This window comes from Pseudomonas sp. Pseusp16 (assembly GCF_047324915.1).
GTDB lineage: Bacteria > Pseudomonadota > Gammaproteobacteria > Pseudomonadales > Pseudomonadaceae > Aquipseudomonas > Aquipseudomonas fluorescens_CD.
Genome location: NZ_CP168522.1, coordinates 3581173 through 3636172, shown reverse-complemented (window position 1 = coordinate 3636172; position 55000 = coordinate 3581173). Strand labels below are relative to the sequence as shown.

The 55000-nt window shown below is 60.5% G+C and carries 52 protein-coding genes, 2 tRNA genes and 1 riboswitch (2 of these 55 running past the window's edge); of the genes, 22 read left to right on the top strand and 32 right to left on the bottom strand.

Going from position 1 to position 55000, the window contains the following annotated elements; all coding sequences use genetic code 11:
• The 3 genes in view from ACEN8Q_RS16535 to ACEN8Q_RS16525 are tightly spaced (at most 38 nt apart) and all read right to left on the bottom strand, a layout consistent with a single transcriptional unit that may run on beyond the window.
• Window positions 1-280 carry the start of a terminase endonuclease subunit gene (locus ACEN8Q_RS16535; RefSeq protein WP_413703423.1) on the bottom strand. The gene continues 422 nt to the left of window position 1, outside the view, so 280 of the gene's 702 nt are visible here — the first part of the coding sequence; its start codon is at window positions 278-280; its stop codon lies off the left edge, out of view.
• Between the two features lie 3 nt (window positions 281-283).
• A complete protein-coding gene (locus ACEN8Q_RS16530) occupies window positions 284-1291 on the bottom strand; it encodes a phage major capsid protein, P2 family (protein ID WP_413703422.1) in 1008 nt (335 codons plus the stop codon).
• A 38-nt stretch (window positions 1292-1329) separates the two neighbouring features.
• Window positions 1330-2184: a GPO family capsid scaffolding protein gene (locus ACEN8Q_RS16525; RefSeq protein WP_413703421.1), complete on the bottom strand. Its 855-nt coding sequence runs from the start codon at window positions 2182-2184 to the stop codon at window positions 1330-1332.
• Between the two features lie 151 nt (window positions 2185-2335).
• Between ACEN8Q_RS16525 and ACEN8Q_RS16520 the strand changes: the two genes are divergently transcribed.
• Window positions 2336-4090 carry a terminase ATPase subunit family protein gene (locus ACEN8Q_RS16520; protein WP_413703420.1) on the top strand — a complete coding sequence of 585 codons (1755 nt, stop codon included), beginning with the start codon at window positions 2336-2338 and terminating at the stop codon, window positions 4088-4090.
• Window positions 4090-5139 carry a phage portal protein gene (locus tag ACEN8Q_RS16515; RefSeq protein WP_413703419.1) on the top strand — a complete coding sequence of 350 codons (1050 nt, stop codon included), beginning with the start codon at window positions 4090-4092 and terminating at the stop codon, window positions 5137-5139. Before ACEN8Q_RS16520 ends, ACEN8Q_RS16515 begins: the two co-directional genes overlap by 1 nt.
• Before the next feature lie 60 nt (window positions 5140-5199).
• On the opposite strand, the gene ACEN8Q_RS16510 is transcribed toward ACEN8Q_RS16515, so the two are convergent.
• The 14 genes from ACEN8Q_RS16510 to ACEN8Q_RS16445 all read right to left on the bottom strand — a co-directional run bounded on the left by ACEN8Q_RS16510 (window position 5200) and on the right by ACEN8Q_RS16445 (window position 22377).
• Window positions 5200-6348, bottom strand: a complete 1149-nt coding sequence (locus ACEN8Q_RS16510) for a hypothetical protein (protein WP_413703418.1) — start codon at window positions 6346-6348, stop codon at window positions 5200-5202.
• 1001 nt (window positions 6349-7349) lie between these two features.
• Complete coding sequence (locus ACEN8Q_RS16505; protein WP_413703417.1) at window positions 7350-8171, bottom strand: hypothetical protein; 822 nt, start codon at window positions 8169-8171, stop codon at window positions 7350-7352.
• A gap of 353 nt (window positions 8172-8524) precedes the next feature.
• A tRNA-Gly gene (locus ACEN8Q_RS16500) sits at window positions 8525-8598 on the bottom strand.
• Between the two features lie 181 nt (window positions 8599-8779).
• Window positions 8780-9664: an alpha/beta fold hydrolase gene (locus ACEN8Q_RS16495; protein ID WP_413703416.1), complete on the bottom strand. Its 885-nt coding sequence runs from the start codon at window positions 9662-9664 to the stop codon at window positions 8780-8782.
• 313 nt (window positions 9665-9977) lie between these two features.
• Window positions 9978-10670 carry a pseudouridine synthase gene (locus tag ACEN8Q_RS16490; RefSeq protein WP_413703415.1) on the bottom strand — a complete coding sequence of 231 codons (693 nt, stop codon included), beginning with the start codon at window positions 10668-10670 and terminating at the stop codon, window positions 9978-9980.
• A 33-nt stretch (window positions 10671-10703) separates the two neighbouring features.
• Window positions 10704-10922: a cysteine-rich CWC family protein gene (locus tag ACEN8Q_RS16485; protein ID WP_413703414.1), complete on the bottom strand. Its 219-nt coding sequence runs from the start codon at window positions 10920-10922 to the stop codon at window positions 10704-10706.
• Window positions 10909-12402, bottom strand: coding sequence for a diguanylate cyclase (locus ACEN8Q_RS16480; protein ID WP_413703413.1), 1494 nt, complete (start codon window positions 12400-12402; stop codon window positions 10909-10911). Before ACEN8Q_RS16480 ends, ACEN8Q_RS16485 begins: the two co-directional genes overlap by 14 nt.
• 158 nt (window positions 12403-12560) lie before the next feature.
• The gene (atzF, locus tag ACEN8Q_RS16475) at window positions 12561-14339 is read right to left on the bottom strand and encodes an allophanate hydrolase (protein ID WP_413427592.1); all 1779 of its coding nucleotides are present in this window, start codon (window positions 14337-14339) and stop codon (window positions 12561-12563) included.
• A gap of 25 nt (window positions 14340-14364) precedes the next feature.
• Entirely contained in the window at window positions 14365-18009 is a 3645-nt protein-coding gene (gene uca / locus ACEN8Q_RS16470; protein WP_413703412.1) for an urea carboxylase, read from the bottom strand.
• Window positions 18010-18301: 292 nt separating this feature from the next.
• Window positions 18302-18943: an urea amidolyase associated protein UAAP2 gene (locus ACEN8Q_RS16465; RefSeq protein ID WP_413427590.1), complete on the bottom strand. Its 642-nt coding sequence runs from the start codon at window positions 18941-18943 to the stop codon at window positions 18302-18304.
• Window positions 18944-18954: 11 nt separating this feature from the next.
• Window positions 18955-19680 (bottom strand): urea amidolyase associated protein UAAP1, encoded by a 726-nt coding sequence (locus ACEN8Q_RS16460; protein WP_413427589.1) that lies wholly within the window; start codon window positions 19678-19680, stop codon window positions 18955-18957.
• Window positions 19681-19693: 13 nt separating this feature from the next.
• On the bottom strand, window positions 19694-20482 hold the full coding sequence (locus ACEN8Q_RS16455) for an ABC transporter ATP-binding protein (RefSeq protein WP_413427588.1): 789 nt from the start codon (window positions 20480-20482) through the stop codon (window positions 19694-19696).
• Entirely contained in the window at window positions 20479-21294 is an 816-nt protein-coding gene (locus ACEN8Q_RS16450) for an ABC transporter permease (RefSeq protein WP_413703411.1), read from the bottom strand. The genes ACEN8Q_RS16455 and ACEN8Q_RS16450 overlap by 4 nt, the downstream gene beginning before the upstream one ends.
• Before the next feature lie 15 nt (window positions 21295-21309).
• Complete coding sequence (locus ACEN8Q_RS16445) at window positions 21310-22377, bottom strand: putative urea ABC transporter substrate-binding protein (protein WP_413427586.1); 1068 nt, start codon at window positions 22375-22377, stop codon at window positions 21310-21312.
• Between the two features lie 60 nt (window positions 22378-22437).
• Window positions 22438-22538: riboswitch (guanidine-I (ykkC/yxkD leader) on the bottom strand.
• A gap of 283 nt (window positions 22539-22821) precedes the next feature.
• Between ACEN8Q_RS16445 and ACEN8Q_RS16440 the strand changes: the two genes are divergently transcribed.
• The gene (locus ACEN8Q_RS16440) at window positions 22822-23079 is read left to right on the top strand and encodes a hypothetical protein (RefSeq protein ID WP_413427585.1); all 258 of its coding nucleotides are present in this window, start codon (window positions 22822-22824) and stop codon (window positions 23077-23079) included.
• A gap of 168 nt (window positions 23080-23247) precedes the next feature.
• The gene (locus tag ACEN8Q_RS16435; RefSeq protein WP_413427584.1) at window positions 23248-23676 is read left to right on the top strand and encodes a hypothetical protein; all 429 of its coding nucleotides are present in this window, start codon (window positions 23248-23250) and stop codon (window positions 23674-23676) included.
• 133 nt (window positions 23677-23809) lie between these two features.
• Here ACEN8Q_RS16435 and ACEN8Q_RS16430 read toward each other — a convergent pair whose 3' ends face one another.
• Entirely contained in the window at window positions 23810-24922 is a 1113-nt protein-coding gene (locus ACEN8Q_RS16430) for an enoyl-CoA hydratase/isomerase family protein (protein WP_413427583.1), read from the bottom strand.
• 132 nt (window positions 24923-25054) lie between these two features.
• On the opposite strand from ACEN8Q_RS16430, the gene ung reads away from it, so the two are divergent.
• Complete coding sequence (ung, locus tag ACEN8Q_RS16425) at window positions 25055-25747, top strand: uracil-DNA glycosylase (protein WP_413427582.1); 693 nt, start codon at window positions 25055-25057, stop codon at window positions 25745-25747.
• Window positions 25748-25843: 96 nt separating this feature from the next.
• On the opposite strand, the gene ACEN8Q_RS16420 is transcribed toward ung, so the two are convergent.
• From ACEN8Q_RS16420 to ACEN8Q_RS16400, 5 genes are read right to left on the bottom strand one after another with little or no spacing between them, the layout of a single operon-like run.
• On the bottom strand, window positions 25844-26884 hold the full coding sequence (locus ACEN8Q_RS16420; protein ID WP_413427581.1) for an AbrB family transcriptional regulator: 1041 nt from the start codon (window positions 26882-26884) through the stop codon (window positions 25844-25846).
• The gene (locus tag ACEN8Q_RS16415) at window positions 26877-28391 is read right to left on the bottom strand and encodes a tripartite tricarboxylate transporter permease (RefSeq protein WP_413427580.1); all 1515 of its coding nucleotides are present in this window, start codon (window positions 28389-28391) and stop codon (window positions 26877-26879) included. The genes ACEN8Q_RS16420 and ACEN8Q_RS16415 overlap by 8 nt, the downstream gene beginning before the upstream one ends.
• A 1-nt stretch (window position 28392) precedes the next feature.
• Window positions 28393-28851, bottom strand: a complete 459-nt coding sequence (locus tag ACEN8Q_RS16410; protein WP_160108656.1) for a tripartite tricarboxylate transporter TctB family protein — start codon at window positions 28849-28851, stop codon at window positions 28393-28395.
• Window positions 28852-28909: 58 nt separating this feature from the next.
• On the bottom strand, window positions 28910-29887 hold the full coding sequence (locus ACEN8Q_RS16405; protein WP_085715411.1) for a Bug family tripartite tricarboxylate transporter substrate binding protein: 978 nt from the start codon (window positions 29885-29887) through the stop codon (window positions 28910-28912).
• A 39-nt stretch (window positions 29888-29926) separates the two neighbouring features.
• The gene (locus ACEN8Q_RS16400; protein ID WP_413423924.1) at window positions 29927-31219 is read right to left on the bottom strand and encodes an OprD family porin; all 1293 of its coding nucleotides are present in this window, start codon (window positions 31217-31219) and stop codon (window positions 29927-29929) included.
• Window positions 31220-31456: 237 nt separating this feature from the next.
• Here ACEN8Q_RS16400 and ACEN8Q_RS16395 point away from each other — a divergent pair, with 237 nt between their 5' ends.
• Together ACEN8Q_RS16395 and ACEN8Q_RS16390 are read left to right on the top strand one after the other, a co-directional pair.
• Window positions 31457-32128, top strand: a complete 672-nt coding sequence (locus ACEN8Q_RS16395; protein WP_057400723.1) for a response regulator — start codon at window positions 31457-31459, stop codon at window positions 32126-32128.
• Window positions 32121-33509 (top strand): sensor histidine kinase, encoded by a 1389-nt coding sequence (locus ACEN8Q_RS16390; protein WP_413423922.1) that lies wholly within the window; start codon window positions 32121-32123, stop codon window positions 33507-33509. Before ACEN8Q_RS16395 ends, ACEN8Q_RS16390 begins: the two co-directional genes overlap by 8 nt.
• A 116-nt stretch (window positions 33510-33625) precedes the next feature.
• Here ACEN8Q_RS16390 and ACEN8Q_RS16385 read toward each other — a convergent pair whose 3' ends face one another.
• Window positions 33626-34447 carry an HDOD domain-containing protein gene (locus ACEN8Q_RS16385; protein ID WP_413703410.1) on the bottom strand — a complete coding sequence of 274 codons (822 nt, stop codon included), beginning with the start codon at window positions 34445-34447 and terminating at the stop codon, window positions 33626-33628.
• 34 nt (window positions 34448-34481) lie between these two features.
• A complete protein-coding gene (locus ACEN8Q_RS16380) occupies window positions 34482-35423 on the bottom strand; it encodes a YgfZ/GcvT domain-containing protein (RefSeq protein ID WP_413423918.1) in 942 nt (313 codons plus the stop codon).
• A gap of 148 nt (window positions 35424-35571) precedes the next feature.
• Here ACEN8Q_RS16380 and ACEN8Q_RS16375 point away from each other — a divergent pair, with 148 nt between their 5' ends.
• Both ACEN8Q_RS16375 and ACEN8Q_RS16370 read left to right on the top strand, forming a co-directional pair.
• Window positions 35572-35826 carry a succinate dehydrogenase assembly factor 2 gene (locus tag ACEN8Q_RS16375; protein ID WP_007979797.1) on the top strand — a complete coding sequence of 85 codons (255 nt, stop codon included), beginning with the start codon at window positions 35572-35574 and terminating at the stop codon, window positions 35824-35826.
• On the top strand, window positions 35810-36262 hold the full coding sequence (locus ACEN8Q_RS16370) for a protein YgfX (RefSeq protein ID WP_413423916.1): 453 nt from the start codon (window positions 35810-35812) through the stop codon (window positions 36260-36262). The genes ACEN8Q_RS16375 and ACEN8Q_RS16370 overlap by 17 nt, the downstream gene beginning before the upstream one ends.
• Here ACEN8Q_RS16370 and nadB read toward each other — a convergent pair.
• Window positions 36231-37847 carry an L-aspartate oxidase gene (gene nadB / locus ACEN8Q_RS16365; RefSeq protein WP_413423914.1) on the bottom strand — a complete coding sequence of 539 codons (1617 nt, stop codon included), beginning with the start codon at window positions 37845-37847 and terminating at the stop codon, window positions 36231-36233. The two genes, ACEN8Q_RS16370 and nadB, sit on opposite strands and share 32 nt — an antisense overlap.
• 557 nt (window positions 37848-38404) lie before the next feature.
• Between nadB and rpoE the strand changes: the two genes are divergently transcribed.
• The 4 genes from rpoE to ACEN8Q_RS16345 all read left to right on the top strand — a co-directional run bounded on the left by rpoE (window position 38405) and on the right by ACEN8Q_RS16345 (window position 42176).
• Window positions 38405-38986 carry an RNA polymerase sigma factor RpoE gene (gene rpoE, locus ACEN8Q_RS16360; RefSeq protein WP_003172477.1) on the top strand — a complete coding sequence of 194 codons (582 nt, stop codon included), beginning with the start codon at window positions 38405-38407 and terminating at the stop codon, window positions 38984-38986.
• Window positions 38987-39017: 31 nt separating this feature from the next.
• Window positions 39018-39605: a sigma-E factor negative regulatory protein gene (locus ACEN8Q_RS16355; RefSeq protein WP_413423912.1), complete on the top strand. Its 588-nt coding sequence runs from the start codon at window positions 39018-39020 to the stop codon at window positions 39603-39605.
• An 8-nt stretch (window positions 39606-39613) separates the two neighbouring features.
• The gene (locus ACEN8Q_RS16350) at window positions 39614-40573 is read left to right on the top strand and encodes a MucB/RseB C-terminal domain-containing protein (RefSeq protein WP_413423910.1); all 960 of its coding nucleotides are present in this window, start codon (window positions 39614-39616) and stop codon (window positions 40571-40573) included.
• A gap of 178 nt (window positions 40574-40751) precedes the next feature.
• Complete coding sequence (locus ACEN8Q_RS16345; RefSeq protein ID WP_413423908.1) at window positions 40752-42176, top strand: DegQ family serine endoprotease; 1425 nt, start codon at window positions 40752-40754, stop codon at window positions 42174-42176.
• A 77-nt stretch (window positions 42177-42253) separates the two neighbouring features.
• On the opposite strand, the gene ACEN8Q_RS16340 is transcribed toward ACEN8Q_RS16345, so the two are convergent.
• Entirely contained in the window at window positions 42254-43687 is a 1434-nt protein-coding gene (locus tag ACEN8Q_RS16340; protein ID WP_413703409.1) for a M48 family metalloprotease, read from the bottom strand.
• Between the two features lie 98 nt (window positions 43688-43785).
• Here ACEN8Q_RS16340 and ACEN8Q_RS16335 point away from each other — a divergent pair, with 98 nt between their 5' ends.
• Both ACEN8Q_RS16335 and ACEN8Q_RS16330 read left to right on the top strand, forming a co-directional pair.
• Window positions 43786-44025 carry a sulfurtransferase TusA family protein gene (locus ACEN8Q_RS16335; RefSeq protein ID WP_057400713.1) on the top strand — a complete coding sequence of 80 codons (240 nt, stop codon included), beginning with the start codon at window positions 43786-43788 and terminating at the stop codon, window positions 44023-44025.
• 31 nt (window positions 44026-44056) lie between these two features.
• Window positions 44057-45127 (top strand): AI-2E family transporter, encoded by a 1071-nt coding sequence (locus ACEN8Q_RS16330; protein ID WP_413423903.1) that lies wholly within the window; start codon window positions 44057-44059, stop codon window positions 45125-45127.
• A 144-nt stretch (window positions 45128-45271) separates the two neighbouring features.
• Here ACEN8Q_RS16330 and ACEN8Q_RS16325 read toward each other — a convergent pair whose 3' ends face one another.
• Both ACEN8Q_RS16325 and ACEN8Q_RS16320 read right to left on the bottom strand, forming a co-directional pair.
• The gene (locus tag ACEN8Q_RS16325; RefSeq protein WP_110658539.1) at window positions 45272-45745 is read right to left on the bottom strand and encodes a peroxiredoxin; all 474 of its coding nucleotides are present in this window, start codon (window positions 45743-45745) and stop codon (window positions 45272-45274) included.
• Between the two features lie 10 nt (window positions 45746-45755).
• The gene (locus ACEN8Q_RS16320) at window positions 45756-46316 is read right to left on the bottom strand and encodes a glycine cleavage system protein R (RefSeq protein WP_413423901.1); all 561 of its coding nucleotides are present in this window, start codon (window positions 46314-46316) and stop codon (window positions 45756-45758) included.
• 330 nt (window positions 46317-46646) lie between these two features.
• Here ACEN8Q_RS16320 and dapA point away from each other — a divergent pair, with 330 nt between their 5' ends.
• From dapA to ACEN8Q_RS16285, 7 genes are all read left to right on the top strand, one after another.
• The gene (gene dapA, locus ACEN8Q_RS16315) at window positions 46647-47525 is read left to right on the top strand and encodes a 4-hydroxy-tetrahydrodipicolinate synthase (protein WP_413423899.1); all 879 of its coding nucleotides are present in this window, start codon (window positions 46647-46649) and stop codon (window positions 47523-47525) included.
• A 17-nt stretch (window positions 47526-47542) separates the two neighbouring features.
• The gene (gene bamC, locus ACEN8Q_RS16310) at window positions 47543-48658 is read left to right on the top strand and encodes an outer membrane protein assembly factor BamC (protein WP_413423897.1); all 1116 of its coding nucleotides are present in this window, start codon (window positions 47543-47545) and stop codon (window positions 48656-48658) included.
• Window positions 48659-48662: 4 nt separating this feature from the next.
• A complete protein-coding gene (locus tag ACEN8Q_RS16305; RefSeq protein ID WP_085715396.1) occupies window positions 48663-49421 on the top strand; it encodes an MBL fold metallo-hydrolase in 759 nt (252 codons plus the stop codon).
• Window positions 49422-49449: 28 nt separating this feature from the next.
• Entirely contained in the window at window positions 49450-50163 is a 714-nt protein-coding gene (purC, locus tag ACEN8Q_RS16300; protein ID WP_007944067.1) for a phosphoribosylaminoimidazolesuccinocarboxamide synthase, read from the top strand.
• A gap of 83 nt (window positions 50164-50246) precedes the next feature.
• Window positions 50247-50336: transfer RNA gene (locus ACEN8Q_RS16295), tRNA-Ser, on the top strand.
• A gap of 339 nt (window positions 50337-50675) precedes the next feature.
• The gene (locus ACEN8Q_RS16290) at window positions 50676-51602 is read left to right on the top strand and encodes a LysR substrate-binding domain-containing protein (RefSeq protein ID WP_008016001.1); all 927 of its coding nucleotides are present in this window, start codon (window positions 50676-50678) and stop codon (window positions 51600-51602) included.
• A gap of 58 nt (window positions 51603-51660) precedes the next feature.
• On the top strand, window positions 51661-52026 hold the full coding sequence (locus ACEN8Q_RS16285; protein ID WP_413703408.1) for a 5-carboxymethyl-2-hydroxymuconate Delta-isomerase: 366 nt from the start codon (window positions 51661-51663) through the stop codon (window positions 52024-52026).
• Between the two features lie 3 nt (window positions 52027-52029).
• Here the strand turns inward: ACEN8Q_RS16285 and ACEN8Q_RS16280 are convergent, their stop codons facing one another.
• The 3 genes from ACEN8Q_RS16280 to ACEN8Q_RS16270 form a co-directional block, all read right to left on the bottom strand.
• Complete coding sequence (locus ACEN8Q_RS16280) at window positions 52030-52968, bottom strand: LysR substrate-binding domain-containing protein (protein WP_413423890.1); 939 nt, start codon at window positions 52966-52968, stop codon at window positions 52030-52032.
• 114 nt (window positions 52969-53082) lie between these two features.
• Complete coding sequence (locus ACEN8Q_RS16275) at window positions 53083-54000, bottom strand: DMT family transporter (RefSeq protein WP_413423888.1); 918 nt, start codon at window positions 53998-54000, stop codon at window positions 53083-53085.
• A 13-nt stretch (window positions 54001-54013) separates the two neighbouring features.
• Window positions 54014-55000 carry the 3' portion of a cyanate transporter gene (locus ACEN8Q_RS16270; protein ID WP_413423886.1) on the bottom strand. The gene runs 198 nt beyond the window's last position, so only the last 987 of its 1185 coding nucleotides appear in the window; its start codon lies off the right edge, out of view; the stop codon is at window positions 54014-54016.

The window sequence follows — 55000 nt, the reverse complement described above, 5'->3', positions numbered from 1 at the left end:
GCCAGACCATGAGGGTGGTGATCACGTCGTCCTGGGCGCCCTGTCCAGCAGAAAGGACGCCGTCAACGTAGGGCACGTAATCGGGCAGCATCTCGATCTTGAGCTTCGCCTTGCCCTCTTGAGACTGCACCTGCTTCAGACGGAACTGGTCCTGCTGCAGTTTGGCCAGCGTGACCTCGTAACCGGTGGCACCTTCCATCATGGCGGCGGGAGCGACTGCTGCGGCCTCCAGCGCTGCGCGTTTGCGCAGCTGGTTGCGTTGGGCAAGGGTCAGCGACATGGCTTATACCCTCTCGATGTTTTCGACCAGGGCGACCAAGCCGAGGTCTTCGATGACATAGGCTTCGTTCGAGGACTGGTAGTCGGCGACACGGTCGTATTCCGGCTCGTCCTTGAGGTGACGACGGCGAGCGCTGGCCAGGTAGTAGATGGACAGGTTGCTCAGCGTGGTGATGAGAACACCGCCCTCGATGAAGAACGGTGCATCCTCGATCGGCAGGCCACCCAGGCGGCCCTTATTGACGATCTCGTCGGCGGCGTTTTCTTCCTGGTTGGATGCGGCGCCCTTTTCCACGGCCTTGAGTTGTTTCTCGTGCAATAGGGCACGGTCCACGATCACCACCAGATCCGGACGCTTGCGGTGCCACGGGTCGAGCATTTGGACCGCATCGAACACCAGACCGTCCAGGGTCTTGTAATCGCCGGTGGCACCTACAGTGACCTTGTCCGGGGTAGCGCCTTCATCGAGCACGCGCTCCGGTGCCGCAACACGGATTTTTTGCAGCCAGCCGATGTTGACGTCCTGCAGTAGCGGGTTGGTGGCCAGGTTGGTGTCGACCGCGACGCTGGTACCGTTGAAGCCGATCATGATCCGGTCCAGCCCCTGGCGTTCGGCGATCGATGCCGACAGGCGCGGCTGGAAGTCCGGGAACTTGGCCCAGGCATCAAGTTTGGCGTAAGGGAACGCGGTGTCGAAGTCGGTTTTCTTGCAGCTGTAAGTGTCCTTGCTCAGGCCACTGACATCGCGCGGCTGACGCGGATTGTTCGCGCTGGTGTTGGTGCGGCCGGCGGTTGGGCCGTTGACGCCCAGCAGGATCGCTTCGCCTTCCGCTTCATCGACGGGGATGATGTTGATCCTTTTCAGGAAGCCACTGGACTCCTGAATCGCGGTTTCCAGCTTTTGCTGAGGCGTCGGGGCCACGGTGAATTTCACTTCAACCGAGTCGACGCCGTTGATCTTGGCTTGCTGGGACAGGTAGCCTTTGAAGGCGATTCGAGTTTCTTTACGCATGGTGCTCTCCGAACTGGTAAGGGGCTGCGACAGGGGGATCAGTAGTCAGCGAGGGCTTGCCCATTACCGCCGGAAAGGGGCGGACGGGATTGCTGACTGAGGTCCTCGGTGGCGCCGAGGCGCTTGACCAGGTCGGCGAACGCGGTGTCGAGCTTCTCGAACTTGGCTTCCAATTCCTGGCGGGCTTTCTGTTCAGCAGCGAAGGCTTCAGCCTGTTCGCTGCCATGGGTGGCCAGGCTTTCGATCAACTCGCCCAAGGCGGCGAAGTTGGCGGCATCCTTGCCTTCTTTGTCCTTGCTCATGCCGAGGAGCTCGCCAACCTTCTCTTTCAGAGAGGCGAACATGCCGGGGGTGTCGGCGAACTCTTCGAATTCCAGGGCGGTTTCCTCCGCCGCAGTGAACAGGTTGTCCTTGTCCTTTTTGCGGTTGGCCAAAGTGCCGTGTTGGGCGCTGAAAGACAGCGCTTCGGTGCCCAGGCTCGCGGGGGTGTCGGTGATGGCGAGGCCGACCAGGTAGGCCTTGCCGCTGTCGGCGAACTTCGGTTGAACCTCGATCGAGGTGTAAACCTTCTGGCCTGCCTTGTTCAGGGCGAGCAGCGCGGCGTTGGGTTCGAGTTGGCCGAACAGGGCCAGCTTCTTGACGCCTGCAATCTCGACCTCTTCGGCCTTGAGCGCCAGAACGTCACCGTAGGCGCCGAACTCACCACCGGGCCAGTAACCCTTGATGTGCTCGCAGTTGATCCGCGCACCGTAGGTGTTGGGGCTGTAGGTGCTGGCCATGTCCTCGATCCAGCTGCGCTCAATGTTGCGTCCGTCAGTGGTGGCGCCTTCAACGGCGATACGGGTCCATTTGGAACGGTATTTCTTGGCTGGGGTGTCGGTCTTGCCGGCCATGCTGGGAGTCCTCATTGCGGTGGCGTTGTGCCTGGCGATGAGGGCATGGTCGGCATCGCGCGATGGCGCGGCAACGTGGGGGACTTGTAGCGGGGCGGCTTACAGGGCGCGGTGTTAGGGCCGCACGCGCGCGAACGGCAGCATCTGCGCCATGAACGCTATCGTCGAACTACCCACTGATCACCGCCGGCATGCCAAGCACCTGTATTGGCAGGGATACCGTGTGTGCGAGATTGCCGAGCTGATCGGCGAGAAGGAAAAGACCCTTCACAGTTGGAAAGCTCGCGACGAATGGGACCGGGCTACACCGCTCGAGCGTATCCAGGCGGCCACTGAGGCCCGCCTGGTGCAACTGATCCTCAAGGACCCCAAGTCCGGCGCGGACTACAAGGAAATTGACCTGCTCCACCGGCAATTGGAGCGGCAATCCAGAATTCAGCGCTACCAGGACGGCGGTACCGAGACAGACCTCAACCCTGAACTGGCCAAGCGAAACGCCGGGGAGAAGCGTAAGCCCAAGCGCAACGACATCCCAGAGGAAGCGGTCGAGAAGTTAATCGAGGCATTTCTTGATGGTTGCTTCGATTATCAGAAGGACTGGTACCGCGCGGGCAATCAGCGCACCCGAGCCATTCTGAAAAGCCGTCAGATCGGTGCGACCTACTACTTCGCCCGGGAGGCGTTGATCGATGCGCTGACCACCGGCCGTAACCAGATTTTCCTGTCAGCCAGCAAGGCGCAGGCTCACATTTTCAAGGCCTACATCCAAGCCTTCGCCCGAGAGGTGGTGGATGTGGATCTCACCGGTGACCCGATCATTCTGCCGAACGGCGCCGAGCTGCATTTCCTCGGTACCAACGCCCGGACGGCCCAGGGCTATCACGGCAATTTCTACTTCGATGAATTTTTCTGGACCTTCAAGTTCAACGAACTGAACAAGGTCGCCTCCGGTATGGCGATGCAGAAGCAATACCGCCGGACGTACTTCTCGACGCCAAGTTCGATGGCGCATGAGGCGTACACCTTCTGGACCGGGGAGCGGTTCAACAAGGGCAAACCGACCGCCCAGCAATTGAAACTGGATGTCAGCCACGATGCTCTGCAGCAGGGCAAGCTCTGCGACGACCGGATCTGGCGTCAGATCGTCACCATCCTGGACGCGGAGGAAAGGGGCTGCGACCTGTTCGATATCGACGAATTGCGGCTCGAGTATGACGCGGCGGCGTTTCAGAATCTGCTGATGTGCCAGTTTGTCGACGACGGCGCGAGCATCTTCCCTCTGAACATGCTGCAGCCGTGCATGGTGGACAGCTGGTCGATCTGGACCGACTACCAGCCATTCGCTGCCAGGCCCTTCGCTGACCGGCAGGTCTGGGTTGGGTATGACCCGGCAGAGTCGGGCGACACCGCCGGCCTGATCGTGGTTGCGCCGCCATTGGTACCAGGTGGCAAGTTCCGCGTTCTGGAGCGACACCAGTTCCGTGGGATGGACTTCGCCGCGCAGGCGGAGACGATTCGCCAAGTCACTCGCCGCTATTGGGTCACCTACATCGGTATCGACACCACCGGCCTCGGCAGCGCCGTGGCGCAGCTGGTGCGCCAGTTTTTCCCCGCGTTGCGGACGTTCTCCTACAGCCCCGAGGTCAAGACCCGTCTGGTGATGAAGGCTTGGGACGTGATCAGCAAGGGACGACTGGAGTTTGATGCCGGTTGGACGGACCTGGCGCAGTCGCTGATGGCCATCCGCAAGACGGTCACCGCAGGCGGGCGCCAGTTCACCTACACCGCCGGACGTAATGACAACACCGGCCACGCCGATCTGGCGTGGGCACTCTTTCATGCATTGCACAACGAGCCGCTGGAGGGCCAGACCGTGGCCAACACCGGCATCATGGAGATTTTCTGATGAGCAGCCACCAGGAACAGCCGACCACGTCGCAACCAACCGAAGGTGAACGCCTGGTCAAAACCGGGGGCGGCCAGTCGATGGCATTTACCTTCGGCGATCCGGTACCGGTGCTCGATGGCAGGGAGATACTCGACTACCTAGAATGCTGGTCCAACGGCCGCTGGTACGAACCACCGGTCTCGCTTGATGGCTTGGCGAAGTCCTCGAAAGCAAGCGTTTATCTGCAGTCGGGCCTGATCTTCAAACGCAACGCATTGGCTCGCACGTTCATTCCGCACCGACTGCTGAGCCGGCAGGCTTTCGAGCAAATCGTCATGGATTGGGGGTGGTCGGGAAACCTCTACCTGGAGAAGCGCGACAACATGCTCCGACAGGCCATGGGCTTGAAACCCTGCTTGGCGAAGTACATCCGCCGAGGCGTCGACCTGGACACCTATTACCAGGTGCAAGGCTGGAAGGACGAGCACGAGTTCAAGCCTGGGAGTGTGTGCCACCTGCGGGTGGCGGACATCAACCAGGAAATCTACGGCCTGCCCGAGTGGCTACCGGCTCTGCAGAGCGCGTTGCTCAATGAAAGCGCCACGCTGTTCCGCCGCAAGTATTACCAGAACGGCAGCCATGCGGGCTTCATCATGTACATGACCGATGCCGCCCAGAATGAGGACTTCGTCAGCGATTTGAGAGCGGCGATGAAGAACAGCAAAGGCCCGGGCAACTTCCGCAACCTGTTTATGTACGCACCTGGTGGCAAGAAGGACGGCCTGCAATTGATCCCCATCAGCGAGGTTGCAGCAAAGGACGACTTCGGCGCGATCAAGAATATCAGCCGTGATGATCAGCTCGCCATGCTGCGGATTCCACCTCAACTGATGGGCGTGGTTCCGCAGAACGCAGGGGGCTTCGGCTCGATCCGCGATGCGGCTCAGGTCTGGGCCGTCAACGAACTGGAGCCAGAGCAGGCGCGCCTACGGCAAATCAACGATTGGCTCGGGGAGGAGGTAGTGCGCTTTCAGCCTTATGAGTTACCGAGCTCAACGGTCAGCTAATGGCGCCAGTTACTCGCTGCGGTCGTTCAGCGGACAGGCGTGTCAGGTCAACCGATTACACTACGCCCAAGGTGTTCCAGCAAAAAAGGTGTCCCAAGGATAGCCCACACATGTACGTGATATGGCGTCACCGTTTTCGGTGTAGCCTTGATATTGAACCAGACCGAGTCGCTCGAGATCGAGGCGAGGACCTGGCGGTGCGGCTTTGCCTTCGCGTTCCATAGCTCTGTTTCGGATGTTGTCCGCAACGGCAAAGCTAACAATGTCTGCGAACTCTAAGTACATCGAATGTGTAGGCAGGACAAATTCGGGGGAGCGAATTGGTAGGCCATGCGTGATGAACGGCCACATCAACGTGAGCCTGCCACCAGTGAACAGGTTTTTGGCCCACCCATCTGCATCAGTACGCTCGAAGAAGAACCGAGGGCTCCGCCCCTGCTTGGTCAGCCCCTCTATCGCCATCAAAATCAACGTCCCGAAAACCTGTGACTTGCAAGCCTCAATCTCCCGCTTCTTGAATTGCGTTGGCTTGTACGTAACAGACGTGGAGTTCAGAACCACGATCTTGTCTTTGAAACTCGCTATCAAATCGGCCACTTCGCCGATAAAGGCTGAGGCCTGCTCGGGCGTTGGGCCTTCGCCGATTCTCGCGTGGAACAGCTCCTTGCAATGAATCTTATCGGCGCGTCCGAAGTGCTTTTTCTTTAAGCCGATGAATTGTTCGTTTAACCGGCAATCATCCTCCTCATTAACCGGTCGTGATACGAGCGAATAGGTGACGCAATGGCGAGGCCTGTCGTGACCCGTGTCGATGTCTCGGAAAGCCTCATCACCATAGAGAAGTACTTCGCCGAGCCATGGCGAGATATTGGGGAGCTCAATATCGAAGTTAGTGCCACACACCGGACACATAATTCCTGCAGTTCCTAGTCGCCAGAGCTTACCCTCGCGAGAGCGAAATGGCTGAGCCGGTGGCCTCTTATCAAGCCACGACGGCGAGACTGCATGCCCATTCGGGCAAGCGAATGACAGCGATCCGAGGATGTGTTCAGGGTAATACACAACCCTTTGCTCGGTTTGGTCATAGAAACGTCGTCTCAAGAAGGGGGCCGACTCTGCATTGACCCAATCCCTCATGTCGAGCCCTAACTCGCGGACCATTTCGATAACGTTCGGAAAAACCGGAACCTCTGGATATTCGTCAGCCACGTCCCTACGCCTTATCTTCTTTATCGATCTTGCCGCTACGGCTCCCTATGTATGGCTCACGATATCGATGTCTGCACAGATGAGACAGTCCTCACGCAGGTCGAATCGGTCGCAGCAACTAGGGTAGATAACGAACGGCGCGATAGCCAGCGCCTGCTGCAGCTCGCCCCCCGCTTGGTTAAGGCCTAATCGCGCAGCGGGTGCAGGTGATCCAGCGCCAGTTGGCATGACTCCAGTCGAGCGGGTGCCGGATTGGACCTGGCGCGCGCAGTCGTCCCCCCGCCACGCCTGCGGGCCAAATGTGTCGTTTTTTCTGCAAGCCTGCACCCAGCCCAAACCTGCCTAGGCGGGGGGCTGTGTACGCGAATGTGGGGTGGAAAAAGCCTGCGGATCCCTGCACGAATGGGGTAAATGCAACGGCTGGTCAAAGCGAACCCAGGCGGCGATTTTGAGAGGTGGCTCGGGAAAAGGGTTAGTTTTGAAAAATGGGGTGGGAGGTTTACTGCAGGCCCCGTGTTTACTGGGGTTGAGGGCTAACTTTGAGAGGTTAGTTATGGTTAGGTTTGAGGTTAGTAAATCGTAAGTGGCTGTTTTATAAAGAAATTATTTATTGGTTTTTTAACAGCGATAAAGGTTAGGAAATAACCCAGTGCTAACCAAAACCTAACCTACGGCAGTTGTCGCAAAGCCACGCAGCACAAGGCTTTCATGGCGGACAGTCAAAAACTAACCGTCCTAACCGTTTTCCGATGGCTCAACATGAAAAGCCGAAAAGCACTAGGAGAGGGTGCTGGCACAGGTTTATAAGAAGCTTGTGCGCTCACGCAGGTGCGCGAACACCTCCAGAATTCAGTAGTTGTCGCAGAAGCTATCACCACGTCTACGCAGCGAGGGAAACCAGGGAGGGTGTTACGTACTGTATTAAGGGGCGTTTCGTATGACGCGCTCACATAGCAATGGCTCTAAACTTTCGGCCTATCACACGGGGTTCTCTGCGAACCTCACCCCTGTAAACGGCCCGCTTTTATCAACCGACGCATATATTTGACCGCCAGAAATCCTATGAGCAGGGTTGCCCCAAGCCCGGCCACAAAGCCCCAGGTTCCTGAGTAGGGCAAGCCCTTAAACACCTCCTTCATCGTGGTTAGATTCATCGTTCCGAGACTTCCCCAAGCACACACAGCGGCGATGCCGAAAGCGAAGCCGCGCGGGACCAGCAATTGCTTGTTACGGAGTGCAATTGGCCCGAAGACGAAGTACAGAAAAAGGAGCCCGTACGAGTTCACCAGGCTAGCGACGGATTTCCAATAGCTGCTGTTTCGGATCGTGGTGTCCTCAAGTCCCACTTCGTTAATACCCACGATACGAGCCCGTACCTCGAACGCCGGACGGGGCCCGGAGGAGATCGTGGCGATGGTTATGGAATCTTTGGGGTTCGATAGAAAGGGAGATATAGCCATCCCATTTCCAGAAATTGTGACCTGAGCGGGGATGTTCTTCGGAGTCGTGCTTGTGATCTCGGCGCTTACCAATTTGGCGCCATTTGACATTTGGAGTTGTAAAGCACCGTCGAAATCTGAACTGAGAATAGGTTTCGATCCGGTGTTAACGAGCTCAATTGTCGAGATGTACGGTGATTCGACATTTTGACCGTTAAGCGAAATCTGAAGGTTTTGAATGTTCAGCGCGGGCTGCAGAGGTGACGTTGCCAACAGGCGTACGGTGAGCGAACGTGACGACAGGTCTATCTGAGGAACGACCAGAGCTGCGATAGCGATCACAGTCGTGGCGATAAATTTCCAGTCCCAAGTCTTCCAGGCCACAAACACTTTCCTTTGAAGTAAGCCACCGTGCTCTGCCAAGGCTGAAATAGCGGCCTTGTTACGTCTGTTGTTACGCCTGAGAAAAAACAAAGGGCCTGCATCGCTGCAAGCCCTTGTTTTGTATGGTGCCGGCACCAGGAATCGACCCCGGGACCTACTGATTACAAGTCAGTAGGCTTCGCCTGGACATCCAAACATACGAAAGCCTGGGCACCGGACCAAATGCCTGAGGCTTATCTCGACTTGTTCTACATCGATAGTGAAGGGGGCTTCACGTCAGGTAAAACGGCCCCCAAAACGGCCCCCAACTGATTGCAGGCACGTTCATGCACCGCTGGAGGTCTTGAAAATAGTGGAGCGGGTGAAGGGAATCGAACCCTCGTTATCAGCTTGGGAAGCTGGAGTAATGCCATTATACGACACCCGCTCAGAGCGGTGACTTTGTACCAGATACGGCCGGCGATTTGAAGTTTTTCTTTACGTGGGGCGGGTTTAACCCGGATGTATCAACAATGCATGGAGCCCGTGACGGTCGATCGCGGGCAAGCCTCGCGCCTGTGCAATACGTTTAACGCAGCAGGGCGGGGCTTGCTCGCGATGACGTTACTTCAGCTTGCCAATGCATGTTGGTCCTGGACGTACTGGTAACGCGGTCGGCTTTCGTGTTGCGACGATTTCAGGAAACCCATCAGTGCGTTGCGGCTGTCCCGGCAGGCGGCTTTGTGCTCCATGTCGAGAAAGTGGCCGGTGGCCTGAATGGTGTTGAACGTGCTGTGTTGCACGTGGCCGGCGAATAACCGGGCGTCGTCGGCGGCGGTGTATTCGTCCCATTCGCCGTTGAGGAACAGCACCGGCACATCAATTTTTTTCGCCGCATGCAGGTAGCACTGGCGGTCGCTGTGCAGCACCTCGTTGATGTGGAAGTGCATCTGCCCGTACTCATGCTCGGCCAGGGAGCTGACGTGGCGATAGTTGAAGCGTTTGAACAGCGATGGCAGGTGTTTGCCGATGGTGTCGTTGACCAGGTGCCCGACCCGGTCGCGATCCAGGTTGCCGAGGTGTTCGACGCCGCGCTCGAGGTAGTCGAGCATGTGCGCGTTGATCACCGGGGAAAACGAGCTGATCACGGCTTTTTCGATGCGCCGTGGCCGTTGCGACAACGCCATCATGGTCGCGGCGCCGCCCCAGGAAAACGACAACACGTGCTCGGCGGCGAAGTGGTCGATCAGTTCCAGCAGGATCTGCCCTTCGATTTCCTTGGTGAGCATTTTTTCATGCAGGTTGTGGGCTTTTGACCGGCCCGCGTAGGGCTGGTCGTAGCAAACGACGTTGAATTGCGGATGGAGGTTTTTCACGGTTTGTGCAAACGACGCAGTCGTGGCCATCGAGCCGTTGACCAAGATAATGGTCTTCTCTGCGGCGTCTGCGCGATAGAACTCCGTGTAAACCCGATACTGACCCTGTATATCCAGCACAGCGATTTCTGGCCTCATGTCATAAGACTCCTGGCAAGCGGGTATGCGCGCAAATGAGATTGCACGAGCTTTGTGACAGGTAGGCATATGCCTTGGAATTTGCTGGCCCATGTCGATCCAATGCAGTCCGGTCGACGGGTATTGTTATTGGCGGGCAGTCTGCCGGGTGAGGCCGGAACCCATGGGTTCCTACCGGCAAAAAGTTTCTTGGAAGTATGTGGTGACTCATCGGTCACATTTCGGCCGACGTCCTGATTCAAGCAGGGGTCACATCATTGCGCAAGTGCCGTTGGTAAATTGTTCGACAACTTTCTGCTGAGCGGTCGTGCGCTTAGATCGATCGGATCTCTTCGTCGGTCAGCGGCCGGTATTCGCCCGGTTTCAACGCGTCGTCGAGCACCAGCGGCCCCATGCGTTCGCGGTGCAGGCGCAGTACCTTGTTATCGAAGTGGCCGAACATGCGCTTCACTTGGTGATAGCGGCCTTCGACAATGCTCAGCCGTGCCGATTTTGGCCCGAGCCGCTCTAGCCCGGCCGGTTGCGTGGTGAGGTCTTCGAAGGCGAAGTACAGCCCTTCACTGAATTTGATCGCGTATTCGGGGCCGATGTCCTGCTCGGTTTCGACGTAATAGACCTTGGGCAGTTTGGTCTGCGGTTGGGTCAGGCGGCGCGACCAACTGCCGTCGTTGGTGATCAGCATCAGGCCGGTGGTATTGAAGTCCAGGCGGCCGGCGATGTGCAGTTCGTCCTTGCCCGGTTCATGGATCAGATCGAGCACGGTCGGGTGCTGCGGATCCCGCGTGGCGCTGACGCATCCGGCGGGCTTGTGCAACATGAAATGGCGCAGCGGTTTGCCGACTTGCAGCACGTCGTCGTCCACTTCGACGCGGCTGAATTCGCGGACTTCGCTGTGGGGGTCACTGACGACTTTTCCGTCGACCCTGACGCGTTTTTCCACTAGCAACAGGCGTACCTGCTTACGGTTGAAGCACGGCAGGTTGCTGAGGAATCGGTCGACACGCATGACTAGGGATCAGTGCAGAAAGGGGGGCGCATCTTACTTGATCGATCCGGACGTTGCTTGCAACTGTGCCTCGACCTCGGCGCAACGCGGGCACAGGCACGAGGCGTCGCGCAGTTCCGCCGGCAGCGCCTGGAGCACTGCCGGGTCGATGCTGACGCCGTAGCACCAGCAGACGCGGTCGGCGGTTCGCGGGTCGGCCAGGGTGCAGTCGTTGGGGGCGCCACAGGCGGCGCAGAGGTCAGGCTGGTTCATGGACGGAGTGAGACAATTCCACGCAGGTTCGGTTACGGCCACTTTGCTTGGCCCGATACATCGCATGATCCGCCCGTGACAGCAGGCTGTGCAAGGTGTCATCGGGCTGCCGGGTCGAGAGGCCAATGCTCACGGTCAGTTGCAAGGCCTTGTCGTTGTAGGCGTAGCGCTGTTGTTCCACGTGCTGGCGAATTTTCTCGGCAATCATCAGACCTGTCTTGCCGTTGGTGTCCTTGAGCAGCACGATGAACTCTTCACCGCCCCAGCGGCAGACGATGTCGGAGTGCCGCAGGCAACTTTCCAGATCCCGGGCGAAACCGATCAGTACCTGGTCGCCGGCCAGGTGGCCGTAGGTGTCGTTCAGCGCCTTGAAGTGGTCGAGGTCCAGCAGCAAGGCGGTCAGCGGTTTGGGCTCGCGCCGGGCTTCCAGCATGGCCTGTGCGGCCAGCAGGTCGAAGCCGCGACGGTTGGGCAGTTCGGTCAGGCTGTCGAGGGTGGCCTGGGCCTGGATCTTGTCCTGAAAGCGTTTGATCACCCGGTTGAGCAGCGCCAGCACGGTCAGCGTGACCAGCAGGCAGATCAGCAGGTTGAGGTACAGCGACTGGCGGATTTCACCGAGGGCGCTGTCTTCGCGTTTGTCGACGAACAGGTACCAGTTCAGTTCCGGGATAAAGCGTACGTTGAGGAAATGTCCCTGGCCCTGCACGGAATATTCATAGCTGCCGCTGTGGGGTTTGGGCAGCCGACTGACCAGGTCTTTCATGCTGTCGAGTTCGCCGAGTTTCTGCCCGATGCGCGCACCCTGCGGGCCCCCTTCGGCGCCGGTAAGCACCAGGCGTCCGAAGTTGTCGACGAAATACACGCTGCGCTGATAACGCTGCTGGTACTTGTCGATCAGCTTGATCACCGCGTCGACGGTCAGGCCAACCCCGGCCGCGCCGATGAATCGGTCGTTGTAGTCGTAGACCTTGTAGTTGATGAAAAAGGTCAGGTTGTCCTTGTTGGCGAGGTCCGGGTCGACGTTGATTTCGTACGGATCCTTCATGTCCCGCACGCGGAAGTACCAGGCGTCGCGGGGTTCGGTGGCCTTGACCTGTTTGAGCACACCCTTGGCGTGGTAGTAGGTCAGGCTGGTGTTGGAGACGAAGAACGCGGTGTACGCGCCGTAGTGGGTCATGACCTCGTTGAGGTAGCGGGTCATCTGGTCGGAGTCTTTTTCACCGTTGACCACCCAGTCGCGCATGAAGGTGTCGCGGGCCATCATCGAGGAAATCAGGATCGGCCTGACGAGGTCTTTCTGGATTTCCGAGTAGACGGTGTCCGAGGTCAGCGGCAGCTCGGTGTTGACGATGTTGTCGCGGATCGATGCCCGGGAGGCGTAGTAGCTGAGAAAGGAAGTGGCGAGGAAGCCTGCGCCCAGCAACGCGACCAGCGTGAGAACCAACGAACGTTGAGAATACAGCGGCGAGCGAAGCGGCATGGCAGTTCCATTGGCAGCAATCCGATGGCGAGCATTCTAATTGCGCGGCGGGGAAATAACTGCCCTATGTGCGCCGCGAATGGTCGTTCCTGCGTTCCACAGAGGTTGCGCGTGGTCCTTGTGGGAGCGAGCAAGCCCGCTCCCACAGGGGGGGGTGTTCAAGCCAGTGATTTCAGATACATCCGCCACCCGCCAAAATGGCTGATGTTCACCGCGCCCTCCAGCCCATGCGCCTCGCAGATAAACCCGCTCTCCCAGCGACCGTCCGCCAGTTGCACCTTGCCCAGCCCCAGCGGTGCCGCAATTGCGGTCAGGAACGAACCCAGTTCACGGCTGGGCAATTCCCAGACTTCCACCGCAATCGCCACGCCGCCATCCTTCACGCGGACCATGCCCGGGCGAAACGGCGGGCCACCGGCCAGGGCATAGAGTTGATAGTCCGGCGAGCTGAAGGTCGTTTCCACCCACCGGGCACCGCGCTGCCTGAGTTGCCAGTTCAACGCCAGCCCGTCCAGATGCGCGCCGCAGACCACCAGCCGCGCCTGATCATGGCGTGCAACCGTCACCGGTGCAGGGGTGGCCACGCCTTGCTGACGCTGCAGGGCATCGGCCACGCTCAACAGGTACTGATCGGTAAAGGCCCGGCCAAACAACGTCACGCCCCATGGCAGGCCGTTGTCCATGAATGCATTGGGCACGGCGACGGCGGCGTAATCGAGCAGGTTCATGAAGTTTGTGTAGTAACCCAGTTCCGAATTGCGCAGCACCGGTTCAGCCTCGAGCTCCGCCAGCGTAATCGGGCGGCCGATGGTCGGCGTGACGACGCAATCAAGGCCCTCCAGCGCCGTATCACACTGGGCCTTGAGCGCTTGTAGCCGGTATTGGGCGCGGAAGGTTTGCACGCCGTCGACGGCGGTTGCCTTGGCCAATACGGCGCGAATCACTGGCAACACGGCCTCGGGGTTTTGCGCCATCAACTCCCCGGCCACGCTGTAGCGCTCGGCCACCCACGGCCCTTCATAGAGCAAACGTGCGGCCTCCAGAAACGGTGACAGGTCCAGTTCCACCGCTTCGCCACCCAAGGCCTTGAGGCGGTCGATGGCATCACCGAACAACAGCGGGCCTTCAGGGCAGCCGAAGAATTGCAGGTCCTGCGCGCGCGGTACGCCGAAACGGAACGGCCGTGGTGTGCCGAACGCCGAGCCGTCGTTCCACAACGGATTGCTGCGGCTGTATTCGTCCCGAGGGTCGAGGCGCGCGGTGAGCGCCAGCAACTGGCTGGCCTCCCGCGCCGTGGCGGTGAACGTGGTGACGCAATCCAGCGTTCGGCAGGCCGGTACCACGCCGGCTGTCGAAATCAGGCCCTTGGTGGCTTTCATGCCGACCAGATTGTTCAACGCCGCGGGCACGCGCCCGGAGCCAGCAGTGTCGGTGCCCAGCGCAAAACTCGCGACCCCGAGCGCTACCGCCAGCGACGAACCGGCGCTGGAACCGCCCGACGGGTACTCCGGCAACACGCTGTTGGGGCACGCGCCATAAGGTGAGCGGCTGCCGTTGAGTCCTGTGGCGAACTGGTCGAGGTTGGTCTTGCCCAGCGGAATCGCACCGAGGGCCAGCAGTTGTTCGACGATGGTTGCCGAACGCTCTGGCACGTAGGCAAATGCCGGGCACGCCGCCGTGGTCGCAATGCCTGCCAGGTCGATATTGTCCTTGATCGCGAACGGCACGCCATACAGGGGCAGGCTGTCGAGGTCGCGACCGTCGAGGGCGGCGAGGTAAGGCTCCAGTTCTTCGGCGCTGAGCAAGTGGATGAACAGGTGATAGTCCGGGTTCAGCGCGGCGGCTTTGTCCCGCAGGACCGGCAGCAGTTGCCGGGGGGTGAGGCTGCCGTCGCGGTAGGCGCTGCGCAGGGCGTCGAGTTGCAGGTTGATGTTCATGGCATGAGTCCTTGGCAAAATGGGTTCAGTCGAGTTCCAGCACCACGACGCGCTGTCCGGCGCGCACCGCCGAACCCGGTTGCACGCGAATCTCGCGCACCACGCCGGCCATTGGCGCAAGCAGGGGGATTTCCATCTTCATCGACTCCAGGATCACCAGCACATCACCGGCCTCGACACGGTTGCCGGCCTCGACCCGGACCTGCCAGAGGTTGCCGGCGATGTGGCTGTCGACGCTCTGTTGAGCGCAGGTCAATGGCGCCTCTTCGGTCGCTTCCGGGGCCGGTTCTTCACTGTCGAAATGGGCCTGGCCACTGGCGATCCAGCGTTCGCGTTCTGCATTGAATGCGCCTTTTTGCTGATCGCGAAATGCGCCAATGGTCTGGGCTTGCTGTGCCAGGAACGCCTGGTAATCCGCCAGATTCAACTGGCTGTGCTCGATGTTCAGGTCGAAGCGCCCGAGGGGGAAATCCCGGCGGATGCGCAGCAGTTCATCGGCGCTGACCGGGTAGAAACGGATCTGGTCGAAAAACCGCAGCAGCCACGGTTTGCCGTCGAACGCGGCGACTTCGCGGTAGCGGTTCCACATCTGCAACGTACGCCCGACAAACTGATAGCCACCGGGGCCTTCCATGCCGTAGACGCACATGTAGGCGCCACCGATGCCCACCGAGTTTTCCGCGGTCCAGGTGCGCGCCGGGTTGTACTTGGTGGTCACCAGGCGATGGCGCGGGTCGAGCGGGGTGGCGACCGGTGCGCCGAGGTAGACGTCACCCAAACCCATCACCAGATAACTGGCATCGAACACCGTGCGTTGGACTTCATCGAGGTTCGGCAGGTCGTTGATGCGGCGGATGAACTCCAGGTTGCTCGGGCACCACGGCGCGTCCTTGCGCACGGTGGTCATGTATTTCTCGATGGCCAACTGGCACGCCGGGTCGTCCCAGGACAGCGGCAGATGGACGATGCGCGAGGGCACTTGCAGGTCTTTGGCGGCGCACACGGCGTCCCATTCCCCGGCGACGATGCCGAGCAGGTCGGCCAGTGGCAGTTGCTCGGGTTGATAGTGGATTTGCAGCGAACGAATGCCGGGGGTGAGGTCGATCACGCCGTGCAGGTGTTTGCTTTCCAGGGCCTGCATCAGGGCGTGGGCTCGGAAGCGCAGGACCAGGTCCAGTTCCGGGGCGCCGATTTCGAGGAGCAGGTTGGTGTCGCCGGACAGTCTTGCGACCAGCCGGGTGTCGTCCTGCCCCAAATCCAACACCACGGGCGACACCATCCCCTGTGGGAGCGGGCGTGCTCGCGAAAGCGGTGCTTCAGACACATCAATGTTGACTGACACGCCTTCTTCGCGAGCAAGCCCGCTCCCACAGTGATCCCATTTCAAGGCAAGGTTTCGCGCTGTCTTGAGGTCGACAGGAATGAACTGCACCTTGTCCCCGGCCTTGAGCTGCCCCAGTTGCCAAAGATCCGCCTCGATCACTGTCACGGGGCACACGAAGCCGCCGAGGCTCGGTCCATCCGGGCCGAGGATCACCGGCATGTCTCCGGTAAAGTCCACCGCACCGATCGCATAGGGATTGTCGTGGATGTTCGACGGATGCAAACCGGCTTCACCACCGTCGGCGCGCACCCATTCCGGCTTCGGCCCGATCAGGCGCACGCCGGTACGGCTCGAGTTGAAATGCACTTCCCACTGCGTGGTGAAGAAGGTGCCGATGTAGTTTTCCGTGAAGTATTCCGGGGCGCCGTGCGGGCCGTAGATCACACGAATCTGCCGAACCGCGGGCAACTCGGCGAGCTGTTCTTCAGCCAGTTGTTGACCGGCGCTGCGGTCATTGAGCGCAGGCACGTGCAACACGTCGCCGGCCCGCAAGGCGCGACCGCCGTGGCCACCAAACTGGCCGAGGGTGAAGGTGCTTTTACTGCCCAGATATTCCGGCACCTGCAGGCCGCCGCGCAGGCACAAATAGCTGCGGGCGCCTGCACCGGCAATCGTGCCGAGGCTCAAGGTGGCGCCTGCCGGAACCCTCAGCGCGGTGTTCATCGGTACGCTTTCACCGTTGAGCAGCAATGGAATCTGCGCGCCGGTCACCGCCACCACCGCCTCGCAATTGAAGCGCAGCAACGGCCCGCTCATGGTGATTTCCAGCGCCGCCGCGCCTTCGTCATTGCCCAGTAAACGATTGCCCAAACGCAGCGCGCGACTGTCCATCGGGCCCGAGGGCGGCACGCCGACCGCCCAGTATCCGAGGCGGCCGGGATAGTCCTGAACGCTGGTCTGGGTGCCTGCGCTGAGCACCTCGAAGGTGTTGGCCTGATAGACCAGGCCTTCCAGGCAACGGGTCCAGGGTTGACCGCTGGCGAAAGGCCCATCCAGCAGAATCTGCCGCAGGTAATCGCGGTTGGTTTCCACGCCGTAGAGCAGGCTGGCGCCCAGCGCCTGATGCAGATCGGCAGTCGCCTCTTCACGGGTCGGCGCCCAACTGATGACCTTGGCGATCATCGGATCGAAGTACGGCGGGATCTCGCAGCCCGCCTCGACCCAGGTGTCGATGCGCAACCGAATGCCATCGGCCACCGGGAAATCCACGGCGGTGAGCAAGCCCGGGCTGGGTTGAAAGTCGCGCCCCGGATCCTCGGCATACAACCGCGCCTGAATCGCATGCCCCACAGGTTTCAGAGCCTGTACCAGATCGCTCAGCGGCGGCAGGTCGCCGGCCGCCAGTTGCACCATCCAGCGCACCAGGTCGACGCCCCATACCTGCTCCGTGACGCCGTGCTCCACCTGCAAACGGGTGTTCACTTCCAGAAAGTAGAAACGCCGGGCATCGCTGTCGAAGACGAACTCCACGGTGCCGGCGCTGCGGTAATTCACCGCTTTGGCCAGTTTGATCGCCGCCGCGCACAGTTCATTGGCCATGCCGTCGGGCAGGTTCGGCGCCGGGGTTTCCTCGAGGACTTTCTGGTTGCGCCGCTGTACCGAGCAGTCACGCACGCCGAGGGCGATCACTTGACCGTGACCGTCACCGAATACCTGCACTTCCAGATGACGGGCGCGCTGGATGTACTTTTCGATGAACACCCCGGCGTCGCTGAAATTGTTCTGACCCAGGTGCTTGACCGTTTCGAAGGACTCGCTCAACTCGGCCGCACTGCGGCACACGCGCATGCCGATGCCACCACCGCCGGCGGTGCTCTTGAGCATCACCGGGTAGCCGATCTGTTCAGCGGCCTGCAGTGCGGCATCGAGGCTGTCGAGCAGCTCGGTGCCTTCGAGCATGGGCACGCCGTGTTGTTTGGCCAGGGCGCGTGCAGTGTGCTTGAGGCCGAACACGCGCAATTGTTCTGGCGTCGGGCCGATGAAGGCGATGTTGGCGGCCTCGCAGGCTTCGGCGAACGCGGCGTTTTCCGAGAGAAAGCCGTAGCCGGGATGGATCGCGGTGGCGCCATTGTTTTTGGCAATGGCGAGGATTTTATCGACCGCCAGGTAAGTGCCGGCGGCCGCGCCTTCGCCGAGGCTGTGGGCCTCATCGGCTTGCAGGATGTGCAGGCTGGCGGCATCGGCTTCGGAATACACGGCAACACCCTGCACTTGCAGCTCGCGCAAGGTCCGCAGGATGCGGCAGGCAATGGCGCCGCGGTTGGCAATCAGGACTTTTTCGAACATGGCATAACCCCTGGAGGGGATGCGGGCCGTCCCGCAGTTTTTCGATGAGAGCCGGGGTCGTCCCCGGCGGCAGAATCAGATTTCTTCAAATCACCGCCGCCCCCCTGTAGGAGCGAGCCTGCTCGCGATGGTCGTGAACGATTACGCGTAAAACCAGATGCCCAGCGGTGGCTTCGGGTTTTTCGCGAGCGAGCTCGCTCCTACAGGGGGTAGTGATGTTCCTGAGGTTTGAGGCACTGGCCTGAACGGGCCTGGCACAAGGCAAACAACCAGCGGCGCAATCCCGGGAATTTCAGTTCCATACCAGCAGCTCCGCAGGGGTGGGGTTGTAGGCATTGCACGGGTTGTTCAGTTGCGGGCAGTTGGAGATCAGCACGATCACGTCCATCTCGGCCCGCAGGTCGACGTACTTGCCCGGTGCCGAGATGCCGTCTTCGAAGGTCAGGCCGCCGTCGGCGGTGACCGGCACGTTCATGAAGAAGTTGATGTTCGGCCCGATGTCACCCTTGCCCAGGCGGCCATCGTGAACGCAAGCGCGCAGGTAGTTGTCGCGGCAGCTGTGCATGTAGCGTTTTTCCAGGGCGTAGCGCACGGTGTTGCTCTCTTGCGCACAGGCGCCGCCGAGGGTGTCGTGGCGCCCGCAAGTGTCGGCGACGATGGTCAGCATCGGCTTGCCGAGGTTGGAAAACAGCACGCTGCCGGTGCTCAGGTACACGCTGTTCTGCCGGCGCAGGGTGCGCTGCACGTCGTAGCGTTCCTTGGGGTTGGCGACGCTGTAGAACAAGGTGTCGACAGCCTGATTGCCTTCCAGATCGAGGATGCGCAGGGTCTGGCCAGCCTTGACCTCCATCAGCCAGGGTTCGCCGGCGGGGATGGTGGCGCGGTAGACCGCTGTTTCTGGCAGTTTTTGAACAGTGGCGATGGCGAGTGACATGGCAGCGATCCTCAGGCGAACAAACGGTCGGTGTTGATGAAGCCGCGCTCGTTTTCCGGACGCGAGGTGCGGCAGTGTTCGGCGACGCTGGGGTCGGCGTTCATCCAGCTCAGCTTCAAGGGTTTCGGCGCGTATTCAGGCGCCGGGTCCATCGGGTGCTGCAGGGCGGTGAGCACTACCAGCGTGTCCATCGGCGCATACAACTCGATGTAGTCGCCGGCCCTGGAATTGCCCGCGACGAAATGGAAGCGCCCGGCATCGTCGACGTTCACGCGGCTGAACAGGTTGAGGGTCATCAGCAGGTCGGACAGGCCCAGTCCCCACTTGCCCAGTTCCACCAACAGGTTGTCGGTGCCGTTGCGAAAGAAGCCGTTGCGCAGTTCCTGGTAGCGGCCCGCGCCGTACTTTTGCGCCACTTCTTCAGCGCAGAGCACACCGCCCAGGCTGTCGCTCCAGCCGCAGGTGTCGGCGGTGATGGCGGCCAGCACGCGGCCCATGTCCGAATACAGGCAATGGCCGGCGGTTAGCCTGGCGGTGTGTTGGCACTTGAGGCTGTCGGGCAGGTTCAGGCGTTCGGTTTTTTCATTGGCGTTGAGCAACGTCAGGCTGACGTTGGCGCCGCCGCGCAGGTCGGTCAGGCGCAGCAATTGGCCGCGCTTGAGCACGAAGGAACGATGGCCGCCGCCAGGGAGCATTTCTTCGGCGAAGGGCGGGAACAGTCGGGGCGAATCAGTCATGGGCAAAACCCTCTCAAGCGGTTCGAAGTGAGCCCGCCAGTTGCACTGGCAAGGCGTCGACGGCGGCACGGCGGGTGCGGCGGTCGCTGTTCAAAGGGATGTCGTAGGTGATGCGTGCGCCATAGGCACCGGGGGCGTGCGGGTCGAGGCGGACCTTGTCGAACACCAGCAGCCGCGTGCCAAGGCTGAAACCTTCGGACAGGTCATGGGTGACCATGAACACCGTCAGTCGGGTCTCGCGCCACAGCTCCAGCAGCAGGGCGTGCATGTCTTTGCGGATGCCCGGATCAAGGGCGCCGAACGGTTCGTCGAGCAGCAGCACGCGCGGCTTCATGATCAGCGCCTGGGCAATGGCCAGCCGTTGTTGCATGCCTCCGGAGAGTTGCGCCGGGTACTTGTCCAGCGAGTGCCCAAGGCCGACTTTTCGCAGCAACTGCGATGCCTGTTCGCGGGCCTCTTTTTTGGCACTGCCGAACAGGCGTCCGAGCAACGGCGAGCGCGGCAGTTCGAGGCCGAGGGCAACGTTGTCCAGCACGCTCAGGTGCGGGAACACCGAGTAGCGCTGGAACACCACGCCACGGCTGGCATCCGGCTCACCGGCCAAGGGCTGACCGTCGAGCAGGATCTCGCCGCGACTGGCGCGTTCCTGGCCGAGCAGCAGGCGCAGGAAGGTCGATTTGCCACAACCGGATGCCCCCACGAGCGTGCAAAACTCACCCTCGTCGACATTCAGGTTCAGGCCTTCGAGCACCACTTGATCGGCGTATCGCTGCCAGACGTTTCTAACGGTGATGAAGCTCATTTGGCGACCCCCTGGTGCCAGGGGAACGCACGCCGGGTGAGGTGTTTGAGGCCCCAATCCATCAGCCAGGCGAGCAGGGTGATCCACACCACGTACGGCAGGATCACATCCATTGCCAGGTAGCGGCGCACCAGGAAAATCCGGTAGCCAAGGCCGTCGGTAGAAGCGATGGCCTCGGCGGCGATCAGGAACAGCCACGCCGAGCCGAGCATCAGCCGCAGCGAGATCAACAAGCGTGGCAACAATTGCGGCAGCACCACCCGCAGCATCAGGGTCCAGGTGGAAGCGCCAAGGGTCTGGGCCTTGATCAACAGCTCCACGGGGATTTCCCGGGCGCGCTGTTCCAGGTCCCGGGCCAGGGCCGGAGTGATACCGATGACGATCAGCATCACTTTCGACAATTCCCCCAGGCCGAAGACGATGAACAGGATCGGCAGGATCGCCAGTGGCGGCACCATCGACAGCACTGTCAGCAAGGGGGACAACGGCGCACCGAACAGCGGCAGGGTACCGGCGGCGATGCCCAGGCACAGCCCGGCCAAGGCGCTGATTCCCAGGCCGATGGCCAGGCGTTGCAGGCTGGACGCCGTGTCCTGCCAGAGCAGGTATTCGCCGGTACGGGTGTCGGCCACGAACGCCAGGCGTTTCACCGCGTCGGTCATCTGCACGGCGCTGGGCAGCAACTTGTCGTTGGGGTTGTCCGTCAGTCGCTCGGCCGAGCCCGTGAAGTAGGCGAACAGCACCAGGGCGAACGGCAGGATCACCAACAGCAGGCGACTCGGGCGGTCCGGGTGACGGTTGATCAGGCGCATGGCCAGTTCTCCTGATTACAGCTTGGCGTCGGCGGCCATCTGCACGTAGCTCGGGTCGAAACGCAGCTTGAGGTTGCCTTTGTCGCCGCTGGTCACGCCGTTGGCGAAGGCCATGCCGACCGCGCTGGTGTCCTTGGCGCCTTCACCCAGCAAGCCGTGCTGGAAGGAGAACTCGGCGACCTTGCGCATGGTCTCCGGCAGTTGCTTGCTGGTGCTGAACGCCAGGGCTTCCTTGGGCGTGGCGAACAGTCGGGTGGTGTCCAGTTGCGCCTGGAAACCCGCCAGGTCAGTACCGGAGGCTTTGGCCATGTGTTCCAGTGCGGCTTTGCTGGCCGCGTTTTTCTGGTTCATCAACTCGACGACTTCGAACCAGGCACCGGTCAGCGCTTTGCCCAGGGCCGGGTTGTCTTTGAGGGTGGCGCTGTTGACCACCATCATGTCCATGATTTCGCCGGGAATCTGGCTGGAGTTGAACACTTCGCTCACCCCGGGCTTGGCCTTGATGTCCGAGAGCATCGGGTTCCAGGTGGTGACGGCGTTGACCTGATCGGTGTTGAAGGCCGCCGAGATATCGGCGTCGGAGGTGTTGACCACTTTCAGGTCTTTCTCGGTGAGGTCCACCGAATCCAGCGCCCGGGCCAGCAGGTAATGGGAGACCGACAGCTCCACCAGATTGACGTCCATGCCCTTGAGGTCGATGACTTTCTTGCCTTCGCCCTTGAGCACGATGCCGTCGTTGCCGTTGGAGAAATCGCTGACGATCAGTGCAGTGCTGTCGACGCCACCGGCGGCCGGAATGGTCAGTGCGTCCATGTTGGTCATGGTGCAGCCATCGAACTGGCCGGCGGTGTACTGGTTGATCGATTCGACATAGTCATTGAGCTGTACCACGTCGATCTTGATGCCGTACTTCTTCGCCCATTTGTCGACGATGCCCTGGCTGCCGGCATATTCCCATGGCATCCAGCCGGCATAGATCGTCCAGCACACGTTGAAGTGATCTTTCTGGGCAGCCTGGGACGAGACGCTCACGAGGGCTGCAAACGCAGCGGCGAAGAGGGCGGGTAAACGAAGCTGGGACATGGTGGTTCTCCAGTTGATCAAGGACGGACAGGACGGCAGCGGCACCGTTAGCGGTGGCTTGTCTCCCGGGCTTTTATCCCGCCGTGTAACCTCAACTGGAGGTCGCCAACTCTCGGACCAGTCACTCGCGATTGCGAGCCGGAACCCTAGTCAGCCATTTGCAAATTGTGGTGCCGCGAACCTGTAGTGACTCCTGCACGGTTTTGTTAAAGCGAGAGGCGTGCCAAGTTGGTCCGAGCGCTCTGGCGCGGGGGGCAGGGAGGACGAAGGGTTTGATTGGCAAGGCGGACTGCCTTGTGATGGTGCGCAGGCGCACCTCATTGGAACGTATCCACCGCTGATCAGAAGGTGGGTGCGACGTTGCACTTGGCAGGGATTTGCCAGTCAAAACAGATGTCAGCCGGTCTGTGCTGGCTGCTGTCACAGGTCTTTACGGAGGCCGTCATGTTACGTCGATTGTTGTTCGGTGCACTGCTCGGTGTGGGATTGTCTGGCTGCTACTACTACGACGGTCCTGCCGATGTCTACGCGGCACCTTATTACTATCCCGGTTACTACTCGCCTTACTACTACGGTTACTACGGCCCACGTTATTACGGTGGCTATCGCTCCTATTACTACGGTGGGCATGGTTATTACCGTGGACACGACTTTCACGGAGGTGGGCATCATGGCGGTGGATTTCACGGTGGCCACCGTTAATCGTGGTGTGAATGGATGAAAAACCTTTCATCGGCCAGATGTTTCTACTTGTTTCAGAGACGCACCAGATTCTGAATTCGATGTCTGATCTATCGACAGTTCACTGAACATTTGACTGTCGCCTGCCAGCGTCGCTGGTGTGGTTCACCCGCGGTCCAGGAGGCCGCCATGCATCGCCAAATTCTTCTGCTTGCTGTGTTGGGATTGTCCCTAGGTGGGTGCGAGCCTTACTACGACGAAGGAGGCAGTTACTACAGTTCCGAAGTCTACACCTCGCCTGCGCCAAGCCATTACGCCGGGGGGAGTTCCTACTATTCCAACGGTTACTACACGCCGCCGCCCCGGTATTACGTGCCGCCAGCGCGGTATTACCAGCCGACACCGCGTTATTACTCGCAGCCGCGGATGTATCAGCCGCGCTATTACCAGCCCGCTCCGCGTTACTACCAGCCATACCGGGGCGATTACCGGATGCATCAGAACCATGGCTGGGACGGCCGTAACCACAGGGGCTGGAACAATGACTTTCGCGATCACGACGGGCGCGACCATCGCGACGGGCGTGGCGATCACAACTGGCGGGGCGGCCACCGATAGATTTTTATAGAACACAGATCTGATGTGGGAGCGGGCTTGCTCGCGAAGGCGGTGTGTCAGGCAGCAAAAATGTCGACTGACACACCGCTTTCGTCGGATCGCCGCCCGGAGCAAGCCCGCTCCCACAGTTCGTTCAGTACTCGGATAGATCCGCCAGCGGATGCCGACCTTCCCAGGCCTTGTGGAAATGCGCCTCTACCACCGCGTCCGGCACATTGTTGATGTCCGGCCAGTGCCAGTGCGGCTTCTGATCCTTGTCGATCAACCGGGCGCGTACGCCTTCGCTGAACTCCGGATGACGACAGCAGTTGAGGCTCAGGGTGTATTCCATCTGGAAAACTTCGGCCAGCGACAGGTGCCGGGCACGGGCGATCTGCTCCCATACCAGGTGCGCGGTCAGCGGTGAGCCTTCGCTCAGGGTCCTGGCTGCACGGCTCAGCAGCAGGTCGCGGTGATCGCGCAAGGCGCTGATGGCCTTCCAGGCGCAACGCACGTCGCTCACATCCAGCAACTCGTCGATCTGCTGACGACGCGGCAGCCACTGGGCTTCGGGCATCTGTGCCACGGCTTCCTGCTGCAAGGCCTTGAGCAGGCTGTTGAGCTGCATGGGCGTCTGTTCCTGCCAGTTCAATTGCAGCAGTCCGTCGATCAGTGCCGGCTGTTGATCGTCGAGCAGGAAGCGGTCGGCCAGGTCCAGATCGATGGCATCGCGGCCGTTCATGTGCGCGCCGGTCAGGCCCAGGAACAACCCGAGCTTGCCGGGCAGGCGCGACAGGAACCAACTGCCGCCAACATCCGGGTACAGGCCGATGCTGATCTCCGGCATGGCCAACCGGCTGCTCGGCGTAACGATGCGGATGCCGGCACCTTGCAACAGCCCCATGCCACCGCCGAGCACATAGCCGTGGCCCCAACAGATCAACGGTTTGGGGTAGGTGTGCAGTTTGAAGTCCAGGCGATATTCCGCCGCAAAAAACAGCGCGGCCAGTGGCGGTACTTCACCCGGATGGGCGCGACTGGCTTCCACCAGGCTGCGCACTTCGCCACCGGCGCAAAAAGCCTTGGCGCCATTGCCGCGCAAGAGCACGCAGACGATCTGCGGGTCCTTGGCCCAGGCCTCCATGCGGTCGCGCAGGGCGTTGATCATCGGCAGGGACAGGGCGTTCAGGGATTTTTCGGCATCCAGGCTGGCGACGCCGATGCGGGCGCCGTCGGTGCCGGTGAGTTCTTCGAAGTGCAGGTTCATCATGACCTCGATCGGGAAATTGAGGGTTAAGTATGATCGCTGTGTGGGAAAGTGCAGGATCTGCGTCAGATCAATTGACAAGCGCGATGGGCCTTCTTAGGGTTCGCCCCATTGTTTTTGCCGGGTGTAACCATGACTGCTGACGACCGTATCAAACTCGAACCGGGCTGGAAGGAGGCACTGCGTGCCGAATTCGACCAGCCCTACATGGCAGAGTTGCGCAATTTCCTGCAACAGGAGCGGGCGGCCGGTAAGGAGATCTATCCGCCGGGGCCGATGATCTTCAACGCGCTCAATTCCACGCCGCTGAACAAGGTCAAAGTGGTGATCCTCGGTCAGGATCCCTATCACGGCCCGGGCCAGGCCCATGGTTTGTGCTTCTCGGTGCAACCCGGCGTGCCGGCGCCACCGTCGCTGGTGAACATCTACAAAGAGCTCAAGCGCGACCTGAACATCGACATCCCCAACCACGGTTACCTGCAGAGCTGGGCCGATCAGGGCGTGCTGATGCTCAACACCACCATGACCGTCGAGCGCGCCAATGCCAATGCACACAAGGACAAGGGCTGGCAGTTTTTCACCGATCGCATCATTGAAGTGGTCAGCCAACAGCAGCCGCACCTGGTGTTCATGCTGTGGGGCGCCCATGCCCAGAGCAAGCAGAAGCTGATCGATGCGACCAAGCATCTGGTGCTGACTTCGGTGCACCCGTCACCGCTGTCCGCCTATCGCGGCTTCCTCGGTTGCGGGCACTTCAGCCGGACCAACAAGTTTCTGGAACAGAATGGCGAGACGCCGATCGAGTGGCGGTTGCCGCCAATCTAAAAGCTTCGCGAGCAAGCCCGCTCCCACACTGGATTTTCGGTGTTCACAAAACCCATGTGGGAGCGGGCTTGCTCGCGAATCGGGCAACTCGGTCTTTCAGACAGAATCCGGGCCCCGGTTCCAGTACTTGAACAATGGCTCCGCCAGAAACAGCACAAACAACAACCGCATCACCTGCATCGCCGTCACCAGCGGTACCGACAGTTGCAGGTTTTCCGCCGTCAGGCTCATCTCGGCAATGCCGCCGGGCATCATGCCCAGGGTCAGCGAGCGCAGATCCAGGTGGGTCAGCGCACTCAGACCCAGCGCCGCCGCCGTTGCAATCAACATGGTCAATACCGTGCCGATCAAGGTGCGCCCCATGAACGATGGCGCACGGCGGAAAAACTGCCGGTTGAAGTGACAGCCCAGACCGCTGCCGATCAACCATTGGCCGATCTGGCTACCGCCATTGGGCAGGCCGATGTGCAGGTCCCAGCCGATGCTGACTGCCGCACTGACCAGCAACGGCCCGAACAGCCAGGGGTTGGGTTGACGCAGGCGTTCCCAGATCCAGGCCGCCAATGCGCCTGCCGGGAACAGCAGGGCCAGCCAGCGCCAGTCCACCGCGGTGGCATGTAAAACCGGGTCACCATCGCCCAGTAAATATTTGAAGGCCGCCGGCACGCAGAGTACTACCACCAGCACCCGCAAACTCTGCCCCGCCGCCACACGGCTGAGCACCGCGCCATTGCGGGCACCGAGGTTGACCATCTCACCGGAACCGCCGGGCATGCTGGAAAAGAACGCCGTGGCGCGATCTTCACCTGTGCGGCGCATCAGCCATACGCCGACGACCGCAGACAGGCTGGTGATCAACGCACCAAAGAAGATCAGACCGAAATGACTCAGCACCTGCTCCATCACCAGCGGGGTGAAGTGCAGGCCAATGCCGATACCGACGATCCACTGGCCGCACTTGCGGCCGCCAGGGATTTCGGCCAATTGCCAGGGTGTCAGGCAGCGCACGAGGATGATCGCCAGCAACGAGCCGACCATCCACGGCAAAGGCCAGCCGACCTGGCTGGCGAGGTAACCGCCAAGCAGGCCGACCAGCGGGGTTCCCCACCAGGCTTTGAACGGTGTTCGATCAGACATCGGCAATAACGCGCCGTGCAACCGAACGTTTACGCCAGATGCGCACGATCGGCACCAGAAGCATGACCACGATCAAGCCCCAGACACCGACAGTGATGCCGCTCGACCAGAGGATGTCCAGCGAACCGTTGGAGATCGACAGCGCCCGACGCAGGTTCTGCTCCATCAAGCCGCCGAGGATGAACCCCAGCAGTACCGGCGACAACGGGAAATCCAGCTTGCGCAGGATGTAGCCGAAGATGCCGATACCGATCATCAGGAACAGGTCGAACGTGGTGGCATGCACCGCGTACACGCCGATAGCGGTGATGATCGCGATCATCGGCACCAGTGCCCAGTTCGGTACCGCGAGGATCTTGGTGAAGATGCGGATCATCGGGATGTTGAGGATCACCAGCATGATGTTGGCGATGAACAACGATGCGATCAGGCCCCAGACGATGTCCGGCTGCTGCTGGAACAGCAGTGGGCCCGGCGTGATGTTGTACAGCGACAGTGCGCCGATCATCACGGCCGTGGTGCCTGAACCAGGAACGCCGAGGGTCAGCATCGGCACCAGCGCGCCACAGGCTTCTGCGCCAATGGCGGTTTCCGGTGCAGCCAGGCCACGCTTGTCGCCTTGTCCGAATTTTCCGCTTGGGCCGGCAATGCGTTTCTCGGTCATGTAGGCCACGGCGCTGGCCAGCGTCGCACCGGCCCCCGGCAGTACGCCCATGATGAAGCCGAGCACACCGCAGCGCATGTTCACCCAGAACACCGAGGCGGCTTCCTTGAAGTTGAACAGCATCCGCCCGGTAGCCTGGAAAGCTTCCTGGCCACGGTGGGTTTTTTCCAGCAGCAGCAGAATTTCGCTGATGGAGAACAGACCCAGCACCAGCACCACGAACTGAATGCCGTCGGTGAGGTGGATGTTATCGCCGGTGAAGCGGTACACGCCGCTGTTGGCATCGATGCCGACGGTGGACAGGAACAACCCGATCAGCGCCGCGATGAACGTCTTCAGCGGTCGATCCCCGGCCATGCCGCCGAGGCAGACAATGGCGAACACCATCAGCACGAAGTATTCCGCCGGACCGAAGGCGATCGCCCATTTCGCCAGCATCGGCGCGAACACCACCATGCCGCAGGTCGCAATGAAGGCGCCGATGAATGAACTCCAGGCCGACAGCGACAGTGCAACACCTGCCAAACCTTGGCGGGCCATCGGGTAGCCGTCGAGGGTGGTCATAACGGTGGAGGCTTCGCCCGGGATGTTCAGCAGGATCGAACTGATCCGGCCGCCGTATTCGCAGCCCAGGTAAACCGCCGCCAACAGGATCAGTGCCGACTCCGGCGGCAGGCCCAGCGCGAAGGCGATCGGGATCAGCAACGCCACGCCATTGATCGGGCCCAGTCCCGGCAGCAGGCCGACGACCGTACCGATCAGCGTGCCGCTGAGTGCGGTCACCAGGTTGTAAGGGGTCAGTGCGACGCCGAAGCCATGACTCAAATAACCAAGCGTATCCATATCAGTTCTCCAGAACGTCGAGCAGGCCCAGAGGCAGTGGCACGTCCATGACTTTGTCGAACAGCAGGTACAGGCCGACGCTCATCAGGCTGATGATCACCGCGCCCGGCAACCAGCGCCCGCCGTACAGGCGCGCCATGGGAATGCCAATCAGCATGCTGCTGAGGATGAAGCCCAGCGGTTCGAACAGCCCGGCGAAGACCAGCAGTAACAGCACGCAAACACCGATCTTGTTCAGGGTTTCGCGATCCATTGGCGGATCTTCATCGGTGTGTTTGATCGGCGAGGGGCGATACACCATGTACACCAGCGCCAGGCCCATCAGCCCCAGCATCAGCAGGGGGAAGGCTCGCGGGCCGATCGGTTCGTAGGAAAAAGGTGCCTGGTAGGGCCAGGCCATCGCCACCAGGCTGAGGCAGGCCAGCAACAGCACCGAAGCAAAAATGCGTTGTAAGAGCATGAGGAACTCCTGTGCTGCGACTCCGCCGAGCGGAGTCGCAGCCGCTAGACAGAGACGATCACTGGATCAGGCCGAACTCTTTGGCCAGCACTTTGTAGTCCGCGACCTGCTTCTTCACGTAGGTGTCCAGTTCCGGGCCGGTCATGGCGAACGGAAAGAGCTCGCGCTGATCGCGCAGCTTGGCGAAGTCTTCAGAGGCCAGCAGTTTGTCGAAGGCAGCTTTCCACCAGGCGTAGTCTTCATCGCTGACCTTTGGCCCGAGGTAGAAACCGCGCACCACCGGCCAGACGATGTCGTAGCCTTGCTCGCGGGCCGTCGGGATGTCTTTCATTTCCGGCTCGTCCAGACGTTTGTCGGAGAACACCGCCAGCAAGCGCATGTCACCGCTGAGGATGTGCGGCATGGAGTCGGAGATGTCGGTGCTGCCGACCTGGATGTGACCGCCGAGCAGGGCGGTGGCAATTTCACCGCCGCCTTCGAGGGCCACGTAGCGCAGGTCGCGCGGGTTGATTCCCGCGGCCTTGGCGATCAGCGCGGTTTGCATCCAGTCCTGGCTGCCGACGGTGCCGCCGGAACCGATCACCACTTTGCTCGGATCTTTCTTCAGTGCCTTGACCAGATCGTCGAGGGTCTTGTAGGGCGAGTCGCTCTTGACCGCGATGGCGCCATAGCTGGTGCCAACGGCGGCCAGCCAGCGCACGTTGCTTTCATCGAAACGGCCGAACTTGCCTTGGGCCAGGTTCAACAGCGAGCCGCTGGACCAGGCCACCAGGGTGCCAGCATCGGCCGGACGCTGGGCAACCACCGCGTTATACGCCACCGCACCGACACCGCCGGGCATGTAGGTCACGCGCATCGGTTTGGTCAGCAGTTTTTCGTTGATCAGCGCGCTTTGCGCCAGTTTGCAGGTCAGGTCGAAGCCACCGCCGGGCGAGGCCGGGGCGATGCATTCCGGGCGTTTGGGTTCGGCGAGCGCCTGGCCGGTGAACAGCAGGACGCTGGCGGCGAGAGCGATTTTACGCATTGACAGGTTCATTCAAGTCTCCTTGGGAGTTGTTGTTATGGACGTACTGAATTACCAAAGGGCAACGCTATAGCTCACCAGCAGACGCACTTCATCGGCATCGCGAGCGGAGTAGTTGGAACGGTAGGTGGCATTGCGCAGACGCACGGCGACATCCTTGAGCGCGCCGCTTTGTACTACATATTTGATCTCGCTGTTGCGTTCCCATTCCTTGCCTTCGTCACCGTTCTTGAGCTTGATGTTGTCACCGCTCACGTAACGGCTCATGAAGCTCAGACCCGGGACGCCGAGGGTGACGAAGTCGAAGTCATAACGCGCTTGCCAGGAGCGCTCTTCGGCACCGGCAAAGTCGTTGATCTGCACGAAGTTCACCAGGTACGGGTCGGTGCCATCCACATACGGGAACGCGCTGTCGCCGGACATGTGCTGGTAGCCCGCGCTGAACTTGTGCCCGCTCAGGGCGTAGCTCACCAGACCGTTGAGGGACTTGTTGTCGATCTTGCCGCCACGGGCCTCGCCCTGGTCATCACTGATGGCAAACCGCAGGTCGCTGGCGAAGGTGCCGGGGCCGAACGGCTGCGAGGCAACCAGCCCGAGATAGTGCTGGTTGTAGACTTCATCGAGTTGCGCGAAGTGGTAGCTGCCGGTGATCTTGTCGGTGAACTTGTAGTCCACGCCGCCAAAGTCGAAGTGTTCGCCGGCCACCGTTCCGGCGAAGCGGCTGTTCTTGTTGTTGAGGGCAACGTCCTCGAAGTCGGTGCTGTCGCGATCCTTGGCCTTGTCCAGGCGCCCGCCGGTGAAGGTCAGGTTCTTGATCTCTTTGGAGGTCAGCATGCCGCCTTCAAAGGTCTGCGGCAGGATGCGCCCGTCGTTGGGCTTGAGGATCGGCAGCTCCGGGATCAGGCTGCCGATTTTCAGCTCGCTGGCGGAGATTTTCACTTTGCCGGTCAGGCCGAGCTTGGAATATTCGTCAGCCGCGCGCCCGTCGTCATGGGTTGGCAGCAGCCCGGTACCGGTGCGGTCCGGGCTCGAATCGAGCTTGACCCCCAGCATGCCCAGCGCATCGACACCGAACCCCACGGTGCCGTCGGTGTAGCCTGATTTCAGATTGAGCATGAACCCCTGGGCCCACTCGTCACGCTTGGATTGCTGGGCACTGGTACCGTCGCGAAAATCGCGATTGAAGTACATGTTGCGGGTTTCGAAAGTGGCCGAGCTGTCTTCGAAGAATGCGGCGTGGCTCAAAGGTGAAAAACCGGCAAGGGCGGCAGCGCTGGCAAGCGCAGTGTGGCTGAAACGGGAGAGGCGGGCAGGCGCGATAGCCTGGGTCTGCAAGGACTGCATGGATGACTTACTCCGTTTATTGTTCTTATTTGTCGAAAACGCTTCGAGGCGTTTTTCGTATCGCTGTATGGCCGCAGCGACGGCAGTCGAAACTGTCCGTGGCTGGACTGTAACGGGCTAACCTTTCGCTAAGCTTTCAGCTGACTTTCACGGTTTTCGGGCTTCACAGCGGCGGTTGCGGCTGTAAACTCCGCGCCAGAGAATGGCGTCGACCATCCCTGAATGAGGTAAAGATCCATGCGTGTCCTGCTCGTCGAAGACCATCTGCAGCTCGCCGAAAGTGTCGCCCAGGCGCTCAAGGGCACCGGGCTGACCGTGGACGTCCTGCACGATGGCGTGGCGGCCGACCTGGCGCTGGGCAGTGAGGAATACGCCATGGCGATCCTCGACGTCGGCTTGCCGCGCATGGACGGCTTCGAAGTGCTGGCGCGCCTGCGGGCACGGGGCAAGAATCTGCCGGTGTTGATGCTGACCGCGCGCAGCGACGTCAAGGATCGGGTCCACGGCCTCAACCTTGGCGCCGACGATTACCTGGCCAAGCCGTTCGAACTGACCGAACTCGAAGCCCGGGTCAAAGCCCTGTTGCGCCGCAGTGTGCTGGGCGGTGAACGCATTCAGCGTTGCGGTGTGCTGGCCTATGACCTGGAAACCCGGCGCTTCACCCTCGGCGAAGAATTGCTGACCCTGACTTCCCGCGAGCAAGCCGTACTCGAAGCCCTGATCGCACGCCCCGGTCGGGTGATGAGCAAGGAGCAATTGGCGTCGCAAGTGTTTGGTCTCGATGAGGAGGCCAGCCCCGATGCGATCGAAATCTATGTGCACCGCCTGCGCAAGAAACTCGATGGCCAGCCGGTCGCCATCGTGACGTTCCGGGGCCTCGGTTACTTGCTGGAAAGCCGCGATGCATAAGCCCAGCAGCCTGCGCTGGCGGTTGCTGTGGAACCTCGCGCTGTTGCTGGTGGTTTTGATGCTGGCCAGCGGGTTGAGCGCCTACTGGTACGGTCGCGAAGCCGCCGACACGGCCTATGACCGGACCTTGCTGGCCTCGGCGCGGACCATCGCCGCCGGTGTCTCCCAGCGCGACGGCAGCCTGAGTGCCGACGTGCCCTACGTGGCCCTCGATACGTTTGCCTACGACAGTGCCGGGCGAATTTTCTACCTGGTCAACGACATCAATCAGAAGCTGATTTCCGGTTACGAAAACCTGCCCGCGCCACCGCCGGGAACGCCGCGCACCGATGACTATCCAGCGCTGGCGCGTTTCTACAACGCCCAGTACCGCGGGCAGAACGTACGCGTGGTGAGCCTGCTCAAGCCCGTGAGCGACCCGAACATGAATGGCATGGCGGAAATCCGCGTGGCGGAAACCGATGAAGCGCGCGTCAGCATGGCCCGCAGCCTGGCGGCGGATACGTTGCTACGCCTGGGCATGCTGGCAATCGGTGCGTTGATGCTGGTGTGGTTTGCGGTGAGTGCCGCGTTGCGCCCGCTGGAGCGCTTGCGCACGGCGGTGGAAGAGCGCCAGCCGGACGATCTGCGTCCTTTACCGTTGGTGGAAGTGCAGCGCGAATTGTGGCCGCTGGTGCGCGCACTCAATCACTTTACCGAGCGCTTGCGCGGCCAGTTCGAGAAACAGGCGCAATTCATTGCCGATGCCGCCCATGAACTGCGCACGCCATTGGCAGCGCTCAAGGCGCGACTGGAGCTGGGCATGCGCTCGGCTGAGCCCGATACCTGGCGCAGCACGCTGGAAACCGCTGCCCAGGGCACCGATCGCTTGACCCATCTGGCCAATCAGTTGCTGTCCCTGGCACGGGTCGAAAATGGCGCCCGGGCGATTGCCGAAGGCGGCGCGCAGTTACTCGACCTGAGTCAGTTGGCTCGGGAGCTGGGCATGGCCATGGCGCCGTTGGCCCACAAGCGCGGCATTGCGCTGGCGCTGGAAGCGGATGAATCCGTCTGGTTGCGGGGCGAGCCGACGCTACTGAACGAACTGCTGAGCAATCTGGTGGATAACGCCCTGGCTCACACGCCGCCCGGTGGCAACGTGATTCTGCGCGTCTCGGCGCCCGCCGTGCTGGAAGTCGAAGATGATGGCCCCGGCATCCCTCTTGAAGAGCGCGATCGGGTATTCGAGCGCTTTTACCGACGCAATCAGCAAGTGGCCGGTTCCGGATTGGGGTTGGCGATTGTCGGCGAGATCTGTCGTGCGCACCTGGCACAGATCAGCCTGCACGATGGAGAGCACGCAGGGTTGAAGGTGCGGGTGAGTTTTATTGCGGGGGAGTGATGCAGCGCCTGTTCGGACCTCTTCGCGAGCAAGCCCGCTCCCACACTGGATCTATGCAGCACCACAAATCCCTGTGGGAGCGGGCTTGCTCGCGAAGGGGGCGACGCGGTCTTTGATCAGTAAAACATCGTGCGAGTTTCTTCCAGATCGGCGCACATCGCCGCGTCGTCGAAGTCGATTCCGAGCACCCTGTAGGCAGGCACATTCAGCGCATCGGTACGGGCAAGCGGATGATCGGTGTCCTGGAAGCAATACAGGCTGGCCACCTGCACCAGATCCACATAGTCGACCTGCGCAGACTGGCGTTTGAAGTTCAGGTATAGCCGCGGCACTTGCACCAGCATGTCGGGAAATTCCCAGACACTGAGCAGTTTTTCGCCGATCAGCGGATGAATCTGGTCGATTACATGGTTGAGGCTGACCGGGTCGGACAGCAGCTCATAGTGATCTTCGGCGTAGGTCAGGATCGGCAGCACGCCGATCTGATGCACCAGCCCCCCAAGGGCCGCCTGATCGGGCTTGAGCTGGGTGTAGCTGCGGCACAACGCATAGCTGACACCGGCGATTTCCAGGCTTTTACGCCAGACATCGCGCATCTTCTGTTCCACCACGTCGGACCGGGCATGGAAAATCTGCTCCATGACCAGGCCGATCGCCAGATTGCTGCTGTAGTTGATGCCCAGGCGGGTGATCGCCGTGTGCAAATCGGTGACTTCCTGGGTCGCGCGCAGCAACGGGCTATTGACCACCTTGATCAGGCGCGCCGACAACGCGGCATCGCGGCCGATCACTTTGCTCAGGGTGCTGATGCTGATTTCCGGGTTTTCTGCAGCCCTGCGAATTTGCAGGGCCACTTCCGGTAACGTTGGCAGAACCAGGTCATCGTTATTGATGGCCTCAACCAAATCCTTTTGGACCTTTTCCGCCAGCTCGCTCATTTAGTCTCTCTAGGTGTCGCGCCAAGTGCTGCCGTTATTGCTGGATTTCGCGATCGCGGTCCAGTTCATAAGGCAGGTCGAGCAGTTGCAGGGACGGTCCTTCGAGCGCGCCCAGGTGGATGTCTCCACTCTCTGCTGCTTCGGCTTGCAACACCGCCAGGAGTTCGATGTTCTGCCCGGCGCGGGCAGCCAGCACCACTTCGCCGATGGAACTGCCGTGGGTCGGGGAAAACAGCGCGATACCCGGTTCAGGCAGCTCGCTGGCAGCCAGTTGCAGGCGATACAGGCGGCGCTTGAGTTTGCCCAGGTACTGCATCCGCGCAACGATTTCCTGCCCGGTGTAGCAGCCTTTCTTGAAACTCACGCCGCCGACCGCTTGCAGGTTGAGCATCTGCGGGATGAACAACTCGCGGGTGCCGGGCATGACCTGACCGATCCCTGCGCGGACCTGACCCAGCAGCCACTGGTTCAGGTCGCCTTCGCTCAGCACGGCCGACAGCTTGCCTTTGACCGCATCGGCTTGACCGGCGGCGACCCACAACTCGGCGCGTTCCGGCGAGACACGGATGGCGATCAGTCCATCGCCGCGCACGACGCTGTCGGTTTCTGCCGGCAGGTCCAGACCGAGGCTGGCCAGTGCAGCATCGCCATGGTCAACGCCCAAGCGCACCCAGGCGGCACTTTCGTCGGTCAGTTTCGATTTGGAGAACACCGCGTATTTTTTCAGGTCCGCCAGTTGCGGTTCGAGCAATTCGGTGGCCATGGCCAGGACCACGCCGTCACCTTCGAGCAGGATGCGGAAACTCGATTGCATCCGGCCTTTTTGCGTGCAGCGCGCACCGAGGCTGGCCCGGGAATCGCTCAGGTAGTTGAGATTGCAGGTCAGTTGGCCTTGCAGGAATTTGCTGGCGTCCGCGCCGCGGACCGCGAGAACACCTTCATGAGAAAGCGTGCAGAAAAAAGCAGAATCGGCCATGAGTCATCGCAGGGTAAAGAGTCTGGCGGACATCATAAGGTGGCGCCTTCGAAATGGGTAGTTCACAAAGGATCGCCGGTGCCGACCAAAGCCGACTGTTCGACGGGGCGCGGGCCTGTATACTTGCGGCCTATTTGAGGAGCGCTCCATGGTCGAAGATGTTGAACTGAACCGCCTCTTTTGGCACAGCCGCCGCGGCATGCTTGAGCTTGACGTGTTGCTGGTGCCGTTCACGAAAGAGGTTTACGCAACGCTCAACGAGGTAGATCGCGCGTTGTACGTCCGACTGCTGACGTGTGAGGATCAGGACATGTTCGGCTGGTTCATGGAACGCAGCGAATCCGAGGATCCTGAACTGCAGCGCATGGTTCGCATGATCCTGGATCGTGTCCAGCCCAAGTAACGGGTTCGAATGCCGCTGGCATGCCTCACGGCAGTTGCTGGCGGCGTATCTCTTGGCCCAGCTGTTCGCGTTGGGTTCGTTGTGTCTACTGTCGATTCCGGTCTGGGCCAGCTCGCTCGGCGTCGCGCTGTGCGTGGCTCACGGAGCCTGGCTGTTGCCCCGGCAGATCCTGCTGACGCACCCGCAGGCATTTTGCGGCTTGCGACGCGACGCCGATGGCTGGCAGTTGTGGAGTCGGGCCAAGGGTTGGCAGCCCGTCCAATTAAGGCCGGACAGCCTGGCGCTGCCGTTGGTGGTGGTACTGCGTTTCCGTCTGCGTGGCGAGCGCCGGGTCAGGGCCATTTGCGTGCCCCGGGATGCGCAGGCGGCGGATGTGCACCGACGCCTGCGGGTGCGGCTCAAATTCAGCCGACGTAGGTGGGCGGCACCAGAATAGTGTCCAGCGCGACCGGCAACATGTCCGGGTAGTCGAGGGTGTAATGCAGGCCGCGGCTTTCCTTGCGCTCCATGGCTGACAGAATCATCAGCTCGGCAACCTGGGCAAGGTTGCGCAGCTCGATCAGGTCCCGGCTGACCTTGTAGTTGCTGTAGAACTCGTCGATTTCATCCAGCAACAATTGCACACGGTGTTGCGCCCGTTGCAGGCGCTTGTTGGTGCGCACGATGCCGACGTAGTCCCACATGAACCGCCGCAGTTCATCCCAGTTGTGCGCAATGATCACGTCTTCATCGGAATCGGTGACCTGGCTCGCGTCCCAGGCGGGAAGGGGGGCTGGCATCGAAATCGTGGGCAACTGTTCGATAATGTCCGCGGCCGCCGAACGGGCATAAACGAAACATTCCAGCAGCGAGTTGCTGGCCATGCGGTTGGCGCCGTGCAGGCCGGTGAAACTGGTTTCGCCAATGGCGTACAGTCCCGGCACATCGGTGCGGCCCTGTTGATCGACCATCACACCGCCGCAGGTGTAGTGCGCCGCCGGGACCACCGGAATCGGTTGTCTGGTGATGTCGATGGAAAATTCCAGGCAGCGTTCGTACACCGTCGGGAAGTGCGTCTTGATGAACGCTTCGGGCTTGTGGCTGATGTCCAGATAGACGCAGTCGACGCCCAGGCGCTTCATCTCATGGTCGATGGCCCGGGCGACGATGTCCCGTGGCGCCAACTCTGCCCGTGGATCGAAACGCGGCATGAAGCGCTCGCCGTTGGGCAGCTTCAGGTGGGCACCTTCGCCTCGCAGGGCTTCGGTGATCAGGAAGCTCTTGGCTTGCGGGTGATACAGGCAAGTGGGGTGGAACTGATTGAATTCCAGGTTCGCCACCCGGCAGCCCGAGCGCCAGGCCATGGCGATGCCATCGCCGCAGGCGCCGTCAGGGTTGCTGGTGTACAGGTAAACCTTGGCCGCTCCACCAGAGGCGAGGATCACAAAACGGGCACCATAGGTGTCGACTTCGCCGGTGCCGCGATTGAGCACATAAGCGCCGAGGCAGCGATCACCTTCAAGTCCCAGGCGTTTCTCCGTGATCAGGTCAACCGCAACCCGCTGTTCCAGCAGTTCGATGTTCGGTCTTTTCCTGGCCTGGTCGAGCAGGGTTGTAAAAATGGCAGCGCCGGTGGCATCGGCGGCGTGGATGATGCGCCGGTGGCTGTGACCGCCCTCGCGGGTCAGGTGGAACTCGAACCCGCCATCTTCGTTGCTCGAGTGTTCATCGCGGGTAAAGGGCACGCCTTGGTCGATCAGCCATTGAATCGCTTCCTTGCTGTGCTCGACGGTAAAGCGCACGGCGTCCTCATGGCACAGGCCGCCGCCGGCATTGAGGGTGTCATCGACATGGGATTCAACGGTATCGGTGTCATCCAGCACGGCCGCAACGCCGCCCTGGGCCCAGAACGTCGAGCCATTGGCGAGGTTGCCCTTGCTCAGAACGGCGATGCGCAAATGACCGGGCAAGGTCAGCGCAAGGCTCAAGCCGGCAGCACCGCTGCCAATTACCAGAACATCGTGTTGAAACTGTTGGCTCATTTCAGGATTCCGCTCAAAGCGACCCGGGTCGGGGGTGGCGCAGCCGGACTGGCGAGTCGAGTCGAGTCGGCCGTACAGCCCACTAGTATATAGAGGGGGGGAGCGGCACAATACCCGAGCCAGCATGGCATTGTGAAACTACTGTGACGTAAAACAACGGTCGGTTCGTCGGATGTTTTTCTGCCCGTTGGGCGCGAGAATGACTGTATCGCCGATTTAACAGTCATTTTCGCTTCACGGTTGCACAATGTTGGTTCGGCACAGCTATAAATATTTGGAACTTTTGCCAAAGGGCCAAGATCAATAGACGGTTGCCTGAAACAAGGGACAGCGTCGGCTTCAGTCAAGGATTGCGGTTCGATCCTTGTCGAAGAATCCGATGACAAGATTATTCGCGCAGCCGGGTCAACTCGCGCTGCGCTTTTCGTGCGTGCCAAATCAGAGCCCGCAGGAAACTTGCCTGGAGGGGGAGAACTTTTGCGAAAAGCCCGAGTCTATGTTTGCAAGTCTGGTCGTTTGGTTCTGCAAGCCTCCTCCGAGCTCATCGAGGAGTGTTCATGCTAACCCAGGAAGAGGATCAGCAACTGGTCGAACGCGTTCAGCGCGGCGACAAGCGTGCTTTCGATCTGCTAGTGCTGAAATACCAGCACAAAATTCTCGGGTTGATCGTGCGTTTCGTGCACGACACCCATGAAGCCCAGGATGTGGCACAAGAAGCCTTTATCAAGGCATACCGTGCACTTGGAAATTTTCGCGGAGACAGCGCGTTTTATACGTGGCTTTACCGCATCGCCATCAACACGGCGAAAAACTATCTGGTTTCACGCGGCCGTCGGCCGCCGGATAGCGATGTCAGTTCCGAGGATGCAGAGTTCTACGATGGCGATCATGGCCTCAAGGATCTCGAGTCGCCAGAACGGGCTTTGCTGCGGGATGAGATCGAAGGCACCGTCCATCGAACCATTCAGCAACTGCCGGAAGATTTGCGTACGGCTCTAACTTTACGTGAGTTTGATGGTCTGAGTTACGAGGACATTGCGAGCGTCATGCAATGTCCGGTAGGCACCGTGCGCTCCCGGATCTTCCGCGCCCGGGAGGCCATCGACAAAGCCCTGCAGCCGTTGTTGCAGGAAAACTAAAGACAGCGGCGACAGCCAAGAGAGGAACGCCATGAGTCGTGAAGCCCTGCAGGAATCGCTGTCCGCAGTGATGGATAACGAAGCGGACGAATTGGAATTGCGTCGGGTATTGAATGCCTGTGACGATGTTGAAACCCGTGATACCTGGGCTCGTTATCAGATCGCTCGGGCAGTGATGCACAAGGATCTGCTGCTTCCACGTCTGGACATCGCTGCGGCTGTTTCTGCTGCCCTGGCTGACGAAGCCGTACCGGCAAAACCTTCCCGCGGTCCATGGCGCAGCCTGGGTCGTCTGGCGGTCGCAGCTTCCGTGACCCTGGCGGTGCTGGCCGGTGTGCGTCTGTACAACCAGGATGAGATCGCCGGTGTCGAACTGGCCCAGCAATCCAGTCAACCCGCATTGGCCGTTCCTCAAGTAAAAGGCCCTGCTGTCCTGGCAGGCTACAATGAGAGTTCGGAAGCCACCGGCCCAATGGCCAACGGCGTTTTGCAAGGTCAGCCAGGCTGGCACGATCAGCGTCTGCCAGGTTACTTGCGCCAACATGCACAACAGGCTGCACTGAAAGGTACTGAGAGCGCTCTGCCTTACGCTCGTGCCGCAAGCCTGGAAAACCGTTAAGGAGGATCATGCGCGCCATACCTCTATTTTCGCTTCTGCTCAGTGGCTGGTTCATCGTTCCAGCCCAAGCCGATGATGCCCAGGACTGGTTGACACGCCTGGGCCAGGCAGAGCAACAGCAGAGCTTTCAGGGTACTTTCGTCTACGAGCGTAACGGTAGTTTTTCTACCCATAACATCTGGCACCGTGTCCAGGATGGAAAGGTCCGCGAGCGATTGATCCAGCTCGACGGTTCCGCTCAGGAAGTCGTGCGCATTGATGGGCATACTCAATGCGTCAGCGGCACACTGATAGCAGGGCTTGGGGACTCCCCCAACTCCGCTGCCCGTGCACTCGATCCTCAAAAGCTCAAGAATTGGTATGACCTCGCTGTCGTCGGCAAGTCGCGTGTCGCCGGGCGTCCTGCAGTGATCGTCTCGCTGACACCCCGCGATCAACACCGCTATGGTTTTGAACTGCATCTGGACAAGGAAACCGGCCTGCCTCTGAAGTCTTTGCTATTGGACGACAAGGGGCGGTTGCTGGAGCGCTTCCAGTTCACGCAACTGGATACCAAAGACGATCCTTCCGAAGGCGACCTGCAGGCCAGTACCGATTGCAAGCCGGTCAACCTCGAAAGTGACAAGGCTTCTGCCGTCAAGACTGCCCAGGTCTGGCGATCCGACTGGTTGCCGCCGGGCTTCGAGCTGACCAGCAGCACCGCTCGCAAGGATCCGGAGACCAAAACCCAGGTCAATAGCCTGTTGTATGACGATGGTCTGGCGCGCTTTTCGGTATTCCTCGAGCCGTTGAATGGCGCAACAGTCACCGACACCCGTACTCAGTTGGGGCCGACCGTTGCGGTTTCCCGGCGCTTGACCACGGCACAGGGTGAGATGATGGTGACCGTCGTCGGCGAGATACCGGTCGGTACTGCTGAGCGGATAGCGCTTTCGATGCGTACCGACGCTGCTGCAACCAAGCAGTGAGCTAAATTCGAAATGTTTCGTGAGCATTTCAATTTGCAAATTTCCCATAAATTTCTTATAGGTCAGAGCCCCTCGGCTCTGGCCTTGTTTGTTGTTCCCGGAACAAAAATACCGGCGTATTGTTCCCGGTGTTCCTTGCTCCATATCGCTTAACCATGCTCGTCGTAACGGGAGCCGTATGTCGATACCACGCTTGAAGTCCTACCTTTCCATAATTGCCACCGTGCTGGTGCTCGGTCAGGCGGTCACCGCCCAAGCGGTCGAATTGCCTGACTTTACGCAACTGGTCGAACAGGCCTCGCCTGCGGTCGTGAACATCAGTACCACGCAAAAGCTGCCGGATCGCAAAGTCAGCCAGCAAATGCCCGACCTCGAAGGCTTGCCGCCAATGCTGCGCGAATTCTTCGAGCGGGGCATGCCGCCGCAATCGCGCTCACCTCGCGACCGTCAGCGTGAGGCCACTTCCCTGGGCTCGGGTTTCATCATCTCTACTGATGGTTACATCCTGACCAACAACCACGTGATCGCCGATGCTGACGAAATCCTCGTTCGTCTGGCTGATCGCAGCGAAATGAAAGCCAAGCTGATCGGTACCGATCCGCGTTCCGACGTGGCGCTGCTGAAAATCGAAGGCAAGGATCTGCCCGTGCTCAAGCTCGGCAAATCCCAGGACCTGAAGGCCGGCCAATGGGTAGTCGCGATCGGTTCGCCATTCGGCTTTGACCACACGGTGACCCAAGGCATCGTCAGCGCCGTCGGTCGCAGCCTGCCGAACGAAAACTATGTGCCGTTCATCCAGACCGACGTGCCGATCAACCCCGGCAACTCGGGCGGCCCGCTGTTCAACCTGAACGGTGAGGTGGTCGGGATCAACTCGCAGATCTATACCCGCTCCGGTGGCTTCATGGGGGTGTCGTTTGCAATCCCGATCGACGTGGCAATGGATGTTTCCAATCAGCTGAAATCCGGTGGCAAGGTCAGCCGTGGCTGGCTGGGTGTCGTGATTCAGGAAGTGAGCAAGGACCTGGCCGAGTCGTTCGGTCTGGAGAAACCTGCGGGTGCGCTGGTTGCCCAGATCCAGGATGATGGCCCGGCTGCCAAGGGTGGCCTGCAAGTTGGCGACGTGATCCTGAGCATGAACGGTCAGCCAATCGTCATGTCGGCCGACCTGCCGCATCTCGTTGGCGCATTGAAGGCTGGCTCCAAGGCCAATCTGGAAGTGATTCGTGACGGCAAGCGCAAGAATGTCGAACTGACGGTCGGCGCGATTCCGGAAGAAGGCAAGGAGCTGGATGCGCTGCCAAAATCCAGCATCGAGCGCAGCAGCAATCGTCTCGGTGTTTCCGTGGTCGAGCTGACTGACGAGCAAAAGAAAACCTACGACCTCAAAGGTGGCGTGCTGATCAAGGAAGTACAGGACGGTCCTGCCGCCATGATCGGCTTGCAGCCGGGTGATGTGATCACCCACCTGAACAACCAGGCCATCGGTTCCACCAAGGAGTTCGCGGACATCGCCAAGGCGCTGCCGAAGAACCGCTCGGTGTCGATGCGGGTACTGCGTCAGGGTCGTGCTAGCTTCATCACCTTCAAACTGGCTGAATGACCCGGTTGTCGGTTGAATAAAAAACCGCCTCGAAAGAGGCGGTTTTTTTATGTCCGGACTTATTGTCTCCGAAGGCGTCAGCCCATCATGTCCTTGATCATGCGCTCCTGTTCCATCAGTTCGCGTTGCCGCGCGTCGATCCGCGAAGACAGCGGGAAGTTGCTGCCGGCCTTGCGCTTGGCGAAGTCCAGTTGCTGGATGGCCTGTTTGTAGTCTCCGACCAACGCAAAATACTCGGCGCGAGCCTGATGCAGGCCGATGATATTGCCCGACAGGCCGCGCGTCTCGGCAACCTGATACCACACGTCCGGGTCGTCCGGACGCGACTTGAGCAGGCCTTCAAGGGCTTTCTCCGCTTCGCCGGCGCGGTTCTGCTTCAGCAGCAGGTCGACGCGCACCTGATTCAGCGGGTAGTTGCCGGGGAACTGGGTTATCAATCGGTCAACCCGGGACTGGGCATCGGGCAGGCGATTGTTGGTGATGTCCAGATCTACCTGAGCCAGGTTATAGATGATTTCGTTGGGTGACCTGGCCAGCAGCTGCTTGAGGTTTTCCCGCGCTTCGTTCAGTTGACCGCCCTTGATCTGGGCGATTGCCAGGCCGTAGCGCGCGACGTCGTTTTTCGGGTTCTCGTCGAGCTGGGCGCGGAAGCGCTTGGCGCCGAGCCCCGGGGTTTCTTCATAGATCAGCTGGACGCGTGCGCGGATCAGTTGATAGCGCATGCTGTCTTCGACGCCGCCTTTTGGCGCCTGTTCGGCACGGTTGCGGGTGTCGGCGATACGCGATTCGGTGACCGGGTGAGTCAGCAGGAATTCCGGTGGCTTGGCATCGTAGCGGTACTGACGCATCAAGCGTTCGAACATGGTGGGCATCGACCGGGGGTCATAACCGGCCTTTTCCAGATTGAGAATACCGATGCGATCGGCTTCCTGTTCGTTCTGGCGGGAGAATCGCCGTTGTTCCTGAATGGCCGCGGCCTGTGTACCGGCAATGGTCGCGATCCCGGCGTTACCGCCGCCCGCGGCTGCAATCACGATACCGGCCAGCAATGCGGCCATCATCGGTACTTGCATGCGTTGTTGCGCTTCGACACCCCGGGCAAAGTGGCGCTGCGACAAGTGAGCCAGTTCGTGCGCCAGTACCGAGGCATACTCGCCTTCGGTCTGGGCATTGAGGAACAGGCCACCGTTGACCCCGACGATCCCGCCCGGCGCGGCAAAAGCGTTGAGCTGCGGGCTGTTGATCAGGATGAACTCCAGGCGCCGGTCGGTGACCTGGCTGGTCTCCACCAGTCGGTAAACGCTGGATTCCACGTAATCCTTGAGTTGCGGATCGTTTAGCTGCGAGACCTGGCTGCGCAGCATTGCCAGCCAGGCCCGGCCAAGCTGGTATTCCTGTTGCGGTGAGACAATGGCAGAACTGGCGTCGCCGAGTGACGGCAGGTCGTCGGCGAAGCCCGGTGAGGCGAGCAGGCAAGCGAGCGTCAGCAGGGTAGGGCGCAAAAATGTCATGCACAAAGCCTTAGTCGACAAAGACCTTACTGTAGCCGGACACCGGCGTTGCGACCAGATATTCTAGGCAACTCAACCACCTGACCCGGAGTGATGCAATGACCGACGCTGTAGCCCATGACGTTGAACTGGACGCCAGTGGCCTGAATTGCCCGTTGCCGTTGCTCAAGGCCAAGATGGAACTCAACCGGATGGTCAGTGGTGCGGTCCTCAAGGTCATCGCCACCGATGCAGGTTCGCAGCGCGACTTTCGCACCTTTGCCCGATTGGCCGGTCATACCCTGCTTCGTGAAGAAGATGACGCGGGTGTTTACCGCTATTGGTTGAAAAAAGCCTGAAATCGGCTGCGTTTACTCCTAAGGATTATTGATGTTCAAAGTGTTACGCGACTGGATTCAGCGCTATTTCTCCGATGAAGAAGCGGTGGTGCTGGCTGTCCTGCTATTTCTGGCGTTCACCGCCGTGCTGACCCTGGGCGGTATGCTGGCGCCGGTGCTCGCCGGGATGGTGCTGGCGTACCTGATGCAGGGGCTGGTGGTGGCTCTCGAGCGCTTGCGCGTGCCGGGTTGGGCCGCGGTGGGGCTGGTCTTTGCGTTATTCATGGGGTTGTTACTGGTATTCATCGTGGTTGTCGTGCCGTTGCTGTGGCACCAGTTGATTACGTTGTTCAATGAGTTGCCCGGCATGCTGGCCAAGTGGCAGTCGCTGTTGCTGCTGCTGCCCGAACGCTATCCGCACCTGGTATCCGATGAGCAAGTGTTGCGGGCCATCGAAGTGGCGCGGGGCGAAATCGGCAAGTTTGGTCAGTGGGCACTGACGTTCTCGCTGTCGAGCCTGCCCTTGCTTGTGAACATCATGATCTACCTGGTGCTGGTGCCGATCCTGGTGTTTTTCTTCCTCAAGGATCGGGCCATGATCGGCCAGTGGGTGCGCGGTTACCTGCCCCGTGAGCGGGCGTTGATCACCCGGGTCGCGCATGTCATGAACCGGCAGATCGCCAACTACATTCGCGGCAAGGTCATCGAAATCTTCATTTGCGGTGGCGTGACCTATATCGCCTTTGTTGTTCTCGAGCTCAACTACGCGGCGTTGCTGGCACTGCTGGTGGGGATTTCGGTGGTGGTGCCTTATGTCGGCGCCGTGGTGGTGACCGTGCCGGTGTTTCTGATTGCGCTGTTCCAGTGGGGCTGGAGCGATCAGTTCATTTACCTGATGGCGGTTTACGGGATCATCCAGACGCTGGATGGCAACGTGCTGGTGCCTTTGCTGTTCTCGGAGGCGGTCAACCTGCACCCGGTGGCGATCATTTGCGCGGTGCTGCTGTTTGGCGGGTTGTGGGGCTTCTGGGGGGTGTTCTTTGCGATTCCCCTGGCGACGCTGTTCAAGGCTGTGCTGGACGCCTGGCCGCGCAAGGAGCCGGTGGTGGCGCCGCTGCTTTAACTGTCAGCTTTGATTTTTTCAGTGAGGCTGATGGCCCCTTCGCGAGCAAGCCCGCTCCCACAGTTAACCGAGTTGTTCAGAAAAACACGGTCCAATGTGGGAGCGGGCTTGCTCGCGAAAGCGTCCGGATAGGCGCTAGAGGAATCAGGCTTTATTCAGGGCCTGAGCGGCAGCCAAAACGGCATCAACATGCCCCGGCACTTTCACGCCGCGCCATTCCTGGCGCAACACGCCTTTGGCGTCGATCAGGAACGTGCTGCGATCCACGCCCATGTATTCCTTGCCGTAGAGCTTTTTCAGCTTGATCACGTCGAACAGCTGGCAGATGGCTTCGTCCTTGTCGCTGATCAGCTCAAAGGGGAACTCCTGCTTGCACTTGAAGTTCTCGTGGGATTTCAGGCTGTCGCGAGACACGCCGAACACTTCGGTATTGGCGGCCTTGAACGCCGCGTATTGATCACGAAAGCCCTGCCCCTCGGTCGTGCAGCCCGGCGTGCTGTCCTTGGGGTAGAAGTAGATCACCACCTGCTTGCCTTTCAGGCCGGCGAGGCTGACGGTCTGGCCGCTGGTGGCGGGGGCTTCGAAATCGGCAACCGGTTGGTCGATGGCAACGGCCATGAAAGCTTCCTTACATTGGGTTCTGAGGGCGCCAGGGTTCGATCAGGGCGTCCAGGTTCAGCGCGTCGGCAAAATCCAGGAACTGATCGCGCAGCCAGCTGATCTGCACGCCGGGCGGCAAGGTCACGGTAAACGTGGCATTGAGCATGGTGCCGCCGGTCTGCGGAGCCTGATAGGTGTCGCAGGTCAGGTTTTCCAGTTCGACGTTGTGGTCCGTGAAGAACTGGCATAGCTCGTTGATGATGTCCGAGCGGTAGGCCGAGCTCACATAAGCGACGTACGGCAGGGCCTGGGGGCGGTTTTCCAGGGCGGCGCTGCGCACCACGTTGACCGTGAACGCATGCCGCTTGGCCAACACTGGCAGGCTGCCTTCCAGGCGTGCCAGGGCATCCCAGCTACCGGAGATTTCGAGGACCAGCGCACTGCATTCGCCATGACGGGTCAGGCGGGAGGTGACCACCGCGCAGCGGTTTTCATGGCTGGCGCGGCACAGGACGTTGGTCAGCTCCATGGGGTTGGCGCCGAGCGCACTGATGACAAGGAATTGTTCGCGGACTGTGGGGGTGGACATGCAGCATTCCTAAAGCGATGAGCGGTCGGTAGGTTGACAGGCGTTGGCCGTCGGGGTGCGCCTGCGCGTGCCCATTCAGAAAACCCCGGGCTGCGGCTCGCAACTCGCTCCATAATATAGCTGGAGCGCGCAGCGGCGATGCTGGAACGGGGCCTGGGAGGCCGAAAAGGGAGGCTGGAACCCGGCGTACAAGCTGATCAGTACCGATCAAAGTCTGAAGGGTAGCGAAAACCGGCGCCAAGGGGAATGGCGGCAGCACAGTACTTCGCTTGTGCAAGCATCTTGGCGCCAGTACCATTACGGCTCTCTTTTTCCGGCAGGAGCGGTTTCATGATTGCGGGCAGTATGGTGGCACTGGTCACACCCATGGATGCACAGGGGCGTCTTGACTGGGACAGCCTCAGCAAACTCGTGGACTTCCACCTTGAAAACGGCACCCATGCCATTGTCGCCGTCGGCACCACCGGCGAGTCGGCAACGCTTGATGTAGACGAACACATCGCCGTCATCAAGGCCGTGGTCAAGCAGGTCAACGGTCGCATTCCGGTCATCGCCGGCACCGGCGCCAACTCGACCCGCGAAGCCGTCGAGCTGACCCGCAACGCCAAGGAAGCCGGCGCCGATGCCTGCCTGCTGGTCGTGCCGTACTACAACAAGCCGACCCAGGAAGGCCTGTACCTGCACTTCAAGCACATCGCCGAAGCGGTCGACATCCCGCAGATTCTCTATAACGTTCCCGGCCGCACCTCCTGCGACATGCAGGCCGAGACCGTGATCCGCCTGTCCACCGTGCCGAACATCATCGGCATCAAGGAAGCGACCGGCGACCTCAAGCGTGCCAAAGCCATCCTCGATGGCGTCAGCAAGGACTTCATCGTTCTTTCCGGCGATGATCCGACCGCAGTCGAGCTGATCCTGATGGGTGGCAAGGGCAACATCTCCGTTACCGCCAACGTCGCTCCGCGTGAAATGGCCGATCTGTGCGAGGCCGCCCTCAGGGGTGACGCCGAGACTGCGCGGGCCATCAACGAAAAACTGATGCCGCTGCACAAGGACCTGTTCATCGAAGCCAACCCGATTCCGGTGAAGTGGGCTTTGGTTGAAATGGGCCTGATGCACGAAGGCATCCGCCTGCCGCTGACCTGGCTGAGCGCACCTTGTCACGAAACGCTGCGCACGGCCCTGCGCCAGTGCAGCGTCCTGGTTTAATTGAGGAAGTACAACGCATGAAGCGAATGGCCGGACTTTCCGCACTTGCCTTGATTATCTCCAGCACCAGCGGCTGCGGATGGATCTGGGGCCCGGAAGGTTATTTCCGTGACCGCGGTAGCGATTACCTGGAAGCGCAACAGACTGCACCGATGCAAATGCCACCGGATGTCCGTGCTGCCAAGCGTCTGGATCCGCTGTTGCCGATCCCGCGCAACGTGGCTGATGACACCGCCAAGGGCGAGTACGTCGTTCCTCGGCCGCAGCCGCTGACCGCCGCTGCCGACGCCAGCGCCTACTCCCTGCAGAAGAGCGGCGGTTCCAGCTCCATCCTGGCCCAGAACCCGCCGGCCGAAGTCTGGCCTGTGGCTGTTCAGTTCTTCCAGGACAACGGCTTCCGTCTGGATGAACAGCGTCCGCAAACCGGCGAATTCACCACGACCTGGCAACATTCCGACGAACTGTCCGCGGCCGTGGGCAAACGCCTGAGCGCGGCCGGCGTCGGCACCGACAGCGAAACCCGCGTGCGGGTGCGCATCGAGCCGGGCGTGCAGCGCAACACCAGTGAAGTCTATGTGGTCAGCGCCGAGCGTCCTGCCGGCAGCACCGCTGACGTGGCATTCACCAACCGTTCGGTCAACACTGGCCTGGACGCGGCGCTGGTCGACGACATGCTCGCGAGCATGAGCCGTATCTCGGAGAAGGGCGGTTCGGTGTCGATGCTGGCTTCGCGTGATTTCGACGCACCCAGCCGTGTCAGCCTGAGCGAAGACGGCAGCGGCAACCCTGTGCTGAACGTCGGTACCGACCTGGATCGTGCCTGGGCGAGCGTCGGTCGTGCGCTGGAACAAGGCGAATGGCGCGTTGAAGACATCAACCGCAGCCTGGGCCTGTACTACATCAACCTGGCAGAAAAAGCCGAGAAGAAAGACGACAAGCCAGGCTTCTTCAGCAGCCTGTTCGGCAGTGCGCCGAGCAAGGAAGAGCTTGACGCCCGCGCCGAGCGTTATCAGGTTCGCCTGAGCAAGGTTGGCGAGAACGTCCAGGTCACCGTCGAGAAAAACATCAACACCGTGGCGCCGGCAGATGTGGCGCGTAAAGTGTTGAGCAAGATTCAAGACAACCTGGGCTGATCCTATGCGTTTTGCCGTTCTCGGCAGCGGTAGTCAAGGGAACGGCACGCTGGTAGCCAGCGCTGATACGTACGTCTTGGTCGATTGTGGTTTTTCCCTGCGGGAAACCGAAAAACGCCTGCTGCGCCTGGGTGTGAACCCTGCGCAGCTGAGCGCGATACTCGTGACCCACGAACATGCCGACCACGTGCATGGCGTGGGTTTGCTGTCTCGGCGCTACAATCTGCCTGTCTACCTCAGTCGCGGGACCTTGCGCGGGATGCGCAAACCGATTGAACCCGCAGGCTTTCTGGCCGGCGGCGAGCAGCTGCAAATCGGCGACTTGAGCATCGGTGTCATTGCCGTGGCCCACGATGCACAGGAACCGACGCAATATGTATTCAGTGACGGTGAGCGGCGCTTTGGGCTGTTGACCGACCTGGGTTCGTATTGTGACAAGGTGCTGGACGGTTATCGGGACCTCGATGCGTTGATGATCGAGTCCAATCACTGTCGTGACATGCTGGCCCGCGGTCATTACCCGTACTTTCTCAAGCAACGGGTGGGCGGTGAGCTGGGGCATTTGAATAACCATCAGGCGGCATTCCTGGTGGCCGAGTTGGGCTGGAAAGACCTGCAACACCTGGTCCTGGCCCATCTGAGCAGCAAGAACAACCTGCCGCAGCTGGCCCGGCAATGTTTTGTCGACACCCTCGGGTGCGACCCGGACTGGCTGCAACTGGCCGATCAAGATTCAGGGCTCGACTGGCGCCACATCGCCTAGCCCATCTACTTAGCAAGCGGAGCCCATCATGGAAAAACGTGAAGAACTCTACCGCGGCAAAGCCAAGTCGGTTTACAAGACCGACGACGCTAACCGCCTGATCCTGCTGTTTCGTAACGACACCTCGGCGTTCGACGGCAAGCGTATCGAACAGCTCGACCGCAAAGGCATGGTGAACAACAAGTTCAACGCCTTCATCATGCAGAAGCTCGAAGCTGCTGGCGTGCCGACCCAATTCGACAAATTGCTGGGCGACAACGAATGCCTGGTGAAGAAGCTCGACATGATTCCGGTCGAGTGCGTCGTGCGTAACTACGCCGCTGGCAGCCTGGTCAAGCGCCTGGGTGTCGAAGAGGGCATGAAGCTCAACCCTTACACCTTCGAGCTGTTCCTGAAGGACGACGCCAAGGGCGACCCGTTCATCAACGAATCCCACGTCGTGGCATTTGGCTGGGGCACCGCCGAGCAACTGGTTCGCATGAAAGAGCTGTCGCTCAAGGTCAATGAAGTCCTGAGCAAACTGTTCGACGACGCCGGCCTGCTGCTGGTCGACTTCAAGCTGGAATTCGGTGTGTTCCACGATGGTTCCATCGTTCTGGGCGACGAATTCAGCCCGGACGGCTGCCGTCTGTGGGACAAGGCGACCGGCAAGAAAATGGACAAGGACCGCTTCCGTCAGGGCCTCGGTGATGTCATCGAAGCTTACGAAGAAGTCGCCAATCGTCTGGGCGTACCGCTTTAACCGACGCAAGCATCTGAAAGCACAGAAATATTTCGCTTGGGGGGTTCGCTTCCTGCGAAAGTGTTGTTATGATGCGCGCCGTTGGAGAGATGCCAGAGTGGCCGAATGGGACGGATTCGAAATCCGTTGTACCTTCACCGGTACCTAGGGTTCGAATCCCTATCTCTCCGCCATTACATGGAAAAAGCCCCGTAGCTGAAAAGCTACGGGGCTTTTTCGTTTCTGAGGCCTTTTTCAGTGGTCTCTCGCTGCCGGCATCCCGCCCCGGTACTGGAAACTTTGTCGAACCAGGCACCGCATCCAAGTGGGAAAACATAAGCCTGTTTCCAGGAAAACTGCTCGCTCAGAGCGGCTTTGTTGCAACCCGCCTTACGGCTGGGTATGGCCCGGTTTTCCCTTGATCAGTTCCTGGACGTCAGTAAACGGCCTCAATCTGTTGAACTTGAGTTGGATAGACGGCAGTCGCGCCAGCTACCTAAACTGTCAGCAGATTTGGGGATCGGGGACAGTGGATGAATCGCAACGAACTTCGCAAGGCCGATATCAACCTGATGGTGGTATTCGAAACACTGATGCTCGAGCGCAATGTCACTCGGGTGGCGGAAAAGCTGTTTCTCGGTCAACCAACCATCAGCTCCGCGCTTAACCGCTTGCGTGCGATGTTCAATGATCCGCTGTTCATACGTGTTGGCCATCGCATGGAGCCGACGGCGCGGGCAGAGGAGATCATCAAGCACCTGTCGCCGGCGCTGGATTCCTTGTCCGTGGCCTTGAGCCTGACCCATGATTTTGACCCGGCCAGCAGCACGATGTCGTTCCGCATCGGGTTGTCCGACGATGTCGAATTCGGGCTGTTGCCGCCATTGCTGCGGGCTCTGCGCCAGGAGGCACCCAACGTGGTGTTTGTGGTGCAGCATGTCGATTACTGGCGAATTCCCGACTTGCTGGCATCCGGCGATATCACGGTGGGTATCAGCCAGACCCGCGGCCTGCCGGCCAATGCCAAACGCAAGTTGCTGCGGCACATCCAGCCCAGCATTTTGCGCGCCGATGCCTCGGATACGCCGTTGACCCTCGATGAATATTGCGCGCGACCGCACGTGCTGGTGTCCCATACCGCCAATGTCAGTGGCTATGCCGACGAGTGGCTGGCGGATATCGGTCGCACGCGCCAGGTAGTGCTTTCGGTGCCGCAGTACAGTGCACTGCCGGCCCTGCTTGCCGGCACCGACCTGATTGCCAGCCTGCCGGATTACACAGCCGAGGCGATGGCCGCGTCGGGAGTGCTGTTCAAGGAGCCCTTTCCCTTCAAGACACCGACCCTGGACCTGTCCATGGTCTGGCTCAGCCATGTCGATAGCGACCCTGCCGAGCGCTGGCTGCGTTCGCGCCTGGAGGCGTTCATGAGTGAGCGTGCCGTATTGCCGCTGCCCGAATGAACAGGGTGGCGCTGTGTTATATGTACGACCTTTCCACCCCACTTGAAGGAAGCAACTCATGCCTCACCTGCACATGGAATACACCGCCAACCTGACTGATCTGAATGCCGATGTGGCATTGATGCGGTTGAACAATACGCTGGTGGGTTCCGGTCAGTTTGCTGCCGAATTCGACATCAAGAGCCGCGCGATCAAAGTCGAGACGTTCAAGGTTGGCACGGCATTGGCTGAGCGGGCGTTCGTGCATGTGAAGCTGGCGCTGTTGAGCGGTCGTTCCGCACAGATCAAGCAACAACTGTCTGAAAGCCTGCTGGCGGTGGTTCAGGACCTGTGTGAATGGCCGAGCGACATTGAAGTCCAGCTGTGCGTGGAGATTCTCGACATCGATCGCGATTCCTACAGCAAGACCGCCATCAGCCACTGAGTATCAGGCGCTTTGCTGTTCGACACAGGCCTGGATCACTTGCTCTCGCAACCAAATGTTGGCGCTGTCCTGATCGACACCCTGGTTCCACTGCATGTCGAGGGTGAACCCCGGCAAGCCCTCGGGCGCTTCACAGTGATCGAAGGTGTCCGCACCGGCCAGCAGTCGCTGGATGCGTCGGGGCAGGGTCAAGGCATAGTCGGTGCCGGTAATCAGCTTCAGCGCTGCGCTGTAGCTGTTGGCACGTGCGACGATCTGGCGCTGTCGAGACTGCCGCGCGAGCCAGCCGTCGACCATGTTGGTGGCGGACGTCCAGGGTGTCGGGAACACGTGTCGACGTTCGACATAGGTTTGCAGGCTCAAGCGTGGTTCCGCCGGCGTGGCGCGTTTGTCGAAAACACACACCAGATCATCTTCGAGCAGCGTCTGCGATCTGAAATCGACGTGACTGCGATGAAAGTTCGGACCGAAGCACATCACCAGGTCGAGGCTGCCTTCGCGCAACGCTCTGGCAGGAATATCGGCTTCGAGTTTGACCACGTTGACCATCACCGGGAGATCGGCAAGGTCGAAGGTTTTCAACAGGCGCGGCAGGATCAGTTGCTCGAAGTATTCCGGTGCGCAGATGTTGAAGGTCACGGGCTGCAGTCCAGGGTCGAACGTGGGTGAGCCGGTGTGACACAGGTTGATGCTTTCGAGGATTTTCAGCACGTGAGGGTACATCGCGCCGGCCTTGCGGGTGGGCTGCATGCCGCCGGTACGGGTATTGATGAACAGCTCGTCCTCGAAGCCGGTGCGCAGTTTTTTCAGGCAGTAACTCACCGTGGACTGGCTGACGCAAAGCGTCTCGGACACCTCGGTGACGCTGTTTTGCTCGTACACGGCGACGAACACCATGAGGTCCTGCATGTCGAGTTTTCTAAGCGAATTACTGTTCAGCATCCATTGCGTCTCGCTGCGTCCCTTGCGCTGACCGTGTGCAAGGATGAGCGAGTGATCCTAGCGGAATGAGGGAGCAGGGAGAATGCCTCGCCGGAAGTTTCGCCCAAGGCCCTTTCAGCCCCGGACCATCGCCGACACGGCGCGGCGGCTGGACATCAACAGCGCGAACATGCCGACACCCACCAGTACCGCGCCGGCCAGCTCCAGCGGCAGCGGCATCTGGCGCCCCCAAAGCCAGTGGAACATGGTGATGAACAGCGTGCTCAGGTAGATGTAGGAAATCACCGAGGACGGTGCGATCACACCGATGGCCCGATGCAGCAGCCAAAACGTCGCCAGGGTGGCAAACACCGCCAGGTACATCAGCCAATAAAAATCGTTGAGCGTCAGTAATGATGCCGAGCGCCAACCGCCGCTGAAGCCACAGAACGCCAGCAGAAACAGCGCACCGAACAGCATGTTCCAGAATGTCATGGACACCGGCCCGCGGCCCTTGAGGCTATTGGCTTTCAGGCGTTGGCTGAGGGGGGCGTAGAGTGCCATGGCCAGGCAGCCGATGCCGTACACGGTCAATGCATAGGGTGATGGCAATTCGCCGGGGCCGCCGCCTTTCATGATCAGCAACACTGCGCCGGCAGCGGCGAGCAGCATCGGTACAATCCGTTTCTTCAGGCTGTCGTCAGGTGTCAGCACGGCTTCGAAAACCAGGGTCATCAGCGGCACCAGGGTGAACATCGTCCCGGTGTTGACGGCCGAGGTGTAGCGCAATGCTTCGAACAGTGAGCCGAAGTACAGCGCCAGCAGCAGGCCGAGCACGGCGTGACCGAGCAATGCGCGGGCGGTCATGACGGCATCGCCTTTGAGCAGCAACAGCGGCAGAAACACCACGGCGCAAAACAACAGGCGCAAACCGGTCAGCAGGATCGGGTCGATGGCCTGGCTGACTTGTGCCGCTGCGGAAAACGATGCAGCGATCAGCAAGGCCCAAAGCAGCATACTGGCGTGAGCGGCGGCGATTCCGGTGGTTTTCATGGCGGGCTCCGGGTCAATGGATGTGGCGGCTGTAGTGCCTTGGGTTGAAGCGCAAAACCATCAACATCATCAGCGCCATGACCGCCGTCAGCGACCACCAGGCCCATTCAAAGCTGCCGAGCCGGTCGCGAATTATCCCGGCCAGCAGCGGCGACAGGCCGGCGATCAGGTAGCCGATGCCTTGAACGAACGCGGTCAGGCCACCGGCGCGCAAGGGATTGTCCAGGTGATCCAGCGATACGATCAGGCTCATCGGAAACAGGCCGCCAATGCCCAGCCCCAGCAGGCATGGCCACATCAGGCTCAAATGCTGCGGGGTCAGGATCAGTCCGCAGAAACCGGCGATGATCAGTGCAAGCAATACCATCAGTACGATGCGGCGGTCGCGGCTGCGATTGGCGATGAGCGGAGTCAGCAGCCCCGACAGCACTTCCATGGCAGTCAGAAATCCCAGCAGCAATCCGGCGTGCTGTTCGCTCCAGCCCTTTTCCACGTAGTACGGCGCCAGCCAGGCCAGAACGCAGGTGTAGGACGCAGTGCCCAGGCCAAAGAAAATCGCCAGTAGCCAGGCACGGGAATTGGCGAAGAACGAACCTCTATTTGAAGCCTTTGAATCCAGTGTCGGCATCTCTGCCCGTTGGCTGCTCCAGCACAGCAATGCCAGCACGGCGAGTACCGCCCAGATCGCCAGGCCCATACGCCAGCTGCCGGTTTGCTCCATCACCAGCGGCGCAAAGGAAGCACCCATGGCGGCACCGCCCATGATCGACGTGACGTAGAGCCCCATGCACAAGGCAACGTGGTCGCTGAAGCGGGATTTGATCAGCGTTGGCATCAGGGCCTGGATCAGGGCAATCCCGATACCTGCCAGCACTGCGCTGAGGAGCAACTGCGCTGCTGAATCAAGGAACAGCCGGGAAACCGTGGCGAGGCCGATGATCAGCAGCGAGAACATCACCGTGCGCTGATCTCCAAGTCGCTGGCTGATGCGCAGGCCGAC

Excerpts from the sequence above, each read along its gene's own strand:
- ACEN8Q_RS16460 (WP_413427589.1), bottom strand. The coding sequence starts at position 19,680 with ATGACTGATTCGCCCCGACTGTTCCCGCCCTTCGCCGAAGAAATGCTC.
- ACEN8Q_RS16395 (WP_057400723.1), top strand. The coding sequence starts at position 31,457 with ATGCGTGTCCTGCTCGTCGAAGACCATCTGCAGCTCGCCGAAAGTGTC.
- ACEN8Q_RS16465 (WP_413427590.1), bottom strand. The coding sequence starts at position 18,943 with ATGTCACTCGCCATCGCCACTGTTCAAAAACTGCCAGAAACAGCGGTC.
- ACEN8Q_RS16530 (WP_413703422.1), bottom strand. The coding sequence starts at position 1,291 with ATGCGTAAAGAAACTCGAATCGCCTTCAAAGGCTACCTGTCCCAGCAA.
- ACEN8Q_RS16415 (WP_413427580.1), bottom strand. The coding sequence starts at position 28,391 with ATGGATACGCTTGGTTATTTGAGTCATGGCTTCGGCGTCGCACTGACC.
- ACEN8Q_RS16320 (WP_413423901.1), bottom strand. The coding sequence starts at position 46,316 with ATGTCCACCCCCACAGTCCGCGAACAATTCCTTGTCATCAGTGCGCTC.
- ACEN8Q_RS16280 (WP_413423890.1), bottom strand. The coding sequence starts at position 52,968 with ATGCTGAACAGTAATTCGCTTAGAAAACTCGACATGCAGGACCTCATG.
- ACEN8Q_RS16325 (WP_110658539.1), bottom strand. The coding sequence starts at position 45,745 with ATGGCCGTTGCCATCGACCAACCGGTTGCCGATTTCGAAGCCCCCGCC.
- ACEN8Q_RS16345 (WP_413423908.1), top strand. The coding sequence starts at position 40,752 with ATGTCGATACCACGCTTGAAGTCCTACCTTTCCATAATTGCCACCGTG.
- ACEN8Q_RS16485 (WP_413703414.1), bottom strand. The coding sequence starts at position 10,922 with ATGAACCAGCCTGACCTCTGCGCCGCCTGTGGCGCCCCCAACGACTGC.
- ACEN8Q_RS16290 (WP_008016001.1), top strand. The coding sequence starts at position 50,676 with ATGAATCGCAACGAACTTCGCAAGGCCGATATCAACCTGATGGTGGTA.
- ACEN8Q_RS16350 (WP_413423910.1), top strand. The coding sequence starts at position 39,614 with ATGCGCGCCATACCTCTATTTTCGCTTCTGCTCAGTGGCTGGTTCATC.
- uca (WP_413703412.1), bottom strand. The coding sequence starts at position 18,009 with ATGTTCGAAAAAGTCCTGATTGCCAACCGCGGCGCCATTGCCTGCCGC.
- ACEN8Q_RS16380 (WP_413423918.1), bottom strand. The coding sequence starts at position 35,423 with ATGGCCGATTCTGCTTTTTTCTGCACGCTTTCTCATGAAGGTGTTCTC.
- ACEN8Q_RS16285 (WP_413703408.1), top strand. The coding sequence starts at position 51,661 with ATGCCTCACCTGCACATGGAATACACCGCCAACCTGACTGATCTGAAT.
- ACEN8Q_RS16450 (WP_413703411.1), bottom strand. The coding sequence starts at position 21,294 with ATGCGCCTGATCAACCGTCACCCGGACCGCCCGAGTCGCCTGCTGTTG.
- ACEN8Q_RS16440 (WP_413427585.1), top strand. The coding sequence starts at position 22,822 with ATGTTACGTCGATTGTTGTTCGGTGCACTGCTCGGTGTGGGATTGTCT.
- ACEN8Q_RS16405 (WP_085715411.1), bottom strand. The coding sequence starts at position 29,887 with ATGAACCTGTCAATGCGTAAAATCGCTCTCGCCGCCAGCGTCCTGCTG.
- ACEN8Q_RS16490 (WP_413703415.1), bottom strand. The coding sequence starts at position 10,670 with ATGCGTGTCGACCGATTCCTCAGCAACCTGCCGTGCTTCAACCGTAAG.
- ACEN8Q_RS16435 (WP_413427584.1), top strand. The coding sequence starts at position 23,248 with ATGCATCGCCAAATTCTTCTGCTTGCTGTGTTGGGATTGTCCCTAGGT.
- ACEN8Q_RS16495 (WP_413703416.1), bottom strand. The coding sequence starts at position 9,664 with ATGAGGCCAGAAATCGCTGTGCTGGATATACAGGGTCAGTATCGGGTT.
- ACEN8Q_RS16480 (WP_413703413.1), bottom strand. The coding sequence starts at position 12,402 with ATGCCGCTTCGCTCGCCGCTGTATTCTCAACGTTCGTTGGTTCTCACG.
- bamC (WP_413423897.1), top strand. The coding sequence starts at position 47,543 with ATGAAGCGAATGGCCGGACTTTCCGCACTTGCCTTGATTATCTCCAGC.
- nadB (WP_413423914.1), bottom strand. The coding sequence starts at position 37,847 with ATGAGCCAACAGTTTCAACACGATGTTCTGGTAATTGGCAGCGGTGCT.
- ACEN8Q_RS16515 (WP_413703419.1), top strand. The coding sequence starts at position 4,090 with ATGAGCAGCCACCAGGAACAGCCGACCACGTCGCAACCAACCGAAGGT.
- ACEN8Q_RS16355 (WP_413423912.1), top strand. The coding sequence starts at position 39,018 with ATGAGTCGTGAAGCCCTGCAGGAATCGCTGTCCGCAGTGATGGATAAC.
- ACEN8Q_RS16335 (WP_057400713.1), top strand. The coding sequence starts at position 43,786 with ATGACCGACGCTGTAGCCCATGACGTTGAACTGGACGCCAGTGGCCTG.
- ACEN8Q_RS16375 (WP_007979797.1), top strand. The coding sequence starts at position 35,572 with ATGGTCGAAGATGTTGAACTGAACCGCCTCTTTTGGCACAGCCGCCGC.
- ACEN8Q_RS16445 (WP_413427586.1), bottom strand. The coding sequence starts at position 22,377 with ATGTCCCAGCTTCGTTTACCCGCCCTCTTCGCCGCTGCGTTTGCAGCC.
- ACEN8Q_RS16410 (WP_160108656.1), bottom strand. The coding sequence starts at position 28,851 with ATGCTCTTACAACGCATTTTTGCTTCGGTGCTGTTGCTGGCCTGCCTC.
- ung (WP_413427582.1), top strand. The coding sequence starts at position 25,055 with ATGACTGCTGACGACCGTATCAAACTCGAACCGGGCTGGAAGGAGGCA.
- ACEN8Q_RS16330 (WP_413423903.1), top strand. The coding sequence starts at position 44,057 with ATGTTCAAAGTGTTACGCGACTGGATTCAGCGCTATTTCTCCGATGAA.
- ACEN8Q_RS16340 (WP_413703409.1), bottom strand. The coding sequence starts at position 43,687 with ATGACATTTTTGCGCCCTACCCTGCTGACGCTCGCTTGCCTGCTCGCC.
- ACEN8Q_RS16455 (WP_413427588.1), bottom strand. The coding sequence starts at position 20,482 with ATGAGCTTCATCACCGTTAGAAACGTCTGGCAGCGATACGCCGATCAA.
- ACEN8Q_RS16305 (WP_085715396.1), top strand. The coding sequence starts at position 48,663 with ATGCGTTTTGCCGTTCTCGGCAGCGGTAGTCAAGGGAACGGCACGCTG.
- ACEN8Q_RS16390 (WP_413423922.1), top strand. The coding sequence starts at position 32,121 with ATGCATAAGCCCAGCAGCCTGCGCTGGCGGTTGCTGTGGAACCTCGCG.
- dapA (WP_413423899.1), top strand. The coding sequence starts at position 46,647 with ATGATTGCGGGCAGTATGGTGGCACTGGTCACACCCATGGATGCACAG.
- ACEN8Q_RS16420 (WP_413427581.1), bottom strand. The coding sequence starts at position 26,884 with ATGTCTGATCGAACACCGTTCAAAGCCTGGTGGGGAACCCCGCTGGTC.
- atzF (WP_413427592.1), bottom strand. The coding sequence starts at position 14,339 with ATGAACATCAACCTGCAACTCGACGCCCTGCGCAGCGCCTACCGCGAC.
- ACEN8Q_RS16525 (WP_413703421.1), bottom strand. The coding sequence starts at position 2,184 with ATGGCCGGCAAGACCGACACCCCAGCCAAGAAATACCGTTCCAAATGG.
- ACEN8Q_RS16275 (WP_413423888.1), bottom strand. The coding sequence starts at position 54,000 with ATGAAAACCACCGGAATCGCCGCCGCTCACGCCAGTATGCTGCTTTGG.
- ACEN8Q_RS16385 (WP_413703410.1), bottom strand. The coding sequence starts at position 34,447 with ATGAGCGAGCTGGCGGAAAAGGTCCAAAAGGATTTGGTTGAGGCCATC.
- rpoE (WP_003172477.1), top strand. The coding sequence starts at position 38,405 with ATGCTAACCCAGGAAGAGGATCAGCAACTGGTCGAACGCGTTCAGCGC.
- ACEN8Q_RS16430 (WP_413427583.1), bottom strand. The coding sequence starts at position 24,922 with ATGAACCTGCACTTCGAAGAACTCACCGGCACCGACGGCGCCCGCATC.
- purC (WP_007944067.1), top strand. The coding sequence starts at position 49,450 with ATGGAAAAACGTGAAGAACTCTACCGCGGCAAAGCCAAGTCGGTTTAC.
- ACEN8Q_RS16400 (WP_413423924.1), bottom strand. The coding sequence starts at position 31,219 with ATGCAGTCCTTGCAGACCCAGGCTATCGCGCCTGCCCGCCTCTCCCGT.
- ACEN8Q_RS16520 (WP_413703420.1), top strand. The coding sequence starts at position 2,336 with ATGAACGCTATCGTCGAACTACCCACTGATCACCGCCGGCATGCCAAG.